Origin of the sequence: Flavobacterium frigoris PS1, assembly GCF_000252125.1 — a bacterium.
Taxonomy (GTDB): Bacteria; Bacteroidota; Bacteroidia; order Flavobacteriales; family Flavobacteriaceae; genus Flavobacterium; species Flavobacterium frigoris_A.
Window position 1 is genome coordinate 173,015 of record NZ_AHKF01000020.1, and the last position, 57,671, is coordinate 230,685.

Below are 57,671 nucleotides of genomic sequence, written 5' to 3' on the forward strand. Positions count from 1 at the left end.
AAACACATAGTTCCAAGCGACTATTTGAGTTGTATTTAAAGTGTATTTTCGACCGACTTTGAAAATCACCCCTACAGTTACGCTACAGAGAATACTTAAAATAAGGAATAACATGGGATTAATTTTGATGGCATAAAATTTGAGACAAAAAAACTCCAGCCAGAGCTAGAGTTTTATATATAATTGGAATGAAGTTTATGCTTCTTCCATAGTATGATACACGTTCATAACATCATCATCTTCTTCTAGTTTCTCAATCAATTTCTCTACATCGGCCATTTCAGCTTCCGTTAGTTTTTTAGTAATTTGAGGGATTCTTTCAAATCCAGAAGAAAGGATTTCAAGACCTCTGTTCTCTAATTCTTTTTGGATAGTTCCAAAGCTAGCAAAAGGAGCATAGATTAAAATACCGTCTTCGTCTTCAAAAACTTCTTCAGCACCAAAATCTATTAATTCTAGTTCCAGTTCTTCAGGATCTAATCCTTCTGCAGGGATACGAAAGTTACAGGTATGGTCAAACATAAATTCTACTGAACCTTGTGTACCCATTGTTCCGTTACATTTGTTGAAAAAACTTCTAACATTAGCAACGGTTCTATTGTTATTGTCAGTTGCAGTTTCTACTAGAAGTGCAATTCCATGAGGTGCATAACCTTCAAAAAGAACTTCCTTATAATTAGCCGTATCCTTATCGGTTGCTTTTTTAATGGCGCGTTCCACATTTTCTTTAGGCATATTTGCGGCCTTTGAATTTTGAATAACCGCACGTAATCTAGAATTGGCCTCAGGGTTTGGACCACCTTCCTTAACGGCCATTACGATGTCTTTTCCAATTCTGGTAAATGCTTTAGCCATTGCTGACCAACGTTTCATTTTTCTGCCTTTTCTGAATTCAAACGCTCTTCCCATTTCTAATTTATTATATTGAGCCGCAAAAATACAGCTATTAGTTATTTTTACCAAGATGATGCGCTGTTCTTTTCAAGAAATTGACGGAAAAAATACACTTTTAAGTCTATTTTAGGGAATTGAAATCTTCTAATATGTTAATAGACTCCTTTAGTAAGTGATTTGTTTTTAGTGTTTCTAGTTGGAATAGATTGTTTACTTTTTCTTCAGGATATAAGTTTAGAAGAAAGTTATTGAGATAAGAATTATAAATATTCAAATGACTATTGTGAGCCTCAATACCAATAATTTCTTTTGATAAGCGAGTTACCTCGATCTGTTCTTTAAAAACAGACTCAATAGTTATAGGTAACGGTAGCTTTGGTTTAGTCATTATGTCGGTTATTTTGTGGTTTATTTCCTTTATTTCCTTGAAATAGGAGTCAGTAGCAATTCTTTTTTTGCTATTATTTGCAATTTCATCAAGGAAACTTCTCTTACAGAACGGCTTCAAAACGAGTTGGTTTGTCAAGCTATCGTTTTTAAATGAAGAAGGACTGTTGCTTTCCTTGGGAAATATCGTTTCATAGATTATTGGGATGGATACATTTGGAATAATACCCAAGGCCTGGTTGCTTTTTCCAGTTACGCGATAAAACTTGTTAATGGTCATTTTTATGAAATTCTCATTGTCATTTTCGTCTAATGGCATTATCGTTTGCATCGTTGCCTTACCAACAGTGGAGCTTCCCAGCAATAAAGCCCTATTATAATCCTGCAAAATAGAAGCGAAAAACTCGCTTGCTGATGCCGTATTACCATTTACCAAAATAACCACCGGTTCCTTAAATAGCATTCCTTTGTAAGGATCATTTACTATAGTTTGACGCTGTTTGTTATCTACAATAATTGAAATGGGCCCTGAATCGATAAACATTCCGGCCAGTTTTATTGCTTCTTCCATGGAGCCGCCTCCATTGTCGACCAAGTCAATGATAAGCCCCTTAATATTTTCTTTCTTTAATTTTAGCACTTCTAATCCAGCATCTTCCGCGCAACCTTTACCACTGTTTCCTTCAAAGTCGGCATAAAAGCTGGGGATTTTCAGGTAACCAAATTTTTTACTGTTTTCTTCGATGATAAAGCTAAATACCGTGTTTGCTTCGTCTTTTATCAGTTGTTTTTCAATGGTAACGTCAAAATTTTGACCGGATTTTCGCCTTAGCGTCAATGTAATAGTCTTATTGGCGTCAGAGATAATCATTGTCGAAATAGTTTCTATTGTGGCGCAAGACACAATTAGTGTTTCTTTTTTTGTGGATACAGAAACTATCTGATCTCCTTTTTTTATTTTTCCGGTTTGGAATGCCGGACCATTCGGATTTAGAGCATTTATGATGACTTCATTTTTTTCATTCAGACTGACATTTAAACCTAGTGAAAGATGCTCTTTTGATAAAGACGAAACAAAATTCGACTTGGAGTCATTACTGAAATAAGCGGTGTGTGGGTCAAAATAATTACAAAAATTATTGAAGATACTTTCTTCGTAAGCCATCGTATTTTCTAAGATGGTATTTATTCGGCAAAGTTCATTCTCGACAATTGACTTTTTTGATGCCGAAGCTAATGCTGCAAAATTTGATTTTATGGAGTCAACGCTACTATTTTTTGAGGCAATATCATCTAGAACTTCATATCTTATTTTCTTTCTCCAAACTTTTCCGATTTGGCTTTCTACCAAATAGAATGGAAATGCTTTCTTGTAAAACCGAATGGTATCTTTTGTTTCATAATCTAAATTTTCCTTGGCGATTGCCTCTAAACAACCCTTGTTTCTGGTAAGTCCAGTTTTGTAGATGCTGATAATATCGGTAACAAAAGAACAGTTTTTAGTGTTAATATAATCATCCAGTTGGAAACGATATTTTTGAGCAAGGGATTCGTATTCAGACTTCAGAAATAGATTATGAGATGGATCGAGCTCGTCTATGAAGTGGTCAAAAACAAAAACCGATAGACTATCGTCTATCGGTTTTGGAAGAATATGTTCGCTTTGGATAAGCGTATTTATTTTAGAAAGTATTTCACATGTTTTAGTGTCATTTTGGGCAAAAACCGAAAATGTTGTCAATAACAAAAGCAGTGAAATTGTTTTCATAGATCGTGATCATTCTGTTACTTAAAATTAATCTAATTATATTTAAATTTAGATTAATATGTGATAATTTTTGACCGCGAAATAATTTATTTCTTGTAGAATGGTAATTTTACCACTTTAGCAGGGACATCATTTTTTCTGATACGAATATAGATATCGTTATCCAATGCGCTATTCGCTACAGTTACATAACCCAGTCCAATTCCTTTGTTCATAGAAGGAGACATCGTTCCAGAAGTTACAATCCCAATAACAGCTCCAGTTCCGTCTACAATTTCGTAGTCATGTCTTGGTACTGCACGCTCTTGCATTTCAAAAGCAACTAATTTTCTAGTAACTCCTTCTTCTTTTTGTTTTTTCAAATTCTCTGAGTTGGTAAACTCTTTTGTGAATTTAGTAATCCAACCCAATCCAGCCTCAAGTGGAGAAGTGGTGTCGCTAATGTCATTTCCGTACAAACAGAAACCCATTTCAAGACGTAACGTATCACGCGCCGCTAAACCAATTGGTTTGATTCCGAAAGCCGCTCCAGCTTCAAAAACTTTATTCCAGATTTGTTCTACTTCGGTGTTTTTACAATAAATCTCAAAACCTCCTGAACCAGTGTAACCAGTGGCAGAGATAATCACATTGTCAATTCCAGCGAAATCAGCCACTTCAAAATGGTAATATTTGATTGCTGACAAATCTATTGAAGACAGTGATTGCATCGCTTCAACTGCTTTTGGACCTTGAATTGCTAATAATGAATAGTCTTCAGAAATGTTTTTCATGTCCACTCCTAAATCATTATGGGCTGAAATCCAGTTCCAGTCTTTTTCAATATTCGAAGCATTTACAACCAATAGATACTGTTCTTCTTTCATTTTATAGATAATCAAATCATCTACAACACCACCTTTATCGTTTGGTAAACAAGAATATTGTGCTCTTCCTATTGTCAATACAGAAGCATCATTTGAAGTCACTTTTTGGATCAAAGCCAAAGCATTTGGACCCGAAAGCAAGAATTCCCCCATGTGCGAAACATCAAAAACACCTACAGCATTTCTAACCGTTTCATGTTCAGCATTCACCCCTTCATATAAAATAGGCATATTGTATCCAGCAAACGGAAGCATTTTTGCTCCCAAACTTTCGTGTATGTGCGTCAGCGCAGTATTTTTCATTGTGTATGTATATAAAATTTGAAGTGGCTAATTTATTGAAAAATTATCATATTTAAGGCATTAAATATGTAAATTCAATAGTATTTAGGAGCTATTTCCAGCTATCCATTGCAATCTTTTACTTTTTAAAGAAAAAAGTAAAAGGATTTCCATTGCTATCTGGGCTAGGAGCTTTCGTTTCCCTATTAATTTTGTATTTTTAAACAAATAATTCAAAATGATGCAGCCCATATTCATAGATAAGAACGAAATCATAAAACGCTATAAACCCATTGATTCCCATACGCACAAAGGGATTCAAGGGCACGCATTGATTATTGCAGGAAGTTATGGGAAGTTAGGTGCAGCCGTACTAGCTTCAAAATGCTGCCTTAAATCAGGTTGCGGACTCGTAACGGCCTACGTTCCTGAATGCGGTTATCAAATCCTGCAAATTTCAAATCCCGAAGTCATGACACTTACCGATGAAAAGGAGAAATATATTTCGAATATTTCATTCGACATAAAACCACAAGCAATAGCAATTGGTCCAGGTTTAGGACAAGAAATAGAAACTCAAAAAGCAGTTCATGATTTCATAAAAACGAACAAAGTTCCGTTAGTAATCGATGCCGATGCCTTGAATATTTTGTCAAAAAACAAAGATTGGTTGGCATTATTACAACCAAAAACAATACTAACGCCGCACCCCAAAGAATTAGAACGCTTAATAGGAAAATGGAGTACGGAAGCAGACAAATTCGATAAAACGATTGCGTTTTCTAAGCAATACGGTTTGGTTATCGTGATGAAAGGTGCACCCACGCATATTATTGATGAGGAAACTGTTTATAAAAACACAACTGGAAACGCTGCTTTGGCTACAGCCGGAAGCGGGGATGTACTTACCGGAATTATCACAAGCTTAGTGGCACAATCCTATGAACCTATCGATGCTGCTGTTTTTGGGGTTTATCTTCATGGACTTACCGCCGATATCGCTTTGCCTGAAACCAGTTATCAGTCTTTCATCGCTTCAGACATAATCAAATATTTAGGGAAAGCTTTCTTGAGTATTGAAAACAATTAGTAATTTAATGCTTCGAGTAAAACCCACTCAACTAATTTGTAAGTTTGTACCTCAGTAAACACCGAATATGAAAACCAACTTCAATCTTCGAACCGTAAATGTAACGCGGTACATCTCGCCCTTACGCGAAGGCGGTTCCTTGCCTGCTTTGGCAGAAGCCGATGATGATTTTAAATATGTACTAAAATTTAGAGGAGCAGGTCACGGTGTCAAAGCTTTAATTGCCGAATTGATTGGTGGTGAAATTGCTCGTGCTTTGGGCATGAAAATGCCTGAATTAGTTTTCGCTAATCTGGACGAAGCTTTTGGTCGGACAGAGGCTGATGAGGAAATTCAAGATTTACTGCAAGGAAGTCAAGGAATGAATCTAGCATTGCATTTTCTTTCTGGAGCAATCAATTTTGATCCTGTGGTAACAGTTGTTGATCCAGTTTTGGCCTCGCAAATTGTTTGGCTAGATGCATATATTACTAATGTTGACCGTACCTTCAGAAACACCAATATGTTGATTTGGCATAAAGAATTATGGCTAATTGATCACGGTGCAAGTTTGTATTTTCATCATTCTTGGACCAACTGGGAAAAGCATGCTCAAAGTCCGTTTGCATTAATCAAAGACCATGTTTTGTTGCCACAAGCGACGGTACTGTCAGAAACGGATTCGGCTTTTAAACAACTATTGACTCCAGAAGTATTAGAAGGAATTGTAAACCTAATTCCGGAGGATTGGTTGCAATGGGAAGAGGTCGAAGATACGGCAGCTGAATTGCGAAATGTATACTTACAGTTCCTATTAACCCGATTAAATCATTCAGAAATTTTTATTAAGGAAGCCCAAAATGCAAGAGAAAAACTTATATGAGTATGCCGTTATTCGGGTTGTACCTAGGGTAGAGCGCGAAGAATTCCTCAATGTAGGGATTGTCCTTTTTTGCAAAAAAGCTAAGTTTATAAAGGTACTTCATTCTCTTAATGTCCAAAAAGTACTTTCACTTTCAGTAGAAGCTGACGTGGAACAAATACAACTTAATTTATCTGCATTCGAAAAAGTGGCTCATGGCACCAAAGATGGTGGACCAATTGGATTGATGGATATTCCGTCGCGTTTTCGTTGGTTAACAGCTTTGCGTAGTTCCGTAATTCAAACTTCAAGACCGCATCCAGGGTTGTGCGATGATTTGGAACAAACAATGCAACGATTATTTGAAGAGTTTGTTTTATAAAGCATAATTCTGAATAGGGCGAAAAGCAGTCTTTCTCGCGCTAAAAGTCAGGCTGGTTTCTTCTCCAAGACCATAAATTCTATTTTCTCTTCAGGTATTAAAATGTGACTATCACTCCGTGGGAAAGCTTGTCATTCTCGGCTATGTCATTTTCTTGAAATTAGTTTTTTTCGACCAACAACAATTCTTCAACTATAGTCCAATTCAATTAAGGTTAAAACTGTCTTTTCATGATTTGAAAACAGATTGAATAGGATCATAATATCAAAATCGCGAAAAATTAAGAGTAGCTGAGTGCTACATAGGATTGGTTTTATGGTAGCAAAGGTCTTTCATGTCTTATGTTTATCGTTTTTTCAGCTGTTTTAAGGTACTTCTCTTAAAATACCAATAGTAAATTCTATGATTTTTTGGTTTGGAGAATTAACTAGATACCAATGCACCAATAAATTTACTTTTGGTATTCTACCCTAAGTTTCTCAGTTGAAGGATTAGGTGTTTTGTACAATTAGAAAATAGATAGGCATTCCAATCGTAATATTTATAGGAAAGGTAACAGCAAGAGCCATAGGTAAGAAAAGACCAGGATTTGCTCTGGGGACCGATATTTTCATGGCTGCAGGAACAGCGATATAGGATGCGCTTGCTGCTAAAATTGCAAATATAAACCGATTTGAAATATCCGGCGTTATGAACGAACTTAGCATGGCTACTACGCAACCGTTAAATATAGGGATGAAGATAGCGAATAGCAGTGGAAACCAGCCGAAGGAGAAGAAAGCTTTCAGTTTTTGACCGGTCGTGATTCCCATATCTAAGAGAAATATAGCAAGAAATCCTTTAAAAAGGTCGTTTGTAAAGGGCTTTATACCTTCAGCCTGTTGCGCATTTGCTACGAAGCCAATAAATAAACTACCAAGAATAAGCAATACACTGCCGTTTGTAAAAGAGTGTTTTATAACGGTACTTTTATTAATCGTTTCAGACTCTTCTTTGTTAAAAAGAGATATCAATAATAGACCAATAATTATAGCAGGAGATTCCATTAAAGCCATTATAGCAACCATGTGTCCATGAAGACTTAAATTTTGTGTTTCGAGATAGGAAACTGCGGTCACAAATGTCACCGCGCTTACTGATCCATATGCTGCTGCTATTGCACCAGAATTAAATACAGTTAGTTTTTTTCTTAAGATAAAGAAGGTATAAAGCGGAATGATTAGCGAAATGAAAATGCCAAATAACATGGACCATCCAATTTCGCTGGTAAATGTTTCATGAGATAATTCTTGACCTCCTTTAAATCCTATAGCAAACAAGAGGTAAAGTGAGATGAATTTTGAAGAGTTGGCAGGTATTTCTAAATCACTTTTTAAGTATACAGCGATGATACCAAGCATAAAAAACAATAATGCGGGATTAGTTAAATTGTCAATCAGTAAGTTAAAATTCATGTTTTTTTATTTTATTGTTTTTATCTGTGTTTTTCAAATTTTAATCTTTTGCCATTACTACTTTTATTAAAGGATCCCTGGTCATACACTAAGGTTCCATTTACAAATGTTTTTACAATTTTGCTGTTGAATATTTGATTTTCGAATGGCGACCATTGACACTTATAATGTGTGTTTTCATTTGTTACTGTCCATTTAGTATTGATATCGATCAAGACTAGGTCAGCGTAGTTCCCTTCACGAATATATCCCCGTTCCTTCATTCTATAAATTTCAGCAACATTATGACACATTTTTTCAACTATTTTTTCTAAACTTATTTTGCCTTTATGGAATAATTCCAGCATAGCTGATAGCGCATGTTGAACCAAAGGACCACCTGATAAAGCCTGAAAATAATTTCTGCTTTTTTCTTCGTTGGTATGCGGGGCATGATCGGTTGCAATAATGTCAAGTTTGTTCTCTAAAAGTGCCGCTAATAGTCCGTTTTTATCTTTCTCTGTTTTAATTGCAGGATTCCATTTTATTTTGGCGCCCAATTTTTCATAATCTTTGTCTGAAAACCACAGATGATGAATGCAAGCCTCGGCGGTAATTCGTTTTTCTCGAATAGGGATATTTCCTTCAAATAAATTAGCTTCTGCTGCCGTAGAAACATGAAACAAATGGAGACGATTATTGTATTTTTTAGCTATTTCTAAAACTCGTTTTGTTGCGACTAAGCAGGCTTCCTCACTTCTTATTTTAGGATGGATTTTAAACAGAACCTGCTCTCCATATCTTTTACGATATTTGAATGTATTCCGTTTCATTATAGCATCATCTTCACTGTGCAGTGCAACCAAGGTGTTCGCGGAGGAAAAGAGTTTTTCTAAAAATTCTGGATAATTAGTCAGAATACCCTCGTCATTATTAAAATAAAGGCCGTCATCAGTTATTCCGCAAACATTTTCATTGTCTGTTTTTAAAGCCTCCTCTAAATTATTTTGGTTTATTCCCATAAAAAAGGAATAGTTTGCTAATGATTTTTTTGCTGCTATGGCATATTTTTCCTCCAGTAACTCTTGAGTGAGCGTATTGGGAATTGTATTGGGCATATCCATAAATGACGTAATTCCTCCTGCGACGGCTGCTTTAGATTCAGAATAGATTGTGCCTTTGTGTGTTAAACCCGGTTCACGAAAATGAACTTGATCATCAATTATGCCAGGCAATAAATAAAGTCCTTCGGCATTAATTTCATGGTAGGAGCCGGAATTTGTTAAGTCGATACCAGCCTCAATTTTTTCAATTCTTTCATTTACCATTAGCAAATCGGCAGTAATTATTTTGCCCTCGTTTACAATAAAAGCACTTCGAATGATCGTTCTCATGAGTTATTTCTTTATTGCTCTTTGCAAGCGGTCATTTAATGTTTTGCCCAAACCATCGTCTGGAAATTTTTCTGCAATAATGACATCTAAATTACTTTTGTCCAAACGGTGCAATGCTGCATACAATTTTGTAGCTGCTTCGTGTAAATGGCCATTCTCAGAAAGTACTTCTTGAATTGCATCTTCTTGGTTTGGTATTTCATTTTTATAAAGAAGCAATCCGATTTTTTTTCCTTGAAAAGAGTGTACTAAATCGGCTACATGGTTCGTTAGATACGTATCAGTAATAGGAGCGTAGTGCCTGGAAAGCATACCGGGAGAATTGGGTGTGTTATCGTTATTTACAGTAAATAATAGGGGTCCAACTACTCTTTCAATTTCCTCTACGGAAATGGAGCCATACCTGTATAATACTGGTTGATTGCCTTCAAATCCAATAATAGTTGATTCTACACCTCTTTCACAGCTACCACCATCTAATATAACTTCAAGCTCTTCTTCAAAATAATCGAAAACATGTCCTGCAGTTGTCGGACTAATAGAACCAAAAGGATTTGCGCTTGGTGCAGCCAGCGGAAAGTCAAGTTTTTCTAAAACTGCTAGTGCAATAGGGTGATTGGGTACTCGTACCGCCACGGTTTCTTTGCCCGCTGTTATTAAGTCGGAAATATGCGGTTGTTTTTTTAAGACTAAGGTTAATGGTCCAGGCCAAAACTCTTCGGCAAGCTTTAAAGCCATAGTAGGAACATCAGAGGCAATGGTACTTAAAGATGAAACGGACTTAATATGGACAATTAGTGGGTTGTAATAGGGCCTCTTTTTAATAGCAAATATTTTTTTTAAGGCATTTTCGCTATAAGCATTTCCTGCCAAGCCATATACGGTTTCAGTAGGAATGGCAATTATATCGTCATTTTGTAGTGCCTTTGCAGCTTTGTTTATATTAGTTGTTATCAAAGTTTTTTTTTAAGGATTACAGTTGTCACAATACGTAGGATCTTCGAATTGTTTTTTATGCGGATACTTTTCTTCTTTTGTATACGAACATTTTTGACAGCAATAGAGATGGCTCAATGTAGAACGAGTTGGTAAATGACATAGGTCGCATGGTAGCCCTTGCTTTGCAGCGGTTATGGCAAATCCTGGTGTATTGCAATCTGGGCAAAAGGAATTTATTTTTTGAGTTAATTTGATTGCGGCCTTTTTTATCACTCTCATTCGGGATGGATTATACATTGCTCTCATATCTGTTTCTACATACATACTGCCGTATAATTTATTGAAATGAGTATAGGCTTTAGCTAGTTTCCTCCAGTTAGTAACTCCTTTTTCAATGTCAAGAAAATCAGTATCTGTTTTTATAACTATTAGACCATGAGACGGGAATTTAGCCCTTGAGGCAAACTCATGTAACTCAGTTTTACTCGTAATTACAGAACCATTAAAATTGGTTTCCAAGCTTATTTCTCTAATCACAATTTCTAAATTATTTTTTTTGTCAATAAACAGTAAAAATTCATCATCAGCATGTACAAAAAAAAGGGATGGATGAGGTCCAAAAGAACCTTCGCTTGCTATTGCCATATCACAGTTTGTTAAATCCATTGCCAACAAGCATTTTTTTCTTGCAGTTGTGATAGGATCTTCTTTTCTGGCGACTTCTCCTGTAAAAGTACCAAGCATATATGTGTCAAGATGTTCCGCAGCAAAGCACTTTACGCCTAATTCACGCTCTAAAATTGGAGCAATTACTTTCTCTTTACTATGCTTGGTAGCTATTACTAAATCCCTTCCTTCAAACATATTATTTTTATGATTTAGAAAGATTAATCTTTACTTCAGCAATGATCTTGACGGTTTCATTGTTGTGTTTTGCATCTACTATTAATTTAGATATGGCATCCATACTTTTTTGTAATTCAGGAATCCTTTTTACTGCCGCAAGGTCTTTTTCTCCAAAACGTTCTTCGGAGCTAAAATTTTTATTTTGATGAAAATGTATTTTACTAAAAAAAATATTCATAAGTATTTCTTCCGCTTCGTCAGGAGAAAATTGCCCATCAATAAGTTTCAATTCGTTTGTATTTTTCATTTTTGTATGTTTTTTTGGTTTGAAAGCTGTTTATAGATTAGTATTCCAATAATGATGGAAAAGGCCACCATTAATTCACTTTTAATCGGGTCCTTTGAAAAAAGGGAAATCCCAAAAAAAAGTATTAGTACTGCTATTCCTGCATAAATTTTAATTTGGATCATTTTGCATCTCGTTTTTAATAGTGAGTATAGAATCAATTTTAATTGATTCTATACTTTTTTTATTTACTTTAAACCGTTATTTTGGAAAGTAGAACGTTTGTATAGCCTTATCCTTGTGATTTTATTTGTTTATGCAGTGGTGTTAAATCCACATCTTAGTTTTGAGCTTAGACATTAAATTTTAAATCGGAATTGCTTTTACGGTATTATCAAAAAGTCTGTTGGAACCAACAATTGGAGTGGAGTTAATATGAGTTTCTTCCCCAATTTTTTTTCCACTGCAGCAACAATTGCATTGAATAGTGAAGCCTTAGACAGTGCAGTGATAACATCATAAGCTTCTTCAGAAAGAATGTCTTCCATTAAATTATATGAAATATTATTTTTATCAATCGAAGCGGAGGCTATTAACTTGTCTTTCAATAGTAATTGTATCAATTCTTTAGGGTTCTGTTCTTTTTTTAGATAGATAGTAACATTTATCATTGCTTTTATATTTAAATAATTACTGACCTTGTCCTAAGGAATATCCTGCTTTACCATCAAAAGAGTATAGGTTTTCTGTTTTTATGGTATCGACATTTTGATCGAAAGCCTTTTGAAGGAGTCCTATAATGTTCGTCTTATTTATTTCAGAATCTTCATTTGGTTTGAAACGACATCTCCAATGGTCCGTGCAAAAAGTCTCGTCAAAACCATTAGGCCAAACTTTTATTCCTCTGTTAGTAATCATGGTAAGTTTGATGGTTTCAGTCTCTATTTTTTTAATTTTTTCTGCCAATTCATCGGGCTTAGTTCCATTCCAATGCACAAAAATATCGATCCCAACCAATTCTTTCTTCGCGGCGGGTTTTCGTTTGTATTTTGGTAGAATGAGAGCCTCATTATTGGCGTAAGAAACTGCTTTTAGTAAGGTTGGCTTATGACCAAGATTCGCAATTACAGCTGTAGCAAATTCTTTTGTACCTACCTTTATTTTGCTGGTACCTTCTTTAAAAATATCATAGGTATGAATACCATCTTCTAATGTTTTGAGCCAAGCATTTTGAACTTTTTCTGCCACTTCAGTTTGTCCGATATGATTCAACATCATAATAGCTCCTTGCAATAAACCAGAAGGGTTGGCTAGATTTTGTCCTGCTCTTCTTGGGGCTGAACCATGTATTGCTTCAAACATGGAGCACTCTTCACCAATATTAGCCGAACCTGCCAAGCCTACTGACCCTGTTATTTGAGCAGCTACATCACTAAGTACGTCACCATAGAGATTTGGCATCACAATAACGTCAAACAACTCAGGAGTGTCAGCCATTTTTGCGGCACCAATATCAATTATCCAGTGTTCATTTTCTATTTCAGGATACTCACTTGCTATTTCGTCAAACACTTGGTGAAACAAGCCATCTGTTTGTTTCATAATGTTATCTTTTGTAAAGCAAGTTACTTTTTTGCGATTTTGTTGTTTAGCATATTCAAAGGCATAACGAACAATTTTCTCGCAGCCTGGTCTGCTTATTAGTTTTAGACACTGTACCACTTCATCTGTTTGTTGATGTTCAATACCAGCATACAAATCTTCTTCATTTTCTCGTACAATAACAATATCCATTACAGGATGCTTTGTACTTACAAAGGGATGCAAACTCTTGCAAGGTCTTACGTTTGAATACAGTCCAAGAAATTTGCGGGTGGTAACGTTTAGGCTTTTGTACCCGCCTCCTTGTGGAGTAGTAATAGGGGCTTTTAAAAAGATTTTGTTTCGTCTGATGGTATCCCAAGATTCCGAGGCAATACCGTTAGAGTTGCCTGCGAGATATACTTTTTCGCCCACTTCTATTTCTTCTATTTCAATTTTAGCGCCTGCAGCTAAAATTATTTCTAAAGTGGCGTCCATTATCTCAGGACCTATTCCATCACCTTTAGCTACCGTAATTTTTGTCATTTTGTACTTATTTTATATTTTACGGTGCAAAGTTGGTAATTCTAATTCATTAGTTTTTATTTATATTTGTAATGTAATCCATTAAAATTATTTATGAAATATACCCTAAATCAATTGCAAATTTTTCTGAAAGTCGTTCAAACACAAAGTGTAACAAGGGCTTCAGAAGAACTTCATTTAACCCAACCCGCTGTTTCTATTCAACTAAAAAATTTTCAAGAACAATTTGAAATACCACTAACAGAGGTACTAGGCAGAAAAATATACATCACCGATTTTGGGAGAGAAATTGCAGAAGCGGCGGAAAATATTATCAACCAAGTATATGCTATTAATTACAAAACATTAGCTTATAAAGGGCAGTTATCAGGACGATTGAAGATTTCAGTTGTTTCAACAGGGAAGTACATAATGCCTTATTTTCTAACTGATTTTATGAAACAAAATTCTGGTATTGAATTATTAATGGATGTTACTAATAAGAATAAAGTTGTAGAGAGTTTAGTCAATAATGAGGTAGATTTTGCACTAGTTTCAATCTTGCCTTCCTCATTAAAGATTGAAAAGATGGATTTGCTTCAAAATAAATTATTCTTAGTAAATGATCAAAAAACAAAATTTAAAAAGGGAGTTACCATCACAGAAATATTTAATGATTTACCCTTGATTTTTAGAGAGAAAGGTTCAGGAACGAGACAAACAATGGAGAGTTTCATTGAACGTAATAATATTTCAGTCTTGAAGAAGATGGAATTAACATCTAATGAAGCGGTTAAGCAAGCCTTGTTAGCTGGTCTGGGATGTTCTATCATGCCATTGATTGGAATTAGAAGTGAATTACAAAGTAATGAATTGCAAATAATCCCAATCAAAGGACTTCCTATTAGAACTACCTGGAGTTTAATTTGGCTCAAAGGCAAGAAACATTCCCCAGTTTCACTTGCTTTTTTAGAGTATTTAAAAAAAGAAAAAACACAAATCGTTCAGGATAAATTTAGTTGGTACGAGCAGTATTAATAAACATACTTTTTGGGATGGCAGCCTAAAGTGGAGTGGAATTTTTAAAACTTTATTATCGCTTTAGGCTTAAAAAAAACAGATTTTGATAACTCTTTTAAAATGCTTACTCAAATCTAATAAAACCAGAAAAAACTAAGTTATTTTTTTCTCCAATACCATAAATTCTAATTTTTCATCCGAAATCGGGATGTGGATGTCACTTACTGGGAACGCTTCTCGTACTCCCGTATCCTTATAACCATGACGCTTGTACCAAGCTATTAGCTCTTCTCTGACTGAAATTACTGTCATTACAATAATTTCCAAATTCAATGTTTGTGCATGAAATTCGGCTTCAGTTAATAATTTCTTTCCAATACCACTATTTTGTAATTCGGGAGAAGCAGTTAGCATGCCTAAATACAGTTTTGTTTCTTTTTTAATCAGCAATACACAACCCACAATGTTATTTTCTTCAGTGAATTTTAGAATAGTATTTTTAGGGTCGGCGATAATCTCAGCTAATTCTTGTTCGTTTGTTCTACTACCGTCTAATAAGCTGGCTTCGGTAGTCCATCCTTTTTTAGAAGCTTCTCCTCGATAAGCTGTATTGATTAATAGGTTTAATGGGGAAATGTCATTTTGTGTTGCTTTTGTAATCATGGTATTCACTCTGTGCTAATTTTTTTTTAACACAAAGATAAAAATCGAACAGTAATATCAACTTTTTTTTTGCTTATCCTTGCGACAGCAATTAATTTTATAAAGCGCAGCGAGAGCAGCTTTGGGTCGGGCTTTTGGCTCAATCTTTGTTTTTTTAGAAAAAAAAGATATCGCTGCAAGCTCTTACGAATAGGAATCACGTTAATTGAGGAATAAGTAAATGTTAATGAGGTTTTTAAGGGAGTCAATATGATTAAACTATAAATCTTGATTGTAAAGTTATAATATTGTTAGTCAGGTAGTTTGTCCTTTAAAAAAATATTTGGTTTACCTTTGAAGGAACGATAATTAATTATAATCTTAAAATAAATTATTATGAAAAAATTAAATAGTATTGGGTTAATAATGATTAGTCTAATGCTGAGTTTAACTCCTATGTTTGCTCAGTCAAGTGCTAAGAAAACAAAAATTATAGAAGATAGCAAGATGGCTAAATCGGAATTTATTAAAAGTGATGCTTTAATGCAGAGCCTATTCGAAAAAGCGGTAGGATATGTTATTTTTCCGAATGTGGGTAAGGGAGGTTTAGGAATTGGAGCTGCAGCTGGTAACGGTGTTGTATATGAAGGAAATTCATTGATTGGTATGGCTAAGTTGTCGCAACTAAGTATTGGTTTTCAAGCCGGCGGGCAAGCGTATCGTGAGGTCATATTTTTTGAATCTAAAGCTGAGTTAGAGCGTTTCAAAGCAAGCCAATTTGAATTTGCAGCGCAAGCATCTGCCGTTGCAGTAACAGAGGGAGCTTCGGCAAATGTAAAATATGCTGATGGTGTTATGGTATTTACCATGCAAAAAGGGGGACTAATGTACGAGGCCTCGATAGGCGGACAGAAATTTAGGTTTACCAGATTATAAGGCTGTTTTTGCTAGTGAAATAACCTTTATTTACTGTTGTAATTTTATTTAGTAATCAATTCTTTTTCATCTGTATTAGGATGTGTTTTTTATAAACATACTTCCAAGGCATGAAGAGAATCGGTATAATAATGCCCTAGAACACACAAGTCATCTTTTCGTCTCGTTAACCCTTGAGCGTGTGTGCAGACCATAATGGATAAGCTACAACGATAAACCAAAGTCCTTTGTTAAAAATCATGAAAAGACATTTTGAGGAATCTTTTTGAGTTCGCTTAACATAGCGCGGTTGTTAATGTTTTTCCATTAGGATACTTTTTGTATATCGCTATTTCAGGACGGGACATGATTTATAAAAAAAAGCTACTAACTTATGAAGTCAGTAGCTTTTATTTACGCATGATAGTTTTAGAAATAAAAAAGGTATTTGCTATCACTACGAAAGGATTCAGTTTAACTGAACCAATATGTTTTTTAGTTTTTGTTCAACAAAACATCAGCATGAACTGCTACTTCGCTCCAGGTTTTACTCACACCATCTGCTCCGGTATGTAAAGCTTCACAGGCTTTATTGATAGATGCTACAGCAGCTAAACCGTCCCAGTTTTCTAAATTCATTACTCCGTCAAAAGAAAGACTAGTGTCGCTGTTGTTAGTGACTTGCAAAGGAATGTTTGCTGTTTTTCCGTTTAGGGTTACATCAATAGAACAAGTGTTTTCTCCTACAACTTTAAACTCACCAGAAATAAGTTCGGTGTTTTTCATTACTCCAAAGAAGAATTTTAAAATCTTTGGGTCTCTGGTTCCTGTCGCGTCATTAGTGAACAAACTGCTTACCGGAATGCTGAATTTAGTGCCGTTTAATGCTTCAAACGCTGTTTTTCCTTCTTCCGTATCCGTCAATGTTATTTCTTTAAAGATACCGCCAACGGCCGCTTTGTCAGTTGTTTTGTAGGCAGTAAAGCTCACTTTTGTCGAGTCATTGATTACGGTATAAGTTCCTTCAGTTGTTTGGCTTTCCGCAGTTTTATCTTCAGTACTTTTTTTAGAGTCTTTACAGCCAACAGCGGTAAACAGAATCATTCCAAGAGCAATCAGTTTTAAATTTTTCATTATACTATACTTTTTTTAATGTTTGATGTAAAATTAGACATTATAATAGGAACAGGGCAGATATAGCGAATTAATGACTTGATATTTAATGTTAAATCTTACAAAAAAGAATGTTAACAACTGTTAATTTTTTAAGAATGCTTGATGTGTTGGATAGTCGACGATATATGGTTTATTAGCGTTTGCTTTTGTAAAGGAGTGGGACGTCATAGCTAGCGTGGTAATTTGCAAATGGTCTATAGGAACGGGTACGAAGTCGGGAGACTTCGCCTTTACTTTGCAGTAGATAAAAAAACCGACTGAGTTTCCCTAGCCGATTTGGTGTACATGGATAATGAGTTCATTTATTTGTATTAGCAGGCAGACAACATTTGAGCAGTAGCTGCACTTTGTGCAGCTGAAGCTGACGCAATAGTTATTGGATCTTTAATATTTGGCGCCCTTTTTTTATGAATTCGTCATATTTTGCAAGTATAGATTGAGCAAGTTTGTGAATACTATCAACTGCATTATTGAACCTTTCTGGTTGTTCCATTTCCCACTCCGATGGAACGCTTAATCTTTGATCTCCTTCCCTAAAAATATTAGGAAGCAAGAAAGAATTAAAGTCTCTAATATAATTTAATAATTCTTCTTTTAAAGATTCTAATTTGGGGTTAAAAAAAATCTAAACCTGGCCTTCGCATTTCAACTTCAATTAAATCGAATGGATGCAAAAGTTCATCTCTGAAACTATAACCCGAAAAATTGTTAGTACGTAGCCAATAGATGTTTTGAATGGTTAACATGTTATTTCGGATTTTGTTGCTTTTAAGTGCGTTATTATGAACTTATCAAAATTATAAAATCGATGATTACAGTACATTAGGTGCAAAAGAGGAGGTTCAGGAAAAAATAGTGGATAACTTGTATTTAATGGTCATAAAATGACTCCATTCCTAAAATAGAAACAGGAAAAATCATTAAAAAAAAACGACTAAAAATCACTTCTCAGTCGTTTGTATATTTAATTAGTGTTTTAAGAATTACCCTAAAAACGCTTTAAACTCCTCGTAAGTTTTAATCTTAGTTCTTACTTTTTCTTTTCCTAATACACTTTCTATTTGTGCAGGAATAGGTAGCTTTACGTTTAATGTGGGTTCTACCGTATCTAAGAACTTTATTGGATGCGCGGTTTCTAAGAAAACCCCAAGTGCATTGCTGTGATTTTCTAATTCTTTTTTCAATCCTAAGTAACCAATGGCTCCGTGCGGTTCTGCTATATAGCCGTCTGTATTGTAAATGGTTTTCATGGCTACTAATGTCTCAGCATCTGAGAAAGTAAAAGAGGAAAAATCCTTTTTGAACTGCGCCAAATCATTCTGGTACATTTCCTGAATACGGACAAAATTACTTGGATTCCCTACATCCATCGCATTCGAAATCGTTGCTTTAGATGGTTTAGGATCGTAAAGTCCGTTTTCTAAGAAACGAGGTACCGTATCATTCACATTAGTTGAAGCAACAAAATGTTCCACAGGCAAGCCCATTTTCTTGGCGATAATTCCCGCACATATATTCCCAAAGTTTCCACTTGGACAAGAGAAAACTAAGGGTTTGTTTTGTTTTTTTAAGGCTTTATATGCAAAGAAGAAATAAAACATTTGTGGCAACCAGCGTGCAATATTAATTGAATTCGCTGAAGTCAGATTGTGATGTTTCAAACTCTCATCTAAGAATGCTTTTTTGACCATATCCTGGCAATCATCAAAAAAACCGTCTACTTCAAGTGCTCTAATATTTTGTCCCAAAGTGGTCAATTGTCGTTCTTGAATGTCACTTACTTTTCCTGAAGGATAAAGGATAATCACTTCAACACCTCTTACACCAAGGAATCCACTAGCAACTGCGCCACCTGTATCTCCGGATGTCGCCACTAGAACTGTATTTCTGCTGTCTTTTTTGTCTTTGTTGAAATATCCCAAACAACGAGACATAAATCGCGCCCCTACATCCTTAAAAGCCATTGTAGGACCATGAAATAATTCAAGTGAGTAGATTCCTTTTTCGACTTCTACAACCGGGAAATCAAAGCAAAGTGTTTCGGCAATAATTTCTTTTAGTTTTTCTTCAGGAATTTCGTCACCGACAAACTGGCGAATTGCTTGAAAAGCAATTTCCTCCTTACTAAGACTTTCGATACTATCAAAAAAGGCTTGAGGCAACGGCGTTATCGTTTCCGGAAAATACAATCCTTTATCGCTTGCTAATCCTTGTATTACCGCTTCTTGAAAAGAAACTTTTGGGGCGTTATGGTTTAAACTGTAGTATTTCATTGTAACTCTTATTTTCTTAAATCTTTTGCTGAAGATTCACAGATTAAAAATAATTTTTAAAAATCAGTGAATCTGCGGCCGTTGTTTCACTGATACATGTTGGTATTCGACTCGGAATTATAAAATTCTTACGCCATCAGGATTCACTTTTGAAACGTGAATCTCGTACGGCAATTTCATTTCGTCATAAACAGCACTCATGGCTTTAGCGATTTGCTTTGCAGTTGCTTCCCCTTTGCTTAAAGCAAAAATAGATGGCCCAGATCCTGATATTCCAGAACCCAAAGCACCATTTCCTAAAGCCGTTCGTTTAATTAAATCAAATCCAGGAATCAGCACACTTCGTATTGGTTCCACAATTTCATCATGAAGTGATCGACCTATTAAGTCGTAATCTTTGGTATATAAACCAGCAATCAATCCGCCTACATTTCCCCATTGCATAATGGCGCTTTTTAAAGAAACCGTTTGCTTTAATACGGAGCGCGCATCGGATGTTTTCAACTCAATTTGTGGATGAACCACCGTCGCATACAATTCAGAAGGACTTTCGATTTTTATAATATCTAGCGGACTGTAACTTCTCACTAATGTAAATCCGCCTAATAGGGCAGGGGCCACATTGTCAGCATGAGCGTTTCCGCAAGCTAGTTTTTCTCCTTGCATAGCAAAGGGAACCAAATCTTTAATTTCGAAAGGTCTTCCCAGCAATTCATTGATTCCAAAAACAGCACCTGCTGAACTGGCAGCGCTACTCCCAATTCCGCTTCCGGCTTTGATGTTTTTGTAGATTTCGATATCAAATCCCGCATCTGAATTTAACGCTTCTAACATCGCCAAAGCCGCTACTCCGGCTACGTTTTTCTCGGTTTCAAGAGGCAAGTCGGCACCAACTAATTTAGTGATGCGAATTCCTTTTTTGTCTGATTTTCGGATAACCATTTCATCCCCAACATTGTCTAAACACAATCCGAGGACATCAAATCCACAAGATAGATTGGCGATGGTTGCAGGGCAAAATATTTTTATTTCATTCATGTTATGAGTCTTAAAGTCTAAAGTCATAAAGTGGCAAAGTCGCATAAATTGTCTAAAAGTTCCGATTTTATCGTTCGGGCTTTACGACATTCGACTTTATGACTAATTAAATGTTTCCAATTCGAATTACATCTGCAAAAATTCCCGAAGCAGTCACCGCAGCACCAGCACCAGCACCTTTTATCAATAAAGGTTGGTCTACATAGCGATCTGTATAGAACAATACGATATTGTCTTTTCCTTCTAAGTTGTAAAATGGATGGTCTTTTGTGATGAATTGCAAACCAACGCTTGCTTTTCCGTCTTCAAACTGGGCTACAAATTTTAATCGGCTGTCTTTGGCATTGGCTTCTGCCAAAATACCTTCAAAATGAGTAGCGTGTTCAATTAGAGATTTAAAGAAATCGTCATTATTTAAAGTTTCCATACATGCTTCAGGAAGGAAAGATTCATTTTCAATTTCTTCAATTTCCATTTTGTATCCGCTTTCACGAATCAAAATCAATATTTTTCTTGCAACGTCAATTCCGCTCAAATCGATCTTTGGATCTGGTTCAGTAAATCCTTGTATTCCGGCTTCTTTTACTACATCATGAAAAGAGTTGTCTTTATCAAAATTATTGAAGATAAAGTTCAAACTTCCTGATAATACTGCTTGGATTTTATTGACTTTATCGCCTGAGGCTACTAAGTTTTTTACAGTGTCAATAATAGGTAATCCTGCGCCAACATTTGTTTCAAACAAGAAAGGAGCGCTGTATCTTCTTGATAAGTTTTTAAGGTTTTTGTAATTGTCAAAAGCGGAGGAACAGGCAATTTTATTACAAGTAACAACTGCAACACTCTCTCTTAAAAAGTGCTCATAGGTTTGTGAAACGCTTTCATTTGCCGTAATATCTACAAAAATACTGTTACGTAAATTGAGTGCTTTAACTTGTTTAATGAACAATTGTTGATCTGCTTTTTCTCCTTTGTCTAAAAGAGATTCCCATGATTTTAGATCAATGCCTTCTTCATCAAAAAGCATTTTTCTAGAATTAGCCAAGGCAATAACTCTCAGATTTATTTTTAAATTGTCTTTTAGGAATTTATTCTGTTGGTTGATCTGATCGATGAATTTCTCACCTACATTACCAACACCCATAACAAACAAGTTCAATTGTTTTGTGTTGTCTTCAAAGAAGCGTTCGTGAAGTGTATTCAATGCTTTTTTGACATCTCTTTCGTTAATTACTGCCGATATGTTTCTTTCAGAAGCACCCTGAGCAATAGCACGAATATTGACGTTGTTTTTTCCTAAAGTACTGAACATTTTTCCGCTCAGTCCTTGGTGGTTTTTCATATTTTCTCCAACCAAAGCAATGATGCAAAGATTTTTCTCTACTATGCAAGGGTCGATTTTGTGTTGTGAAATTTCTATTTGAAAAGCTCTATTGATGGCATCTTCTGCATTTCCTGCATCTGAATTTAGAATCCCAATACAAATGGAATGCTCTGAAGAAGCTTGAGTTATAAAAATTACGTTGATGTTTTCATTTGATAAAACTTCAAACAGTCTTTTTGAAGACCCAGAAACACCAATCATTCCAGGTCCTTCTAGCGTAATCAAAGAGATGTGCTCGATATGGCTGATTCCTTTTACGGGAGAACCATTCGATAGGCTATTGCTTGAAATAAAAGTTCCTTCTGCCTCTGGTTCGAAAGTGTTTTTGATATGAATTGGAATATTCTTTCTCAAAACGGGCTGAATAGTTGGAGGGAATAAAACTTTGGCACCAAAATGTGACAACTCCATTGCTTCTTGGTATGAAATAGAGGCAATCGGTTGGGCTTGTTTTACGATTTTTGGATTGGCAGTGTACATTCCGTTTACATCAGTCCAAATTTCTAAATCAGTTGCGTCTAATGCGCCAGCCATAATTGCAGCTGTATAATCAGATCCACCACGACCTAAAGTAGTATTGATGCCATCAAGAGAGGAAGCAATGAAACCTGGCATAACTACAACTTGGGAATCATTCGAAGCATAAAAATCAGTAATTAGCTGGTTTGTTACTTCAAAGTTTACTGCTGCTTTTCCAAAAGTGTTATTGGTTTTGATTAGCTCACGGCTGTCTTTATAACTGCTGTTTTTTAGATTTTGTTTTAACGTTTCGGCAATTATATAGGACGACAATAACTCTCCAAAGCTTAAAATAGTGTCAGATGTTCTATTTGATAATTCACCTAATAAGAAGCAACCATCTAATAAAGTCTCCAAATGATTTATTATTCTCTTGATGTGGCTTAATGAACCACTTTGTTCGCTAATTGGAATTAATTCCTTGATAGCATCTAGGTGTTTTTTCTCGATGTCGGCAACAATCTCTTTATAGCTGTCGTCATTTGATGCTGCTTTTTCAGAAGCTAGTTGTAACAAATCAGTCACTTTGCTAAGTGCAGAAACCACTACAATTAATTTATCTTGTTTTGCTTTATTGAATACAATGTCTAAGACACGTTTTATATTTTGGGAATTGGCGACCGAAGTTCCGCCAAATTTTAATATTTTCATTTTGTTTGTTTTGATTTAAAAAATGCAACCTTCTTTTATACATCCAATTACCTTCCTCCTAAAAAAAGAAAAATAGTATAATAGGATTATATGTAAAATGTATACCCCTAAGGGGTAGTAGTTGTTGTAGCTGTAAATGTAGAGGTAACAGAAAGTGAAACCCAAATTTGAGTTGTTATCGAAGAGTGATATGTTGATCTGTTGTCTTTCATTATTGTTTTTCAAAAATACAGTTTTTTATAAAAAGCAAAAAACCTTTTTTCGATTTTTACGAATATTTTAATAATCTAACGAGAATTTGCCCTCTATTGACTATTTCTCATTTTAAGCGCTTGATAGCGGGACAATTGATAAAATTTATTGAATGAAGAATCTTAAGGGATGTAGTTTTAATTCTTAATTTTCAAAATAGTATGCCAGAATACGCTCGTTTCGACTTGATAAATAATGTATTTCTTTGCTTTGGCGACAATTTGCATTTGTAATTAGCTTTTACTGCAATATTATTTAGGATGCTTTTATGTTTTTTGAAACTTCGTTGCTATAAAAGCAGGATATTCTTGTAATTTTCGCGTCAAATTTAAATAATTAATATTATTTGATAAGTATTTTAAATTATTGTCAATATATGTTGCTTTTTAATATTGATTTATTGAATTTTGGCTATTCAAAATTCGATACGAAAATGGACAATACACATTATATAAGTACTGAGATACTTTCTCTTGAAATAGTACAAGAAATTATTTCGCAACACAAATCATTAGAGTTGTCTGATGAAGCCAAAGTAAATATTCAAAAATGCCGTGATTTTCTAGATAAAAAAATGGCTTCCCACTCGGAGCCTATTTATGGTATTAATACTGGTTTTGGCTCTCTTTGTAATGTGAAAATTTCAAATGAGAACTTGTCTAAATTACAAGAAAACTTAGTGAAATCGCATGCTTGTGGTACGGGTGAAGAAGTTCCTAGTGTTATTGTGAAATTAATGTTGTTGCTTAAAATACAATCCTTGAGCTACGGACATTCAGGGATACAATTACAAACAGTAGATCGATTGATAGGCTTTTATAATAATGATATTTTACCAGTAATCTATACCCAAGGTTCGTTAGGTGCCTCAGGGGATCTAGCTCCTTTAGCACATTTGTCATTGCCTTTGTTAGGAGAAGGTGAAGTGTATTTTGAAGGCAAGAAAGTGCATTCAAGTGTAATAATGAAGCACTTTAACTGGGAACCAATTGTTTTGCAGTCTAAAGAAGGTTTGGCTTTATTAAACGGTACTCAATTTATGAGTGCTTACGGAGCGCATATTTTAATGAAAGCGAATAAGTTCTCTTACTTAGCAGATTTAATAGCAACAATCTCCTTAGAGGGGTTTGATGGTCGTATCGAACCATTTCATGAATTGATACATTTTATTCGTCCTCACAAAGGACAAATCGTAACAGCTACTCGTGTTAAAGAATTTTTGGAAGGTAGTGAAATCATTGAGCAAGAGAAAACACATGTACAGGATCCCTATTCGTTTCGTTGTATTCCGCAGGTGCATGGAGCTTCAAAAGATGCTTTTGAGTATGTGAAAAAAGTATTTAAAACTGAAATTAATTCGGTTACAGACAATCCTAATATATTCATCGAAAGTGACCAAATCATTTCAGGAGGGAATTTTCACGGGCAACCTTTGGCTTTAGCCCTAGATTTTATGGCAATTGCGCTTGCTGAATTGGGAAGTATCTCAGAAAGAAGGACCTATCAATTGATTTCAGGATTACGTAATCTTCCTGCGTTCTTGGTGGATAACCCTGGATTAAACTCAGGATTAATGATTCCTCAATATACCGCTGCAAGTATTGCTAGTCAGAACAAACAATTAGCTACACCTTCAAGTGTTGACAGTATCGTATCTAGTAATGGCCAGGAAGACCATGTGAGTATGGGGGCTAATGGAGCTACAAAGGCATTGCGAGTGATGGATAATATCGAGCGCATTTTGGCTATAGAATTGATGAATGCGTCTCAAGCGATTCAATACAGAAGACCTTTGAAATCAAGTGATTTTATCGAAATGTTTTTAGCTGCTTACAGAGAAGAAGTTTCCTTCATAAAAGAGGACCGAATTTTACATTATGACATAGAGAAAACGGTTTCTTTCTTGAACAGTTTCCAAATCGAAGAAGATTTACTATCGTAATTTTAAGAGAACAAAAATCAAATAAAAAAACCATCCAAATTTTAGAAATTGGATAGTTTTGTTTTTTTAATCAGTTTAGCAACAAAGCTGTATTGATTGAATCCGCGTTATTTTATTTTAAAGTTCTTTTCAATAGCTTTAATCATTTCACCTGCGATATCTTTATTTGTCGCCCCTTCGATTCCTTCTAATCCTGGAGAAGAATTAACTTCCAGTAGTAAAGGTCCTTTTGAAGAACGTATAATATCTACACCTGCTACTTTTAAATCCATAGCTTTTGCCGCTTTTATTGCGATCCGTTTTTCTTCCATGGTTGCTTTTATTACAGATGCGGTTCCGCCCAAGTGAATGTTAGCTCTAAATTCTCCAGGCATGGCCTCACGTTGTATTGAGGCTACCACTTTTCCATCGATAACGAAACAACGAATGTCTTTTCCGTTAGCTTCTTTGATGAACTCTTGTACCAATATGTTAGCATTAACACTTTTAAATGCATTGATAACGCTTTCGGCAGCTTTTTTAGTCTCAGCTAAAACAACACCTTTTCCTTGTGTTCCTTCTAGTAGTTTTACTATGAGTGGGGAACCACCAACCATTTTAATTAAATCATTAGTATCCAAAGGCGAATTGGCAAACCCTGTAGTAGGGATTCCTATTCCACTATTTAATAGTAATTGAAGTGAGTATAATTTGTCACGAGATTGTGTTATTGCGCTTGCAGAGTTCAAGCAAAATACTTTTAATGCTTCGAACTGTCTGGTTAAAGCACATCCGTAAAAAGTAATACTTGGTCTTATTCTTGGAATAATAGCATCAAATTGGTTTAGAATTATCCCGCCGCGATAATGAATTTCTGGGGTATCGGCATCAAGTCTCATATAACACTCCTTGATGTTTAAAAAATGCATTTCGTGCCCGCGCATTTCGCCGGCTTCCATGATTCTTTTGTTGCTATATAACTCAGGGTTGCTTGCTAAAACGCCTATTCGTAAACCTGTACTGGCTTTTTCAGAATTCTTATATAATTCCTTGAGATTATCAGTTGTGGGTTGTCCTAAAAGATATTGTTGTTCTGGATCAACAAGGACTCTTCCGCTCATTGCTTCTCTTCCTAAAAGCATACGAAAACCCATAGAATCCCGATTGGTCAATGTCATTTCAATAGGCCATTTAGAATCCCCAATTTCTAAAATAGTCTGAATAACGTAGCGCTGTTCACGAAATCCGCTGGAGCTTTTCACGATTCGTTTATCGATTAATGGTGCCTCACAGTGTATAACGGTTTTGAGGTTATTCTGAATTGGATTGATGTCAAATCTAACCCAGTTTGCTTCATTTTTGATGAAAGGAGCGATGTTTATAGCATGTAATGCAGATGTTTTTGCACCTGAATCGACACGCGCTTTTATTGTAGGAATTCCCAGTTCTGGAAATGAACACCATTCTTCGCTACCTAGGATTACTTTGTTTTGTGACATATTTTAAATTGTTTGAGCGGTAATTATAAAGTTCAAATGTAAATATTTGTTTTTAATAATATAGGAAATAAATATAAAGAATAAACCCGCTATGTTATAAAAACGTAACGGGTTTATTTTAGTAATTACTGATTTAACAATCTATTGCTTTGTAGGCTCTTCAGCTTTTTTGACTGTTACTGTCAATTCTTGGGCGCCTTCTTCAATATCCATGAAAATATCGTCACCAGAGGCGATTTTAGAAGTGATAATCTCTTCAGCAAGTGTATCCTCAACATATTTTTGAATGGCTCTTTTTAGTGGTCTAGCGCCAAATTGTCTGTCGAAACCTTTTTCTGCAATAAAGGCTTTTGCTTTATCTGAAAGGCTTAAGTTGTAACCTAGTTCGGATACTCTAGCATATAATTTTTTCAATTCAATTTCAATAATTAAATCAATATCATGTTTTTCTAAAGCATTGAACACGATTACGTCATCAATTCTGTTTAAAAATTCAGGAGCAAATGTTTTCTTTAATGCATTTTCAATGATGCTCTTAGAATTATCATCGGCCTGTGCTACTTTTGCAGCAGTACCAAAACCAACTCCTTGACCAAAATCTTTTAACTGTCGAGCTCCAACATTTGAAGTCATGATTATAATGGTGTTTTTGAAATCAATTTTGCGACCTAAACTATCTGTTAAATATCCGTCATCAAGAACTTGCAATAACATATTGAATACATCTGGATGTGCTTTCTCTATCTCATCTAATAAAACCACACAATATGGTTTTCTACGAACTTTCTCTGTTAATTGTCCTCCTTCTTCGTATCCAACGTATCCCGGAGGCGCTCCAACTAAGCGAGAAATGGCAAATTTTTCCATGTATTCACTCATGTCAATACGAACTAAGGCATCTTCAGAGTCAAATAATTCTTTGGCTAACACTTTAGCTAATTGTGTTTTTCCAACTCCTGTTTGACCAAGGAATATGAATGAACCAATAGGTCTGTTTGGATCTTTCAATCCAGCGCGATTTCTTTGAATAGAACGGGCAATTTTCAGAACAGCTTCATTTTGACCGACCACCTTACTTTCTATAAGCTGAGGTAATTTAGCTAGTTTGTTACTTTCCGTTTGTGCGATACGATTTACAGGAATTCCGGTCATCATCGATACAACATCAGCGACATTGTCTTCTGTAACTTCAATTCGGTTGTTTTTAGCATCTTCTTCCCATTGTTCTTGGGCTATAGCCAATTCTTTTTCGATGCGTTTCTCATCATCTCGAAGTTTAGCTGCCTCTTCATACTTTTGTTTTTTTACCACGACATTTTTCAATTCACGAACATCTTCTAATTGACGTTCTAAATCTAAAATTTGTTTTGGAACTTCGATATTAGTTATGTGTACGCGTGAACCTGCCTCATCTAAAGCGTCAATAGCTTTGTCTGGTAAAAATCGTTCAGACATATACCTGTTTGTTAATTTTACACAGGCTTCAATTGCTTCTGGTGAATAAGTAACATTATGATGGTCTTCGTATTTGTTTTTAATGTTATTCAAAATGGTAATCGTTTCTTCAACAGAAGTTGGTTCTACGATTATCTTTTGAAAACGTCTTTCTAATGCACCATCTTTTTCTATGTACTGTCTGTATTCGTCAAGTGTAGTAGCTCCAATACATTGGATTTCTCCTCTTGCTAAAGCTGGTTTGAACATGTTTGATGCGTCTAGGGAACCGGTAGCTCCACCAGCACCAACAATAGTGTGAATTTCATCTATGAAAAGAATGATATCATCATTTTTCTCTAGTTCGTTCATTACCGCTTTCATACGCTCTTCAAACTGTCCTCTATATTTAGTGCCGGCAACAAGGCTTGCTAAATCTAAAGTTACAACACGTTTGTTGAATAGGATTCTTGAAACTTTCTTTTGAATGATTCGTAACGCTAATCCTTCAGCAATAGCAGATTTTCCAACACCAGGCTCACCGATAAGGAGCGGGTTGTTCTTTTTGCGTCGGCTTAGAATCTGGCATACACGCTCAATTTCTTTTTCTCGTCCTACGACAGGATCTAATTTTCCTTCTTCAGCCATTTCGGTTAAATCTCTTCCGAAGTTGTCCAAAACGGGTGTTTTAGATTTTTTATTTGATTTATTGGCGGGATTATTAAAATTCCCTTCCTTCATACTGTCATCTTGTCCTGAATCATCGTTGTATGAGTCAGTTGCTTTTGGTAAATTCTCTAAGAATTCTTCTTCGCTTGGTGTCATATTTATATATTGTTCTTTAGCTACATCGTAATCAATTTTTAATTTATTCAGTAGCTTGGTTGTAGGATCGTTCTCGTTTCTAAGAATACATAATAATAGGTGAGCTGTGCTTACGGATGAGCTTTGAAATACTTTAGCTTCTAAAAAGGTTGTTTTCAATGCGCGCTCCGCTTGACGAGTCAAATGAAGGTTTTTCTTTTCTATATTACTCTCTATAGTAGGGTTTGCAGGGCTTAGTATTTCTACCTTTCTGCGTAAATGGTCTAAGTCAATAGACAGGTTATTTAATATTTGTATCGCTTTGCCACTTCCATCTCGAAGGATACCTAGCATCAAGTGTTCTGTTCCAATGAAGTCATGACCTAGTCGCAAAGCTTCTTCTTTGCTGTAAGTAATAACGTCTTTTACTCTTGGTGAAAAATTATCATCCATAATATATGTATTGATTGTATGTGTAAATTTAGTGAATTACCATTTGAAAAACAAAAATCGTTCCTTAAGATATCATGTCAGCTAATTGACGAAAAAATGATGAAATGGAATCGAAAAAAACATTTTATTTATCAAAAAAATGTCAATCGGGTTTTGTTGATAAATCATTAAAATAAGTATGTTAAAAGACTTTTAAAAATTTCAAAAAAGCGTATATTGGCACGTTTTGAAACTAATATAATTTTTTAATATAACAACTTATGTCTGAAGGAGAAAAGTTAATTCCTATTAACATAGAAGATGAAATGAAAACAGCTTACATCGATTATTCGATGTCGGTTATTGTATCAAGAGCACTTCCAGATGTTAGAGATGGCTTGAAACCAGTACATCGAAGAGTACTTTTTGGGATGCATGATTTAGGAGTTAACTCACGATCTGCCCACAAAAAGTCAGCAAGAATTGTCGGGGAAGTTCTAGGAAAGTATCACCCACACGGAGATACATCCGTTTATGACGCCATGGTTCGAATGGCACAGGAGTGGAGTTTACGTTATTTACTAATTGACGGTCAAGGTAATTTTGGGTCTGTAGATGGAGATAGTCCTGCTGCGATGCGTTATACTGAGGCTAGAATGCGCAAGATTTCAGAAGAAATTTTGGCGGATATAGATAAGGAAACTGTTGATTTCAAATTAAATTTTGATGATACGTTGCAAGAGCCGACGGTTATGCCAACTCGTGTTCCTACCTTATTAATTAATGGGGCAACAGGAATTGCTGTGGGTATGGCGACCAATATGCCGCCTCACAATTTAACTGAGGTAATTGACGGTACCTTGGCGTACATGGATAATAATGATATCGAAATTGATGAATTAATAAATTATATAAAAGCACCAGATTTTCCTACTGGTGGTATAATATATGGTTATGAAGGCGTTCGTGAAGCTTTTAAAACAGGTAGAGGTAGAGTAGTAATGCGCGCCAAAGTTGGTTTTGAAGAAGTGGATGGTCGTGAGTCAATCATTGTTACTGAAATTCCATACCAAGTCAATAAGGCAGATATGATCAAGCGTACTGCGGATTTGGTTAATGATAAGAAAATTGAAGGGATAGCAAACATACGTGATGAATCAGATAGAAACGGTATGCGTATTGTTTATATCTTGAAGCGTGACGCTACACCTAATGTGGTTTTGAATACCTTATATAAGTACACGCAGCTACAATCTTCATTCAGTGTAAATAATATTGCAATTGTAAAAGGTCGTCCTCAAATGTTGAATTTGAAAGACCTGATTCACTATTTTGTTGAGCATCGTCATGATGTGGTGACTCGTAGAACGCAATTTGAATTGAGAAAAGCGGAAGCAAGGGCGCATATTTTAGAAGGTTTGATTATTGCTTCAGATAATATTGATGAGGTAATAGCCTTGATTAAAGCCTCGAAAAGTACGGAAGAAGCAAGGGAAAAATTAATTGAAAGATTCAAATTATCGGATATTCAATCTCGTGCGATTGTAGAAATGCGTTTACGTCAGTTAACAGGTCTTGAACAAGATAAGTTAAGAACGGAATACGATGAAATAATGAAGTTAATCGAGCATTTGAGAGCTTTACTTGCTGATGTTAACTTAAGAATTGCTTTGATTAAAGAAGAGCTTATTGAAATACGGGATAAATACGGAGACGAGCGTCGTTCAGTTATTGAGTATTCTGGTGGTGATGTTAGTATCGAAGATTTAATTGCAGATGAAAATGTAGTGATTACGATTTCGCACGCTGGATACATCAAAAGAACGAACTTAACAGAATATAAAACTCAAAATAGAGGCGGAGTTGGCCAAAAAAGTGCAGGAACAAGAGATCAAGATTTCTTGGAGCACATGTTTGTGGCAACAAATCACCAGTATATGATGTTCTTTACTCAAAAAGGGAAATGTTTCTGGATGCGTGTTTATGAAATACCAGAAGGAAGTAAGACAGCTAAAGGTAGAGCGATTCAGAATCTTATAAACATTGAGAGTGATGATAAAGTGAAAGCATTTATTTGTACTCAAGATTTAAAAGACCAAGATTATATTAAGAGCCATAATTTGATTATGGTAACTAAAAAAGGTCAGGTTAAGAAAACATCTTTGGAGAAATATTCTAAACCTAGAGTAAACGGTGTTGCCGCTATTACAATTAAGGATGGTGATGAGTTATTGGAAGCAAAATTAACCAATGGGGAAAGCCAAATTATACTTGCAGTTAAGTCTGGGAAGTTAGTTCGTTTTGAAGAAACCAAGACACGTCCAATGGGAAGAACTGCCTCTGGAGTTCGTGGAATTACACTAAAGGATGATAGTGACGAGGTGATTGGCATGGTTACTGTAGACAAAAATAATATAAATGACTCGCAAGTTTTAGTTGTTACTGAAAATGGATACGGAAAACGTACCAAATTAGTTGACGAAGACGGGGAAGATGTATACAGAATTACAAACCGTGGTGGAAAAGGAGTTAAGACTTTGAATATCACAGAGAAAACAGGAAGTCTAATTTCGATAAATGCTGTAACTGATGCTGATGATTTAATGATTATCAATAAATCAGGTTTAACTATAAGAATGGCAGTTGAAGATTTGCGTGTAATGGGACGTGCTACTCAAGGTGTCAAATTGATTAACCTAAAAGGTAAAGATTCGATTGCTGCTGTTACTAAGGTAATGAAAGATGATGTTGAAGAAACTGTTGTTGATGAAGACGGGAACATTATTGAATCAGAAGCTATCGAGAGAGTAAAACCGGTGCTTGAGGTTCTAGAAGATGAAGAAGGTGTTGAAGAAGAAGACGATTCTGACGATGAGGAAGCTGAGGATGAAGATGTCGAAGAGGATGATTCAGAAGATGACGAAGAATAACAAAACAATTATTATAAACCAAGAAAAATTTTTAAACAAAAAACAAGAATACTATGAAAAGTAAATATGTAATCCTAGCATCAGCCTTATTGATCTCTGTTGCTACCTTTGCTCAAAAAGATGAAATAAAAGCTGCAGAAAAAGCCTTTAAAAAAGGAGAGTCTAAAGAAGCAGCAACTATTTTACAAGGAGCTGAGTCTTTAATTCCTAATGCATCAGATTCTGAGAAAGCTCAGTTTTTCTTTTTGAAAGGGAATGTGTATTTAGATCTAGCGGATAAAAGTATAGAGGCAGATAAAAATTTGTCTTTAGCGGCAACTGCATACAGTGATTTAATAGCTGCTGAAAAAGCATCAGGAAAATCAAAATATTCTAGTGAAGCAGCTATGTCTATTACAAAGATTAAGTACAAATTAATAAATGATGCAATCGCCGACTCTAAAGTCGACAAGCATTCTGAGAGTGCAAATAAATTATATGAAGCTTATTTGTTAGACACGAAAGATACTTTAAACCTGTATTATGCAGCATCTACTTATGTAAATGCAAAAGAATATGATACAGCATTAAAAATGTATGATGAGTTGAAAAGATTGAACTATTCTGGAAAAGCAACGAATTACTTAGCGGCAAATAAACTGACTGGTGAAGAAGATCTTTTTAAGACGGTTCAGGAGAGAGATAGAATGGTGAAAATGGGAACCCATGAAAAACCGACAACGGAAGTTATTCCTTCAAAAAGAGGGGAGATATACAAAAACATGGCATTAATTTTGGTTGAAAACGGTAAAACAGAAGAGGCTAAAAAAGCGATTGCAGAAGCGAGAGCAGCAAATCCTGATGATACATCATTAATTTTGACGGAAGCAAACCTGTATTTGGAAACTAAGGATTTTGAAACTTATAAAAAATTAGTCAACGAAGTTCTGGCTAAAAATCCAAATGACGCAGATTTAGTTTTTAATTTAGGAGTTCTTAGCGCTAATGCTAAAAAGACTGCTGAAGCTGAGAAATACTATGCTAGAGCAATGGAAATTGATCCAAAGTATCTTAATGCCTATATAAACATGGCGGCCTTAAAATTGGAAAGCGAAAACGCGATCATTGCAGAAATGAATAAATTAGGGACTTCTGATAAAGATATGAAGCGTTATGCTGCTTTGAAAGTGCAAAGACAAGGTATCTTTAAATCAGTGATACCTTACCTTGTAAAAGCATTAGAAGTAGATCCTAAAAATGAGGATGTTTCAAAAACGTTACTAGGAGTTTACAGTGCGTTAGAAATGACTGCTGAGAAAAAAGCACTAGAAGCTAAAATGAAATAAAACATTTTGTCTTCGAAAGCAAAAAAACCTATCTGATTTCAGATAGGTTTTTTTTTTATATTATTTTTTTGATGACTCTTAGTTTATGCGTGTGCTTATTGATCTCTGGATTGTATATTCCAAGATGATCTAGTCGGTCTATCCTAATCTTTCCGCTAGCATGGATAATATAATTATTCTCCATGATTATGCCTACATGTATGATATTGCCTTCTTCATTATCAAAAAAGGCTAAATCTCCAGGTTCGCTTTCTTCTATAAAACTCAATGCTTCCCCTTGTGCTGATTGTTGCGAGGCATCCCTCAATAATTTATAGCCGTTGAGTTTGTATACCATTTGGGTAAAACCGGAACAATCGATTCCAAAAGGTGTTTTTCCACCCCAAAGATAAGGTGCGTTTAAGTATAGAAAGGCTGTGTTGATCAGATTTTTTTTGTCTTTGATTCCTTGAACTTTGGTTCCTTCAAAATCAAAATTACTCTTGTTTATTTCTGGATGATTGATAAATGATAATGAAGACCCTAGTGGAATAGGTATTAACAAATTAGATTCGCCAGTAATGTATTCTATTAAATCTGCATTTAAAATGATAGCATCATCCGAAAGAAGAGCGTAACTTGATTCAGAAATGATTTGATATTGTTTTGAATCTACCCAGCCTTCGTAGCCATCAAATTCCATTTTGATGCGAGACCATTGATTCAATTGCTCTAAAATTTTAAAATGTTCTCCAAATAAGACTTGGGAAACAATTTCACTTTTATCATTTGGTTCAAACCGAAGAGGGATTATAGCCAGATTACAAATTCCGAACATTTAGGTTTATTTATTAGTTAAAATTTATGCGCTATAAGTTTATAGCGCATAAATTAAAATTGTTTTAAAATCTTTCAATAACAATTGCCGAAGCACCACCACCACCATTACAGATAGCGGCTGCTCCAATTTTACCATTATTTTGTTCTAAAACATTTAATAGCGTAACGATAATACGTGCTCCAGAACAGCCCAGAGGGTGTCCTAATGACACTGCTCCACCATTTACGTTAACTTTGTCATTATCTAAACCTAGAATTTTTGAATTAGCTAATCCAACTACTGCGAAAGCTTCATTGAATTCAAAGAAATCAACATCAGTTGTACTTAGTCCTACTTTGTCTAAAGCTTTAGGAAGCGCTTTTGAAGGGCTTGTAGTGAACCATTTTGGTTCTTGAGCAGCATCGGCATAACTCTTTATGAAAGCCAAAGGTTTTAGTCCTAGTGAAAGGGCTTTTTCTTCGGTCATTAGAATCAATGCGGCAGCTCCGTCATTTATTGTAGATGCATTGGCAGCTGTAACTGTACCCTCTTTCGTAAATACAGCGTTTAATGTAGGGATACGGTCAATTTTAACGTTGGTGTACTCTTCGTCTTTGGATATCATAATAGGATCTCCTTTTCTTTGTGGAACAGCTACAGGAACTATTTCGTTGTCGAATTTTCCTGCTTCCCAAGCTTGTGAAGAGCGGTTGTATGATTGAATTGCGTATTTATCTTGGTCTTCTCTGCTGAAGTTGTATTCAGATGCACACAGATCAGCGCAAACTCCCATTGCGTTGTTGTCATAAGCATCAGTTAAACCGTCTTTCTGTAGTCCGTCAACCATAGTGGCAGGGCCAAATTTAGTTCCGCTACGCAAATGCATGTAATGCGGAGCTAAACTCATATTTTCCATTCCTCCGGCAACAACAATTTCTGCGTCCCCACATTGTATTGCTTGTGCTGCCATCATTACGGATTTCATTCCTGATGCACATACTTTATTTATAGTGGTACTGGCTACGCTATCAGGTAAGCCGGCATAAATTGCCGCTTGACGAGCAGGAGCTTGTCCTACACCAGCCTGAATCACATTGCCCATGAAAACTTCATCGACTAAATTTGGATCTAGATTTATTTTATCTAATGCTCCTTTTATGGCTGCTGCACCTAATTTGGTTGCAGAAACGGTAGATAATCCCCCCATAAAACTTCCGATAGGTGTCCTAACGGCAGAAACGATAACAACTCTTTTGCTCATAACTTATATAATGTTGGTTTATCTAGCAAATTTAATCTTTTTTAGACAAATTTTGATTTTGATTACGGGTTTATATTTTTTAGAAAATAAATTCAATTTTTATTTTGTGCTATATGTTTGACTGTGAAGTGTTTTTGTGAAAATGTAAAAAAACATTGAAAAAAAGCCTGAAAATAGTTGTGAGTAACGCAAAGAAGTCCTAAATTTGCAACCGCAAAACGAGACACGTTTCTCTGAGCTTGGAGGGGTGCCAGAGTGGTAATGGAGCAGTTTGCTAAACTGTCACCGAGCAATCGGTGCCAGGGTTCGAGTCCCTGTCCCTCCGCTTAATTTTTTTATGATTCAGAATAAAAATTTTGAATTCTCACAAAAATGAGTAATATATAAAAATTTTAAAATAAATGTTGAATTTTCGGGGTGTAGCGTAGCTCGGTTATCGCGCCTGCTTTGGGAGCAGGAGGCCGCAGGTTCGAATCCTGCCACCCCGACAATAAAAACTTTTTCCATTTAAGTTTTAAAAGAAAAATGGAGGCATAGCTCAGCTGGATAGAGCACCTGCCTTCTAAGCAGGCGGTCGAAGGTTCGAATCCTTCTGCCTTCACAAAAACCGATACTTTTACTAGTATCGGTTTTTTTGTTTTTAATAATCTGTATAATCGAATCAATTATCCTATTTTTATCTAAAAAAAATATTTATGAATTCTTCTTTTAGATTTTGTTTGTTTGTGGGGTTCTTTTTATTGCTTATCTCCTGTAAAGCACAAGTTCCTGTTTTTCAAAATGGAACCAAAGATGAAGTGGCTATGAATGACACCATATTTGTGAATTTAAAGGACTATAGCGGCGATTTCGTTTACGATATGAAATATGCAACTGCGGATAACTTTCTAAACTCTAAGGTGTATGATTGTGCGGAATGTTACTTACGTTTAAAAACAGTTTCTGCTTTGGTTGAAGCGAATAAAGAGTTTATTAAAAAAGGATATCGAATTAAACTTTTTGATTGCTACCGACCACTAGATATCCAAAAAAAGATGTGGAAAATTGTCTCAGACCCACAATATGTAGCTGACCCGGCAAAAGGCTCCATACACAATAGAGGAGGAGCAGTAGATATTACTTTGGTTGACTCTAAAGGAAAGGAAGTCGATATGGGTACTTCCTTTGATCATTTTGGCATTGAAGCAAGTCATAATTATACTAATCTATCTTCTATAATAAAAGAAAATAGGGGATTACTGAAGCGTGTTATGACGGTAGCGGGTTTTAACTCCTTTGATTCGGAGTGGTGGCACTATAATTTAAAAACAGGGCTGAATGACAAAGTATCGAACTTGAAATGGGATTGTAATTAATTACTCAATACATTGTAAATTATTTATGAAGTAGGTTTCTGGTTCATATACGAGACTATCTAGCTCTGATTTGAACTCTTTAGTAATTACATAATCTTCTATTTCTGTCAAATATTTAATTCTCATTAACGATATAGCTGAATTTTTTAATTCTTCTATACTTCCTTTCATAAACATAAAACGAGCTGTAGTTATTCGATTGTCAAAGTTTTTATCGTCTCGAATAATGGAGCCACAATTTTCTTCTTCAACATGGATTAATGTGATGATTTTTCCATTGATTAACTGTAAAAACAATTTAGAATTTTTGTCAAAACAATTTGCTTTCAAAAAACCTTTACTTTTTTGTATTAATTGAACATTTAAGGTTGGTAGACCATCAGTTAAAGCTAGTGAAAAAAAGATATAGTTGGTGTTACCAGCAAAATTTTTCTCGTAAATCATATATGCCTTGGTTGATTTATAGTCCCCTAAAGAATCAGAAATATTTTCGCTATAGTCACATGGTTTTTGTGCAAAGGCATTAAAGCTTAAGAAGATTAAGGTAATGGCAATTAGGTGTTTCATTTTTATTTTGTTTTGGTGCAAATTAAAACAATTTTATTGTTATTTATATCAGTTGTAAAGAAACAATAAATACTTCCCCCTTCTTTTATTTTCCATTTTTTTCTAATATTTTCAACCGTGTCCGGGAAATTACGGGTTGTAATGTTTGCCTTTTTATTCAGTAAAAAAGCTTTCATTTCGACTTTATTGTAGGGAATACAATTTTGAATTTCAAAGACCCTGCCCGAGAATGAAATTAGCTTGGTTGATGTATATAAATGAGAATGTTTATGCAGCTTATCTAAGTTGTAAGATAGCCCTACTTCATCAAAACCTCCTGATTTCATTACGGCACTATTGGGCTCATACAGATATTTTTGAGGTAAACCGTAAGTTGGACTATTAGCTTGGTCATTCAAGATAAAGTCAAAAGACTCTGTTTTTTCTTTTAGGATGTTAATCGTTTTAATATGTACTTCGCCACTATAGTTTGAGTGTATTTCCCATAAAAGTTCTTTTACTTCATTATCCAAAGCTATTATATGAATCGTTTTTACATGTTTGAGCTCTAATAATCCTGCAGAAATATCGAGAAGAGGTGCTGTTTTTATTAGTATAGCATTCGTGTTTTTGAAATAGTAATCTAGGTTTTCGGGAACATTAGGCAAACAATCCTTAAGCAAGAATACTTTTCCTTTGGCATCATTCCGTCTGGAAGGGTCAATATAAATCCAATCCCATTTTTGGTTTAATGTTGCTAAAGTTGATGTGCTATCTCCAGGGTAGCATATAATATTCTTAGCGTCTAATTGTTCGAAATTGTGCTTGACTACATTTGAAAGCTCACAATTGATTTCGCAATGGACGACAGTTTTTACTTTTCGGGAAAAATAATAGTCATCTACACCAAAACCACCCGTTAAATCGATTAGCGACTCTCCTGAGACTATAGAAGCTTTATGCAAAGCAGTTTTTTCTGAAGAGGTTTGCTCTATCGAAATTTTACTGGGGTAAATTATTTTTTTTGTAGAAAACCAAAACGGTAACTTATCCTTCGCTTTTGCTTTAGCTTCAATTTGGTTCAATATAGCAATCCATTCCATATCTGGAAAAGGGTTCTTTTGAAGTGCCAAAGTTGAAATCCGTTTATCAATATTATCATTAATAAACTCTTGAATTTCGGGATTTAGAATTGTTAAATCCAAGATTATAAGTTTTTAGTTAACAAGCGAATTACCGCGTTCTCAGGGAAGAATTCTTTGCCCACTACTTTTATAATAGTATAAAAAGGAACGGCGACGATCATACCCAAAATACCAAAAAGATAACCGGCGATTAAAATAACCAGGAAGATTTCCAAGGGATGAGAACTAACACTTTTGGAAAAAATTATAGGTTGTGACAAATTGTTGTCAATAATTTGGACAATCCAGAATCCAATTAAAACGTAGATAGTGGTTGGTAAAATTTCAGATTGGAAATCACTTCCCAAATTACTCATCATAGTTAAAATGGCTGCTAAAACTGAAGCTATTAACGGGCCAATGTATGGAATGATATTCAGCACCCCACATAAAAAGGCAATGATTAAGAAATTTGGAACACCAAAAACCGCTAAAACAATTAAATATAAAATAAATACAATAAACAACTGCAGTAGCAATCCGATAAAATAGCGGGATAATAAGTTATTAATTTTATCTAAAGAATTCAAGATCTTATCCTCATGAATATCTGGAATCAATTTACGGGCCCCCTTCATGAATACAACGCGGTCTTTTAAGAAGAAAAATGTAATAAATAACACAGCGCCTAAGCCTATTCCAAAATTACTTATTGTCGCCACAATCGTATTTAAAAAATTAGGGACTACGTTGAAGTTTATTTTTGAAGTAATATTAGCTTCTTTTAATATTTCGGAGGAATCAATATGATAGCTCTCCAGAAATAATGTCAATTGATTCATTAATTGCACTATATTTTTTTCGATTTCTGCTGTATTGAGAAGCGATAAATTTTGACCTTGGGATAAAATCAACGGGATAAACATCATGATGAACCCCATGATAATAAGGACGAAAATAACTACCGTGGCAATAGTCGCAAAAAGATGATTAAATTTTAAGCGCTTTTTGAAAAAGTGTAAAATAGGAAGTCCAATCAACGTTAGAATAAGAGAAATGGCTAAGTAAATCAGTACAGACTGGATCTGATAGAAAAAGTATAAAATTAAACTACACAGTACGACTGTAAGTAAGGCGCGAAGAATGCCATTTGAAATAGTTTTTGATGTAATCATGGTGTCATTTATATTTGTGCATAAAGATAAAAAAACTAGCTAATATGTAGTGAATTTTTGGTTCTATTGTTCAAGGCTCTTATTGAGTGTAACCAATTCTCATGTAACCAAAGAAATAGTATGTCCGGATTTGATTCCGGACTTATGTTGAGAGTTTTAAAAAAGGCGTGGGCATAAACTTTATTTAGTTCATTGGGAAAACAGGTTGATACGAGATAAACCATGTCGCAAATGGTGCTGATGTGAAGGAGCTATCTCAAGAAAAAACTGGGCATAAAAAAACTCGCTACAGAAGTAGCGAGTTGATTAATCTTATCGTGTTTAAAATTAGATACCAAAACCTGATCTAGCAGCACCAGAAACAAATAAAGCTGACATTCTTGATTTTTGACCATTTGTAAACATGTACATACCCCTATCGTCAGTATAATCCATATAGTTCATTGTCATTTCATTATGAGCCGGTAAACAAGTGCTTGCATACGGATATGTTGGAACTCCAAAGTTTGAAGTTTTGTGAACCGGAGTGTCAGAAACTAAATCGTTTCCACAAGAAGCATCACCCCAAATATGTCTTAAGTTCATCCAATGTCCTACTTCATGACTTCCAGTTCTTCCTAAATTGTAAGGGTAGCTTGCCGCGCCTGATACTCCAAAATAATTAGAATCGATTACAACTCCATCAGTAGCGCTAGATCCACCAGGAAATTGTGCATATCCTAAGATTCCACCGCCAATTGTACAAGCCCACATGTTAAGTGTTGTTGTTGGTGATGTAGGATCAATTCCGCCTCTTTTGGCGTTTTTCATTACATCTCTTGTTCCCCAAGAGGTTTTGGTTGTTGATTTTCTAATGATTTGTACCAATTCAAAAGTGATTCCAACATTAGCAGCTACTCCAGCAAACTCAGAAGGAACACTGTTAAAGTCAGGATTTGTAGCATTATAATCTTGATTTAAAACATCTATCTGAGATTGAATTTGGGCATCTGAAATATTCTCCGCCGCAGTTCTATATAGTACATTCACTACTACAGGAATGACTATTTTGCCATTCACTAAACGATTGGTTAACATCGATTTTTGAGTAAAGGCTTCAATTTGGTTCATTCTCAAAGCTAAAGTAGGGTCAGCTTTTAATTGGGCATCTAACACATCTTGAGAAGCACAACCACGTTTCGTTACTGCAGAAGCTAATAAATCTGTAGAGTCCGTCTGGTCATTTTGACAAGAAAACAACATCATTAATGCCATCGCGGATAATAGTAATTTTTTCATAATAGTTCTAGGTATTTGTTATTAAAAATTAGTTTTGGTTAATAATGACGCAATTTTATAACAATAATGATTAATAAAAAAATATTTTTTAGTAATATTTTAACAAGAAAATGGAAACTCTTATTTGGCGGGCTCTTGCAGTGGTACTATAAAAAACAAATTATTTTATTTATAAGTTATAACTTACATTTAAAAATAATTATAGCAAAATAATGCATTTTGCCGATTATATAATACACTTTAACCGATATTGTTGTTTTTTAAAAAGTGCTGATTTTAATTTTTTTAAAGATTCCACAAAAAAAAAAGCTATTATTTCAGATTACCAATTTCGTTTAGGCAGAAAATCATGCTTTTGGGAGTCTATCATTTGCTTTTCAATTAAAGCGAATAAAATTTTGCGAAAGGTCAAGAGTGAAGTTGTGTGGCCGCCTGTAAATACTAAACAATATTCTTTAATTATTAAAAATATAATTGATAATGTTGGCGCCCATTTTTAGTGCTTTTTCACGAACAGCAGATGGGTCATTATGGACTTCTGAGTCTTCCCAGCCGTCACCTAGATCACTTTGGAATGTATAAAGTAATACAAGCCTATTGTCTGAAAAAATCCCAAAAGCTTGTGGACGTTTTCCATCGTGTTCATGTGTTTTTGGTAATCCGTTAGTAAATATAAATGGTTTTTGAAAGATCGAATGATTAGCTGGTATTTCGATCAAGTCATTATTGGGGAATATTTTCTTAATTTCTTTTCTAATGTATTGGTCCATTCCGTAATTGTCATCGATGTGTAAGAAGCCACCTGAAAGCAAATATTTGTTCAGATTGGTTATCTCTGAATCACTGAAAACAACATTTCCATGGCCTGTCATATGAAGGAAAGGATAGGAAAAAAGATTTGGACTTCCTGGTTCAACCGTAGCGGGTTTGCTGTTTATTCGAGTATTTATGTTGGCATTGCAATATTTGATCAAATTGGGAAGCGATGTGGGGTTAGCATACCAATCCCCACCACCACCATATTTCACCAATGCGATTTCTTGAGAAAATGAAGCGATAGAGATTAACAGTAAAACTGAATATATTCTTTTCATAATTCCTTTTCAAATAAGGTTAGTCTTCATTAAAGAAAACGACGCTGTGACAGGCTACAATTGCTGCGGTTTCTGTTCTCAGTCTGGTATTTCCTAGTGATACTGGAATATATTTATTTTCCAATGCTAATGCGATTTCTTTCTCTGAAAAGTCACCTTCTGGACCTATAAGCAGAGTGACATTTTCATTTGGTTTTAAAACTGATTTCAATGTTTTCTTATCTGTTTCTTCGCAATGTGCAATTAATTGTAAACCTTCATTTTTACGTTTCAAAAATTCTTTAAAAGTAATGGCTTCGTTCAATTTTGGAAGATATAGATCATTAGATTGCTTCATGGCAGTCAAAATAATTTTATCAAAGCGGTCATTCTTGATTACTTTCCGTTCAGAACGGTCGCAAATGATAGGTGTGATTTCACTGATACCAATCTCGGTTGCTTTCTCAAGAAACCATTCGTAACGATCGTTCATTTTTGTTGGAGCAACTGCAAGATGCAAATGAAATTTTGGAGTTGGTTTTTTTTCGAAGGAAATAACCCTAACGGTACATTTACTATCGGAAGCCAATGTGATTTCAGTTTCAAATAAATAGCCTGATCCATTGGTTACAAATAATATATCACTGTCTTTTTTTCGTAAAACTTTTATGATGTGTTTACTTTCCTCTTTGTCAAAAGAAAAGGTTTCAGTCGTTTCGTCAATATTTGTATTGTAAAATAATTGCATAATTTAGAATTGAATTCGTGCTTTTGAAACAACTGCTGAAGTTTCGAATTTTTGAGATAAAAATTTTTGATAACCTACAATTCCAATCATTGCAGCATTATCGGTGGTATATTCAAATTTTGGAATAAAGGTCTTCCAGCCGTATTTTTGTTCCGCTTCTTTAATGGTTTTTCTAATGCCAGAATTGGCAGAAACACCTCCGCCAATAGCGATTTGCTTTATGCCAGTTTCTTTAACGGCTAATTTTAATTTATCCATTAGAATTTCAACGATAGTATATTGTATTGAAGCGCAGATGTCATTTAGATTTTCCTCAATAAAATTCGGATTCTCCAGTTTTTTCTTCTGAACAAAATACAAGATCGCCGTTTTAAGTCCTGAAAAACTGAAATTCAACCCAGGTACTTTCGGTTTTGTAAACGCAAAGGCTTTTGGATTCCCTAATTGTGCATACTTGTCCACAAGAGGGCCGCCAGGGTAGGGTAGTCCCAGTATTTTTGCACTTTTATCAAAAGCTTCACCTACAGCATCATCTGTTGTTTCTCCAATAATGGTCAAGTCAAAATAGTCGTTCACTTTGACAATTTGCGTATGTCCGCCACTTATAGTCAAGGCCAAAAAAGGGAAACTCGGTTTTTCATATCCTTCTTCACCAATAAAATGTGCTAAAATATGGGCATGCATATGATTGACTGCAATAAGCGGAATTTGCAGGGCTGAAGCCATTGATTTAGCAAAGGAACTTCCCACTAGGAGGGATCCCATTAATCCAGGACCCTGAGTAAATGATATTGCTGACAATTGTTCTTTTTTAATATTGGCATTACGAAGTGCAGCGTCAATTACTGGAACAATATTTTGTTGGTGTGCGCGAGAAGCTAATTCAGGCACAACACCTCCATATTGGGTGTGAATTAATTGATTTGCAACAACATTCGACAGTACTTTATCGTTATGTAAAACGGCTGCTGCTGTATCATCACAGGAACTTTCGATTGCTAAAATAAAAACCTCGGAATTTTGCATAAAAGGGCACAAATTTTGAATTATATTTGACGCGCCGATATTATTTTTTTAATTTTACGGCGCAGCCAAAATTAAAGAATTTTTATTAAAGGTGCCGCTCTTTCCTTGGGCAAAATGAATAATTAAAAAATTATAACAACATACTAGGTATCAAAAAACTCATTAAAATACTTTTTCGTTTTATTCTTGGGCTTATCGTGCTATTGTTGGCATTAGGTATTGCTCTTTCATTACCTTTTATTCAGACTAAAATTGCTGTATATTTTACCAATAGCATTAATAAAGATTATGGTACTCATATCGGTATTGAGGGTGTTAGAGTTTCTGTTTTTGGAGGTGTAAAATTTAGGAATGTCTTAATTTTGGATCATCATAAGGATACGCTAATTTATTCTAAAATTGTTAGTACAAATATATTAGAAGGAAAAAAAATATTAGACGGTGATTTAATTTTTGGGAATATTCGTTTAGATGGTTTGTTGTTTAATTTGAAAACATACAAGAACGAAAAGGAGACTAATATTGATCATTTCATCAATGCATTTAATACTGGAAAACCATCGGGTAAACATTTTTTGCTAAAAGCAAATAGAGCATACATTTCCAATGGACACTTTCTCTTGACCGATGAAAACAAAGAAAATCCTAAAGATCTTGATTTTACCAGGCTCAACGCAAGCATAAGTGACTTTCTGCTATATGGTCCGGCTGTAAAAACAACTATCAATAGAATGTCTTTTCAGGATCACCGTGGTTTGTATGTTGTTAATTTGAGTTCTAAGTTTAGTTATACAAAAAAAAGTATAAAGCTTGAAGACCTTGTTTTATCAACCAAGGAGTCACTACTTAAGGGAGATGTCTTTTTAAATTACAAGATTGAGGATTTTTTAAACTTTACTGATAAGGTCAAATTTGATGTTAAGATTAACTCTTCTAAATTAGCGACCAATGACATTAGGTATTTTTATAATGAATTGGGTAAAAACCAACATTTTACACTTAATGCAAGTATTAAAGGGACCTTAAATAATTTAAAGCTTACAAAAATAAGACTTGTTGATTCAAATAAGACTCAAATAGTAGGAGATATAAATTTTAAAAACCTTTTTGGAAATAAAGAACAAAGGTTTTTTATGGACGGGAATTTTGATAAAATTTCAAGTAGTTATGAAAAACTGGTGTATTTGCTTCCAAATATTTTAGGTAAAAAATTGCCTAAAGAGGTAAGTAAATTAGGCAATTTTACTTTGATTGGTAATTCGCAGTTAAGTGCCACTAGTCTTGATGCTGAGTTTTCTATGCTTTCTGAACTGGGGAAAGTGCAGTCTCAATTAGAAATCAATCGAATTGATTTTATTGATAAAGCATCTTATATTGGTAAAATTGTTTTGGAAGATTTTGATATAGGAGCTTTATTGGAGCGAAAAGACCTTGGTAAAGTAACGATGAATATTGATGTCGATGGTATAGGGTTTACTGAAAAGTATCTTAATACTGCGATAAAAGGAGATATTAGTAAAATAGATTTCAAGGATTATACCTATAACAATATAGTTTTAAACGGGAATTTTAAGGCCCCTAATTACAAGGGACAAATTTCTGTAATGGATCCAAATCTTAGTATGAATTTTGACGGATTACTAGATTTAAGTAATAAAGACAATAAATATGATTTTCATATCGATGTGGAAAATGCTGATTTACACAAGTTGAAATTGGTAAAAGATTCTATTTCAGTTTTTAAAGGAGATGTCATTGTTCAAGTTAGCGGCAATACAATTGAAAATCTAGAAGGAAACGTTTATATAAAAGAAACATCATATCAGAATGAAAAGGACACGTACAGTTTTGATGACTTTAATATAAATTCTAGTTTTGATCAAGACCGGGTACGTACGATTACAGTGAATTCTCCGGATATTGTGCAAGGGGAAATTGTGGGTAAGTTTCAATTTGACCAATTGGGTAATTTAGTAAAGAATTCTTTGGGAAGCTTGTATACCAATTTCAAACCTGACAAGGTAAATAAAGGACAGTTTTTGAAGTTCAACTTTACCATTTATAACAAAATCATTGAAATATTCTATCCTGAAATTTCAATTGGGTCTAATACTGTCGTAAAAGGGAATATAAAATCAGATATTCAAGAGTTTAAAGTCAATTTTAATTCTCCACAGATTATCGCTTCTGAAAATACGTTCGATAATATCCGCGTATCCATTGACAATAAAAACCCGTTATACAATGCATATTTAGAATTGGACAGCATTAAGACTAAGTACTATAAAATTCGTGATTTTAGTTTGATAAATGTAACCATGAAAGATACTTTGTTCTTTAGGTCTGAGTTTAAAGGAGGAACGCAAGGAGAGGATTATTTTAATTTGAATCTTTACCATACGATAAACAAGAACAATGAAAATGTGGTAGGTATCAATAAATCTGAGATGAAGTTTAAAGATTATCTCTGGTTTTTGAATGAAAATGAAACGCCAAACAATCAGATTGTTTTTGATAAGTCTTTTAAAAACTTCAATATTGATGATATTATATTGTCTCATGAAGACCAGGTAATATCTCTTAAGGGGACCATTAAAGACAAAATAAATAAGGATTTACAGTTAAGTTTTAAGGATGTTGATTTGTTTAAAATTACGCCAGCAAGCAGTAAATTCGTGTTTACTGGGAATATAAATGGAGATGTGAATTTTAAACAAAATAATGAAGTTTATAAACCGACTGCGTCATTAGTGATAGATCATTTAAATATTAATGAGACTGATCTGGGAGTTTTTAAATTTGACATTGAAGGAGATCAAAACCTAGAAAAATTTACTATTAACTCTTTCTTGGAAAATGAAAATGTAGAATCTTTTAATGCCTATGGTAATTTTAAAGTTGTAAATAAAGAAACGGTTCTCGATATGAATTTAAAATTGGCTAAATTTAATTTAGGCGTATTAAGTTCGTTGGGAGGAGATGTGATTTCTAAAATTAGGGGATTGGTGACGGGGAATGCCACAATTAGAGGGAGTGTTGATAAACCGGATATTAATGGGCGTCTTTATCTGGATAATGCGGGTTTGACTATTCCGTATCTTAATGTGGATTATGAATTAAATCCAAGATCAGTTATTGATCTTGCAGAGCAACGTTTTTTGTTTAGAAATAATACGCTGACCGATTCGAAATTTGGTACAAAAGGCATGCTGAATGGAACTGTTGAACATAATAATTTTGGAGATTGGAAATTAGATTTAGCGATTGATTCTAAAAGATTGCTAGTGCTCGATACAAAAGATAGTGAAGATGCTGCCTATTACGGAACTGCATTTATCGATGGTAGCGCAACGATTAAGGGCCCTACGAACGGTTTATTTATTAAGGTTGAAGCAAAGTCTGAAAAAGGGACTGAGCTTAAAATCCCGATTAATTCAGCTGAAAGTGTTAGTGAGAATGCATTTGTTCATTTTTTGACTGAAAAGGAAAAGTATAATATTAAAATGGGAATCGTTGAGGATAGCCGACGCTATAAAGGGCTTGAATTAGAGTTCGACTTAGATATAACTCCAGATGCGGAGATTGAAGTGATTTTAGACAGAAATTCTGGGCATGGAATGAAAGGGAAGGGTTTTGGTTCGTTGCTTTTTAAGATTAATACATTAGGAAAATTCAATATGTGGGGGGATTTCCAAGCTTATGAAGGAAGTTATAACTTCAAATATGGAGGACTTATAGATAAGAAATTTGATGTAAAAAAAGGGGGCTCTATCATTTGGGAAGGGAACCCAATGAAAGCGCAGTTGAACTTGGAAGCAGTTTATAAAACGATTGCAAATCCAGCCGTATTATTGGAAAACTCATCGTTTAATAGAAAAGTTCCAGTGGAAGTAGTCATTGGAATCCATGGTGATTTAGCCAGTCCCGAGCCTGATTTTAATATTGAGTTTCCTACGGTTAGTAATGTTTTAAAATCAGAGATTCAGTATAAACTTAATGATAAGGATGTGCGACAAACACAAGCACTGTATTTATTATCCTCAGGAGGTTTTTTAAGTTCAGAAGGAGTGAGTCAGTCTGATTTTTCAGGGAGCTTGTTTGAAACAGCATCCAGTTTATTGGGAGGGATAATTCAATCAGATAATGAAAAATTTAAGGTGGGTCTTAATTATATTTCTGCAGATAAAAGAATAGGAAGAGAAACTGATGGTCGAGTTGTGGCTACCATTTCGTCAAAAATTAATGAAAGAATAACCATTAATGGAAAAGTAGGGGTTCCGTTTGGAGGTATAAATGAGTCTGCTATTGTAGGAGATTTAGAAATTCAATACAGGGTAAATGAAGACGGAACATTAAACTTGCGTCTGTTTAATAGGGAAAATGATATTAATTATATAGGTCAAGGAATTGGATATACGCAAGGAATTGGTGTTTCGTACGAGGTCGACTTTGATACTTTCAGAGAATTGGTTAATAAAATATTCAAAAATCAAAAATTAGGTATCGAAAAAACTTCTGTAGAACAATTTCAAGATTCCAATTTAGCTCCGGAATATATTAACTTTTCGAAGCCTAAGGTACCTCAATCTGAGAGTCCTAAGAAAAATCAGGAAGCAATAATTCCAGAGGAAGATTAATTTTTTTTTTCAAGGCTTATTAGTATAGTAAGTCTATTCTACATTTTTTGAAATTGCTGCATTCTACGTAGCAACTTATAACAATTAAGTTAGGCAATCAAAAGTAGTGTTGTGTAACGGGAATTTGCGTTTGATCGTAATTTTGTCATTCAAAACACATAAAGGTTGTAAATTATTGGTAATACTTACACCATTTTCTTAATCTCGTAAAAAAGGAACGTTGATTCGCTAATTCCTAGTTTTAAATAATTGTAGCCAAAAAGCAGGTTTTTTAATCTAATATTAGTTAATTATCATATTAAAATTAAAAAAATTAACTTTTGTGAAAAAAAACTGTTGTTTTTTTGTTTTTAATAAAACTTATTAACGAAAACGTTTGAATTCAGTACGCTTAACTAATTTAGTAAAAAGATAACGCTAAAAGTGCAATATGTTTGCTAATTTTACACTTTAATACTTAAATAATGCCAAAAACAATAAAAAAAGTAGGGGTTCTTACTTCAGGAGGAGATTCTCCTGGAATGAATGCTGCAATTAGATCGGTTGTTCGAACTTGTGCTTACCATAATATAGAATGCATAGGAATTTATAGAGGATATCAAGGAATGATTGAAGGTGACTTCAAAGAAATGGGACCTCGAAGTGTAAATAATATTGTCAATAAGGGAGGGACTGTTTTAAAATCGGCTCGTTCAATTGAATTTAGAACTCCAGAAGGAAGACAGAAAGCACATGCACATCTTGTAAAAGCTGGAATAGACGCCTTAGTGGTAATTGGAGGAGATGGAACATTTACTGGAGGTTTGATATTTAATGCGGAATTTGATTTTCCAGTAATGGGGATACCCGGAACAATTGACAATGATATATTTGGAACGAGTCATACTTTAGGATATGATACTGCCTTAAATACAGTTGTAGAAGTCATCGATAAAATTAGAGATACTGCAAGTTCTCATAACCGATTATTCTTTGTCGAAGTAATGGGAAGAGATGCAGGTCATATTGCCTTAAATGCTGGTATTGGTGCAGGTGCTGAAGAGATACTTATTCCGGAAGAAGACCTAGGGTTAGATAGGTTGTTAGATTCATTACAAAAAAGTAAAGCATCTGGAAAATCTTCAAGCATCGTGGTAATTGCTGAAGGAGATAAGATTGGTAAAAATGTATTTGAATTAAAAGATTACGTAGAGGCAAATTTACCGGAATATGATGTAAGAGTTTCTGTTTTAGGACATATGCAGCGCGGTGGGTCACCTTCTTGTTTTGATAGAGTTTTAGCAAGTAGATTAGGTGTTAAAGCAGTAGAGTCTTTGTTAGAAGGAAAGTCAAACTATATGGTAGGTTTGCAAAATGACAAAGTGAACCTGACACCTTTAGAGCAAGCTATAAAAGGAAAATCAGAGATTGATAGAGAATTATTAAGGGTTTCTGACATCATGTCAACATAAAAATAAAATGAAGTTTATTGTGAGGAAATTAGACTTTAAATAAGTTAAACAATAACATAAATTAAAAAAAAATGTCAAAAGTAAAATTAGGAATAAACGGATTTGGTAGAATAGGAAGAATTGTTTTTAGAGAGTCTTTTAACAGAGACAATGTAGAGGTAGTAGCAATCAATGATTTATTAGACGTTGATCATTTAGCTTACTTATTGAAATACGATTCAGTTCACGGACGTTTTAATGGTACTGTTGAAGTAAAAGAAGGTCAGCTTTTCGTAAACGGAAAAAATATCCGTATTACTGCTGAAAGAAATCCTGCTGACTTGAAATGGAATGAAGTTGATGTTGATGTAGTTGCTGAATGTACTGGTTTCTTTACTACAATTGAAACTGCTAACGAGCACATCAAAGGTGGTGCTAAGAAAGTTATTATTTCTGCTCCTTCAGCTGATGCACCAATGTTTGTAATGGGAGTAAATCACGATTCTGCAAAAGCATCTGATTTAATTGTATCTAACGCATCTTGTACAACTAACTGTTTAGCTCCACTAGCTAAAGTTATAAACGATAATTTTGGAATTGTTGAAGCTTTAATGACAACTGTTCACGCCACGACTTCTACGCAAATGACTACTGATGGTCCTTCTAGAAAAGACTGGAGAGGTGGTCGTGCTGCTTCTGTTAATATCATCCCATCTTCTACAGGTGCAGCTAAAGCAGTAGGAAAGGTTATTCCTGAATTGAATGGAAAATTAACTGGTATGGCTTTCCGTGTTCCTACAACAGATGTTTCTACAGTAGATTTAACTGTAAAAGTAGCTAAGGAAACTTCTTACGAAGAAATAATGGCTGTATTGAAAAAAGCTTCTGAAACTACAATGAAAGGGATTTTAGGATACACTGAAGATTTAGTTGTTTCTCAAGATTTTGTTTCTGATTCAAGAACATCAATTGTTGATGCTAACGCTGGAATTGGATTGAATTCTACTTTCTTTAAAATCATATCTTGGTATGATAATGAATATGGTTACTCAAGTAAATTGATTGATTTAGCAGTACATATTTCTGCATTAAAATAATATTATTTAGTTATTTAGTCCCGTCAAAATATTTTTTGACGGGACTTTATTTTTTTATTTTTATATTGTATCGGATTTAACCATATCGATCTTAGATTGAAAATAGAAATCCAAAACCAAAAACCAAAAAGATGAGATTAATAGTTGATAGTGGTTCTACGAAAGCCGATTGGATAGCGATAGATGATAATGGCAAAGTGTTGTTTACGACACAAACTTTAGGATTAAATCCTGAAATACTTGAAAGTGATGACATTGTGGAACGATTGAACGATCGTTTTGATATTTTACAAAATAAAAAGAATGCTACTCATTTATTTTTCTATGGCGCAGGTTGTGGTACAGATAGAATGAAGCTAAACCTATCTCAAACTTTTAAAAATTATTTTCCAAACGCTATTATTTCGGTTGAAGAAGATACTTATGCAGCAGTATATGCCACTACTCCTAAGGGACAAAAAGCAATTGTCAGCATCTTAGGGACAGGATCAAACTGCAGTTATTTTGACGGAAAAGATTTACATCAAAAAGTGCAATCATTGGGTTATATTATAATGGATGACTGTAGTGGTAATGTTTTTGGAAAAGAATTAATTAGAAAGTATTACTTCAATAAAATGCCGAAGGATCTAGCTGAAGCTTTTGAAAAAGAATACAATTTAGATCCTGATTTTATTAAAAGTAAATTATATAAGGAGTCAAATCCAAATGCTTATTTGGCCACTTTTGCCAAGTTTTTAATCCAGCATAAAGACACAGAATTTTGCAAAAAGATCATTTTCAAGGGAATGAAGTCTTTTGTCAAAAACTATATAAAACAATTTGATAATTGTAAAGAAGTGCCTGTTCATTTTGTAGGTTCCATAGCTTTCTATTTGAAAGATGAGCTTCAACAAACTTTTGATAAGTATGAATTAAAATTAGGGAACGTTCTTAGAAGACCTATTGACGGACTAATTGCTTATCACATAGCAAATAAATAAAGCTTTATCTATGGAGATTGCAATCATTGCGCATGATGGTAAAAAAGCAGACATGGTTCAGTTTTTGAATAAAAATACGGTTATTTTACAAAATGAAAAAGTAAAACTCGTAGCAACTGGAACTACTGGTAGTAAGGCGGAAAAGGCTGGATTTAAGGTTAAAAAAATGCTTTCAGGACCGCTGGGAGGTGATGCTCAGATTGCTTCAAGAGTAGCAGAGGGTAAAACCAAAATGGTTTTGTTCTTTAAAGACCCGCTAGCGAGTCACGCTCATGAAGTAGACATCAATATGTTGCTTCGTGTATGTGATGTTCATAATGTACCAATAGCGACAAATGAGGCAACAGCGCAGCTGCTTTTAAATGCAATTACACTGAAGTTATAGAATTTATATTGCTAAATATATAAACCGTTTCATCTATTGAAACGGTTTTTTATTGAAATAATATTCAACAAAAAAAATGTCCCGACTTTGTGTAGTCAGGACATTTTTTTGTTAGATTTATTTTGTAAAACTACAGAATAGCAATCATAGATATTTCAACATTTACATTTTTTGGTAAACAGGCTACTTGAACTGTTTCGCGTGCTGGAGCAGTTTTTTCGTTAAAATAAGAAGCATAAACGGTATTTATATTCCCAAAATCATTCATGTCCATGATGAAAATGGTTGTTTTTACCACGTTTTCAAAGGTCATTCCTGCGGCTTCTAGTACCGCTTTCATGTTTTGCATAACCTGTTGCGTTTCGTTCTCTATGTTGTCTACTACTAATGCTCCTGTAGCTGGGTTAAGGGCTATCTGTCCAGAGGTGTAAAGCGTGTTTCCTTTAAGTACGGCTTGATTGTAAGGACCAATAGGAGCAGGTGCTTTTTCGGTAAAAATTATCTTTTTCATACTTTAAATGGATTTATGTTTGTAGGTTAAATTATTTTTAAATTAAATGTGGCTAAGAAATCAAAAAATTATCGTGTAGTGTTTGTACTTCGCTTATCCCATTTGATGTCACTTAAGACACCAGATTTTATTCCAATAAAGAAGCCCCAGTTTGCATTTGTTCCAAATGGAGTCCAATTAAAGTCCATTCTCCAACTCAAAAGATCACGCTCGAAACGGAGTTGAGTAAAGGTTACTCCATTTTGTACAAAATCATAACCAGTTGATATTCCAGCTTTCCATTTAGGTGTCAAATCAGCATTTGCTGATATCATTATAGAGTTTCCAATGATTTGCTTCTCTCTATTGTTGTTTCCATAAGTTAATGAATAGGCGAATGTCATATCCCAAGGCAGTTTCGAACTAAAAAACTCGGATATTTTATCATCGCCAGATTCTTCACTACCGTCAAATTGACTTTTGGTATTGTCGTTTAAGACAGTGTTTTTTCCGAAAAGATCATCTTCACGACCTCCGTTTCTTTGACTTTGGTCATTTTTGTCTTTCTTAGAGTCATCTTTTTCTTTGCTCGAAAGAGAGTAATTTAAAGTCATGTTAGCGCTGGTCATTCTAAATAGGCTTCCTCCATTATTAATGTTGAAAAGGTTAATCCTGTTTCCAGAGTTGTCTATAGCGTAAGGGTCTAATGTTGCTCCAAAATTGACATTCATTTTGTTGTCCAAGAGTTGTGTTCCACCGCTAACTCTTACAGGAGACCACGCGAGGGCAGTTACTCCATCAGCATCAAGATTATAGCTGGTTGATAAATTTAGGTTGTTAAGCAGCATTATTTTTTTAGCTTCTACTTTTGTACTGTCTCTATCTTTTACTTTAGCTTCAAAAGTATTACTTAGGTCAAATCCCATTGTATTCGAATTGCTTAAACCTGGGGCTCCAAAAATTCCTCCTTCAAAGCGAGAATACTGCTTTACTGTAGTTCCGCTAGCATCTATGGCATAAGTGTCATAATATTTTTCGAAACTTGGTGTATAGCCGTATGAAACAGATGGGCGCATAACGTGTCTAATGGATTGTATCTTTTTATCTTCTCCAAAATTGAAAGTTCCATAAATCGTGGTTCCTATACTGGATGAAAACGAGTAAGTTCTAAAAGCATCAAAGCCACTTATGGTTTTGTCAACTACTGCGCTTTGGTCAGAATCATAATTTCTTTCAATTGTTTTGGCATACCAAACTTCCTCATAGTTTAAAGATGTTGATGCACTAAAATATTTAAATAATTTAAAATTAGTACTTAAAGGGATACTATGTTGCATACCTAACTGGGCATCTCTAAACATCTGGGGTTTAAAGAATAATGAATCTGTAGTGGTAATGGTGTTTCGTCCACTTAAATTATACTGCAGATTTATATTCTTAATAAAACCTTTTTTTACTCCATCTTTCCCTACGAAAGGATATATGCGATCCACACTAAGTTGAAGTGTCGGGAGCGTCATATTAATCACTTCTGTTTGTGTGTTTTGTGAATGGGTGGCTGATAATGACATTCTAACTTGCGGAATGGAGTTAAATGTTTTTGAGTAGGAAATGGAGGAATTTAATTGATTATTAAGGTTGGAACCAATATTTGCTTGATTTATAGATTGTTTAAAATATTTACTGCTTCCAAGATTTACAGAGGCTGAAAAACTAGAGTTCGGATTCGCTTTTGAATCGCGCGCGTGGGACCATTGTAAATTATAAATTTTTTGTTTTAAATAATCTGGATAGCCTCTTTCGCTAGTAATTAAATTTTCGAACCTGAAATTCAGATTACCTCGATAGCTGTATCTTTTTGCATAGGACGATTCAAATCGCATTCCGTAGCTACCATTTGTATAATAATCTCCTGATACGGTTAAGTCATAATGATCGTTTAGAGCAAAATAATAACCACCATTTTGTAATGAAAAGCCTCTGGTGTTCGAGTCGTTGTAACTAGGTAATATCAGTCCCGATATATTAGTCTCTTTGCTCATTGGGAAATAAGCAAAAGGCAATGCTATTGGAGTTGGGACGTTTGCGATTACCATATTTGTCAATCCGGTTATGACTTTTTTTCCTGGAATAAACTTTACTTTGTTGGTTTGGAAATAATATTCAGGATTGTCTACATTAGCCGAAGTTGTGAATCGAGCGCCTTTTAAAAAGTAAACTGAATCATTTTCTTTTTTGGTAATTTGAGCTTTAATTTTAAATTCTCCCTGATCGGATCTGGAATTCCATATTAAAGCTTTTTGTGTCTTAAAATTGAAACGAATAGAATCAGGCTCAACTTCGTTTTCTCCTTGTTTAAAATGAGGTAATTGGGTGTATTTGCCTGTGGAATCTTTAATTCTTCCAGCATAGACTTCATTTTTTTCGTAATCCATTACAATTATTCCTGCCTTTAATTCAATATCTTGATAATATAATTCGGCTTTATCGTAGAGCGTGATAAGTTTTTTCTTTTGATCGATTCGTGCGTATTGATCAGCTTTGTATTTTACTTTTCCGTCAAGAAATGGTTTGGGAGGCTTTATGCTATCCTTTTTAATTATGGTGTCAGTTTGTTTTTTTAGGACAACTGTGTCTTTAATTTTGTTGTTGACAACTGAATTAGAAGTGTTTACTTGTTTGTTGTTCGGAATCGCGGTCGTTTTTTTTGATATATCTTGAGAATATAAGTTTCCATATCCAATTGTTAGGAAAAATGATAATAAAACGATATTAAATAAGTTTGTCTGCAAAGGTTTAAATGCTATTTTTGTAAAATTATGGCCTGTTTTTTGAAGTGTCAAACTTACAGATTATTTTTTGTCAAAAATAATCAAATAAAAAAATTTATAGCCCTAGTGTTTTAATTAAATTAACTTTAGAAGTATGCATATCTTAAATAAAATTAAAGTCTCATTTACTTTTTTTCTCATTACCATCTCATTTGCCGCTTATAGCCAATCCAGTAATTTTAAAGTAACCTTAGATGCAGGCCACGGTGCGCATGATTTTGGTGCAGTATATAATGGGCATGTAGAGAAAAACATTGCTTTAGCGGTTGTTTTAAAGGTGGGAAAATTATTAGAGGCTAATCCTAAAGTTGATGTTACTTATACAAGGAAAACGGATGTGTTTATTGACTTAGTCGAAAGAGCCAATATTGCAAATAGAGCTGACGCCAATATTTTTGTGTCTATTCATTGTAATGCAAATAGAAATACGGCTGCTGATGGCACAGAGACCTACGTAATGGGTATGAACAAGGTTGCATCTAATTTAGAGGCGGCCAAAAAGGAGAACTCTGTTATTACATTAGAGAAAGACTACAAACGAAAATATGAAGGTTTTGATCCCAACTCTCCTGAAACAATGATCGGCTTGACATTGATGCAGGAAGAATATCTTGATAATAGTATTTCATTGGCAAGTAAAATAGAAAACGCATTTGATGGACTTGGAAAACGAATAAGAGGTGGGGGTGTTAAACAAGCTCCGTTTATGGTGTTACATAAAGCATACATGCCAAGAGTATTAGTAGAAATGGGTTTTATTTCTAACTATACCGAAGGTAATTTATTGGACTCGGAAGATGGACAAAATGAAATTGCCAAATCAATTGCTAGCGCAATCATTAGTTATAAAAATGAGTATTATGGTAATGGAAGTACAGAAACGGCAGAAACGAGACCTTCTCAAAGAAGTATAGAAAATAACAGTTCAGCTCCAGTAGAATCTAAAAAACCATTAGTGAAGCAAGACAGTTCTAATGTGCTTTTTAAAGTGCAAATTGCTGCAAGCGGAAGAAAAATGGGACTGAGCCCTAGTAACTTTAAGGGACTAAGAAATATTTCGATGGACTTTGACGATAATATGTACAAATACATGTATGGTGAGACTTCAGATTATGCTGAATCGATGCGTTTATTGGATGAAGCAAAGGCTAAAGGTTATGTTTCCGCTTTTTTGATTGCATTTAAAAACGGAAAAAAGATTAGCATTCAAGAAGCAATTAAATGATAACAAGTTCATTATTTTATATTAAATTTGTCAAAAAAACACTTAGATTTTGAAATTAACGAGAGAAATAAAAACAGCAATTTTAGTAATTGCATCAATATTATTGTTCATTTGGGGTTATAGTTTTTTAAAAGGAAGAGATCTTTTTAATAGCTATAAGACGTTATATGTGCAATACGAAACTGTTGAAGGTTTAGCCCCATCAGCTCCAGTCACTTTAAATGGATTGATTATCGGTAAAGTGAACAAAATCACCATAGAAGAAAATACAGGAAAGTTATTAGTGGAATTACAAATTAAAACTGATTTCCCAATATCTAAATCCAGTATTGCAACTATTTATGAGCCAGGATTTATTGGAGGGAAACAAATTGCGATTGAGCCAAATTTTAAAGACCCATCAGTTTCTCTAGATGGTCAAAGACTAAAGGGAGAAATAAGAATGGGACTTACGGCAAGTGTGGGTGATAAATTAGGAC

Annotated in this window: 45 protein-coding genes and 3 tRNA genes (2 of these 48 running past the window's edge); 19 read left to right on the plus strand and 29 right to left on the minus strand. The window is 34.6% G+C overall.

Annotated elements, in window-relative coordinates:
* From HJ01_RS13275 to gcvT, 4 genes are all read right to left on the minus strand, one after another.
* Positions 1–114, minus strand: partial view of an EamA family transporter gene (locus tag HJ01_RS13275; RefSeq protein ID WP_007138973.1) — the 5' end (the start) only. Its footprint begins 744 nt before the window's first position; only the first 114 of its 858 coding nucleotides appear in the window; the start codon lies at positions 112–114; its stop codon lies off the left edge, out of view.
* 81 nt (positions 115–195) lie between these two features.
* Positions 196–909 carry a YebC/PmpR family DNA-binding transcriptional regulator gene (locus HJ01_RS13280; protein ID WP_007138974.1) on the minus strand — a complete coding sequence of 238 codons (714 nt, stop codon included), beginning with the start codon at positions 907–909 and terminating at the stop codon, positions 196–198.
* Between the two features lie 106 nt (positions 910–1,015).
* Positions 1,016–3,049, minus strand: a complete 2,034-nt coding sequence (locus HJ01_RS13285; protein ID WP_007138975.1) for a S41 family peptidase — start codon at positions 3,047–3,049, stop codon at positions 1,016–1,018.
* Positions 3,050–3,135: 86 nt separating this feature from the next.
* On the minus strand, positions 3,136–4,218 hold the full coding sequence (gcvT, locus tag HJ01_RS13290; protein WP_007138976.1) for a glycine cleavage system aminomethyltransferase GcvT: 1,083 nt from the start codon (positions 4,216–4,218) through the stop codon (positions 3,136–3,138).
* A gap of 217 nt (positions 4,219–4,435) precedes the next feature.
* Here gcvT and HJ01_RS13295 point away from each other — a divergent pair, with 217 nt between their 5' ends.
* The 3 genes from HJ01_RS13295 to HJ01_RS13305 all read left to right on the plus strand — a co-directional run bounded on the left by HJ01_RS13295 (position 4,436) and on the right by HJ01_RS13305 (position 6,510).
* Positions 4,436–5,287, plus strand: a complete 852-nt coding sequence (locus HJ01_RS13295) for an NAD(P)H-hydrate dehydratase (protein WP_040473962.1) — start codon at positions 4,436–4,438, stop codon at positions 5,285–5,287.
* Between the two features lie 67 nt (positions 5,288–5,354).
* The gene (locus HJ01_RS13300; RefSeq protein WP_007138979.1) at positions 5,355–6,149 is read left to right on the plus strand and encodes a HipA family kinase; all 795 of its coding nucleotides are present in this window, start codon (positions 5,355–5,357) and stop codon (positions 6,147–6,149) included.
* Positions 6,127–6,510 (plus strand): DUF3037 domain-containing protein, encoded by a 384-nt coding sequence (locus tag HJ01_RS13305; RefSeq protein ID WP_007138980.1) that lies wholly within the window; start codon positions 6,127–6,129, stop codon positions 6,508–6,510. Before HJ01_RS13300 ends, HJ01_RS13305 begins: the two co-directional genes overlap by 23 nt.
* 491 nt (positions 6,511–7,001) lie before the next feature.
* On the opposite strand, the gene HJ01_RS13310 is transcribed toward HJ01_RS13305, so the two are convergent.
* The 7 genes from HJ01_RS13310 to HJ01_RS13340 all read right to left on the minus strand — a co-directional run bounded on the left by HJ01_RS13310 (position 7,002) and on the right by HJ01_RS13340 (position 13,535).
* Positions 7,002–7,964 carry a sodium-dependent bicarbonate transport family permease gene (locus tag HJ01_RS13310; protein ID WP_007138981.1) on the minus strand — a complete coding sequence of 321 codons (963 nt, stop codon included), beginning with the start codon at positions 7,962–7,964 and terminating at the stop codon, positions 7,002–7,004.
* 20 nt (positions 7,965–7,984) lie between these two features.
* Positions 7,985–9,337 carry a dihydroorotase gene (locus HJ01_RS13315; protein ID WP_007138982.1) on the minus strand — a complete coding sequence of 451 codons (1,353 nt, stop codon included), beginning with the start codon at positions 9,335–9,337 and terminating at the stop codon, positions 7,985–7,987.
* 3 nt (positions 9,338–9,340) lie between these two features.
* Positions 9,341–10,294 carry an L-threonylcarbamoyladenylate synthase gene (locus tag HJ01_RS13320; protein WP_007138983.1) on the minus strand — a complete coding sequence of 318 codons (954 nt, stop codon included), beginning with the start codon at positions 10,292–10,294 and terminating at the stop codon, positions 9,341–9,343.
* Positions 10,295–10,303: 9 nt separating this feature from the next.
* Positions 10,304–11,140: a DUF6671 family protein gene (locus tag HJ01_RS13325; protein WP_007138984.1), complete on the minus strand. Its 837-nt coding sequence runs from the start codon at positions 11,138–11,140 to the stop codon at positions 10,304–10,306.
* A 7-nt stretch (positions 11,141–11,147) separates the two neighbouring features.
* Positions 11,148–11,429, minus strand: coding sequence for a hypothetical protein (locus HJ01_RS13330; protein ID WP_007138985.1), 282 nt, complete (start codon positions 11,427–11,429; stop codon positions 11,148–11,150).
* 362 nt (positions 11,430–11,791) lie between these two features.
* Complete coding sequence (locus HJ01_RS13335; RefSeq protein ID WP_007138987.1) at positions 11,792–12,079, minus strand: hypothetical protein; 288 nt, start codon at positions 12,077–12,079, stop codon at positions 11,792–11,794.
* A 19-nt stretch (positions 12,080–12,098) separates the two neighbouring features.
* Positions 12,099–13,535, minus strand: coding sequence for an NADP-dependent isocitrate dehydrogenase (locus HJ01_RS13340; protein ID WP_007138988.1), 1,437 nt, complete (start codon positions 13,533–13,535; stop codon positions 12,099–12,101).
* A 93-nt stretch (positions 13,536–13,628) separates the two neighbouring features.
* On the opposite strand from HJ01_RS13340, the gene HJ01_RS13345 reads away from it, so the two are divergent.
* Positions 13,629–14,552, plus strand: a complete 924-nt coding sequence (locus HJ01_RS13345) for a LysR family transcriptional regulator (protein ID WP_007138989.1) — start codon at positions 13,629–13,631, stop codon at positions 14,550–14,552.
* A 135-nt stretch (positions 14,553–14,687) separates the two neighbouring features.
* Here HJ01_RS13345 and HJ01_RS13350 read toward each other — a convergent pair whose 3' ends face one another.
* Positions 14,688–15,197 carry a GNAT family N-acetyltransferase gene (locus HJ01_RS13350; protein ID WP_007138990.1) on the minus strand — a complete coding sequence of 170 codons (510 nt, stop codon included), beginning with the start codon at positions 15,195–15,197 and terminating at the stop codon, positions 14,688–14,690.
* Between the two features lie 375 nt (positions 15,198–15,572).
* On the opposite strand from HJ01_RS13350, the gene HJ01_RS13355 reads away from it, so the two are divergent.
* On the plus strand, positions 15,573–16,112 hold the full coding sequence (locus HJ01_RS13355) for a YSC84-related protein (RefSeq protein ID WP_007138991.1): 540 nt from the start codon (positions 15,573–15,575) through the stop codon (positions 16,110–16,112).
* A gap of 474 nt (positions 16,113–16,586) precedes the next feature.
* On the opposite strand, the gene HJ01_RS13360 is transcribed toward HJ01_RS13355, so the two are convergent.
* The 4 genes from HJ01_RS13360 to thrA all read right to left on the minus strand — a co-directional run bounded on the left by HJ01_RS13360 (position 16,587) and on the right by thrA (position 23,132).
* On the minus strand, positions 16,587–17,225 hold the full coding sequence (locus HJ01_RS13360; protein ID WP_007138992.1) for a YceI family protein: 639 nt from the start codon (positions 17,223–17,225) through the stop codon (positions 16,587–16,589).
* 1,025 nt (positions 17,226–18,250) lie between these two features.
* The gene (thrC, locus tag HJ01_RS13370; protein WP_007138995.1) at positions 18,251–19,540 is read right to left on the minus strand and encodes a threonine synthase; all 1,290 of its coding nucleotides are present in this window, start codon (positions 19,538–19,540) and stop codon (positions 18,251–18,253) included.
* A gap of 117 nt (positions 19,541–19,657) precedes the next feature.
* On the minus strand, positions 19,658–20,578 hold the full coding sequence (locus HJ01_RS13375; protein ID WP_040473964.1) for a homoserine kinase: 921 nt from the start codon (positions 20,576–20,578) through the stop codon (positions 19,658–19,660).
* Between the two features lie 106 nt (positions 20,579–20,684).
* The gene (gene thrA / locus HJ01_RS13380; RefSeq protein ID WP_007138997.1) at positions 20,685–23,132 is read right to left on the minus strand and encodes a bifunctional aspartate kinase/homoserine dehydrogenase I; all 2,448 of its coding nucleotides are present in this window, start codon (positions 23,130–23,132) and stop codon (positions 20,685–20,687) included.
* 685 nt (positions 23,133–23,817) lie between these two features.
* On the opposite strand from thrA, the gene hutH reads away from it, so the two are divergent.
* The gene (hutH, locus tag HJ01_RS13385) at positions 23,818–25,326 is read left to right on the plus strand and encodes a histidine ammonia-lyase (RefSeq protein ID WP_040473989.1); all 1,509 of its coding nucleotides are present in this window, start codon (positions 23,818–23,820) and stop codon (positions 25,324–25,326) included.
* A 107-nt stretch (positions 25,327–25,433) separates the two neighbouring features.
* Here the strand turns inward: hutH and rimK are convergent, their stop codons facing one another.
* Together rimK and HJ01_RS13395 are read right to left on the minus strand one after the other, a co-directional pair.
* A complete protein-coding gene (rimK, locus tag HJ01_RS13390) occupies positions 25,434–26,804 on the minus strand; it encodes a 30S ribosomal protein S6--L-glutamate ligase (RefSeq protein ID WP_007138999.1) in 1,371 nt (456 codons plus the stop codon).
* A gap of 141 nt (positions 26,805–26,945) precedes the next feature.
* On the minus strand, positions 26,946–29,495 hold the full coding sequence (locus HJ01_RS13395) for an ATP-dependent Clp protease ATP-binding subunit (protein ID WP_007139000.1): 2,550 nt from the start codon (positions 29,493–29,495) through the stop codon (positions 26,946–26,948).
* Between the two features lie 260 nt (positions 29,496–29,755).
* Between HJ01_RS13395 and gyrA the strand changes: the two genes are divergently transcribed.
* Positions 29,756–32,404, plus strand: coding sequence for a DNA gyrase subunit A (gene gyrA, locus HJ01_RS13400; RefSeq protein ID WP_007139002.1), 2,649 nt, complete (start codon positions 29,756–29,758; stop codon positions 32,402–32,404).
* A gap of 53 nt (positions 32,405–32,457) precedes the next feature.
* Positions 32,458–33,729, plus strand: coding sequence for a tetratricopeptide repeat protein (locus HJ01_RS13405; protein ID WP_007139003.1), 1,272 nt, complete (start codon positions 32,458–32,460; stop codon positions 33,727–33,729).
* Positions 33,730–33,784: 55 nt separating this feature from the next.
* Here HJ01_RS13405 and HJ01_RS13410 read toward each other — a convergent pair whose 3' ends face one another.
* Together HJ01_RS13410 and HJ01_RS13415 are read right to left on the minus strand one after the other, a co-directional pair.
* Entirely contained in the window at positions 33,785–34,546 is a 762-nt protein-coding gene (locus HJ01_RS13410) for a C40 family peptidase (protein ID WP_007139004.1), read from the minus strand.
* A 64-nt stretch (positions 34,547–34,610) separates the two neighbouring features.
* Positions 34,611–35,789 (minus strand): acetyl-CoA C-acyltransferase, encoded by a 1,179-nt coding sequence (locus tag HJ01_RS13415; RefSeq protein WP_007139005.1) that lies wholly within the window; start codon positions 35,787–35,789, stop codon positions 34,611–34,613.
* A 241-nt stretch (positions 35,790–36,030) separates the two neighbouring features.
* Between HJ01_RS13415 and HJ01_RS13420 the strand changes: the two genes are divergently transcribed.
* The 4 genes from HJ01_RS13420 to HJ01_RS13435 all read left to right on the plus strand — a co-directional run bounded on the left by HJ01_RS13420 (position 36,031) and on the right by HJ01_RS13435 (position 37,144).
* A tRNA-Ser gene (locus HJ01_RS13420) sits at positions 36,031–36,114 on the plus strand.
* Positions 36,115–36,202: 88 nt separating this feature from the next.
* A tRNA-Pro gene (locus HJ01_RS13425) sits at positions 36,203–36,277 on the plus strand.
* 39 nt (positions 36,278–36,316) lie between these two features.
* Positions 36,317–36,390: transfer RNA gene (locus HJ01_RS13430), tRNA-Arg, on the plus strand.
* Positions 36,391–36,484: 94 nt separating this feature from the next.
* Positions 36,485–37,144: a M15 family metallopeptidase gene (locus tag HJ01_RS13435; RefSeq protein ID WP_007139006.1), complete on the plus strand. Its 660-nt coding sequence runs from the start codon at positions 36,485–36,487 to the stop codon at positions 37,142–37,144.
* On the opposite strand, the gene HJ01_RS13440 is transcribed toward HJ01_RS13435, so the two are convergent.
* The 7 genes from HJ01_RS13440 to tsaD all read right to left on the minus strand — a co-directional run bounded on the left by HJ01_RS13440 (position 37,145) and on the right by tsaD (position 44,114).
* Entirely contained in the window at positions 37,145–37,711 is a 567-nt protein-coding gene (locus tag HJ01_RS13440) for a hypothetical protein (RefSeq protein ID WP_040473965.1), read from the minus strand. It lies immediately after the preceding gene.
* A 2-nt stretch (positions 37,712–37,713) separates the two neighbouring features.
* Positions 37,714–38,895, minus strand: a complete 1,182-nt coding sequence (locus HJ01_RS13445) for a THUMP-like domain-containing protein (protein WP_007139008.1) — start codon at positions 38,893–38,895, stop codon at positions 37,714–37,716.
* A gap of 2 nt (positions 38,896–38,897) precedes the next feature.
* Positions 38,898–39,989, minus strand: a complete 1,092-nt coding sequence (locus HJ01_RS13450) for an AI-2E family transporter (protein ID WP_007139009.1) — start codon at positions 39,987–39,989, stop codon at positions 38,898–38,900.
* A gap of 327 nt (positions 39,990–40,316) precedes the next feature.
* On the minus strand, positions 40,317–41,267 hold the full coding sequence (locus HJ01_RS13455; RefSeq protein ID WP_007139010.1) for a zinc metalloprotease: 951 nt from the start codon (positions 41,265–41,267) through the stop codon (positions 40,317–40,319).
* 455 nt (positions 41,268–41,722) lie between these two features.
* Positions 41,723–42,361 carry a DUF4159 domain-containing protein gene (locus tag HJ01_RS13465; protein ID WP_007139012.1) on the minus strand — a complete coding sequence of 213 codons (639 nt, stop codon included), beginning with the start codon at positions 42,359–42,361 and terminating at the stop codon, positions 41,723–41,725.
* Between the two features lie 19 nt (positions 42,362–42,380).
* Positions 42,381–43,088 carry a 16S rRNA (uracil(1498)-N(3))-methyltransferase gene (locus HJ01_RS13470; protein ID WP_007139013.1) on the minus strand — a complete coding sequence of 236 codons (708 nt, stop codon included), beginning with the start codon at positions 43,086–43,088 and terminating at the stop codon, positions 42,381–42,383.
* Between the two features lie 3 nt (positions 43,089–43,091).
* On the minus strand, positions 43,092–44,114 hold the full coding sequence (gene tsaD / locus HJ01_RS13475; protein WP_007139014.1) for a tRNA (adenosine(37)-N6)-threonylcarbamoyltransferase complex transferase subunit TsaD: 1,023 nt from the start codon (positions 44,112–44,114) through the stop codon (positions 43,092–43,094).
* A 203-nt stretch (positions 44,115–44,317) separates the two neighbouring features.
* Between tsaD and HJ01_RS13480 the strand changes: the two genes are divergently transcribed.
* The 5 genes from HJ01_RS13480 to HJ01_RS13500 all read left to right on the plus strand — a co-directional run bounded on the left by HJ01_RS13480 (position 44,318) and on the right by HJ01_RS13500 (position 52,646).
* Positions 44,318–48,751: a translocation/assembly module TamB domain-containing protein gene (locus HJ01_RS13480; RefSeq protein ID WP_007139015.1), complete on the plus strand. Its 4,434-nt coding sequence runs from the start codon at positions 44,318–44,320 to the stop codon at positions 48,749–48,751.
* A gap of 464 nt (positions 48,752–49,215) precedes the next feature.
* On the plus strand, positions 49,216–50,202 hold the full coding sequence (gene pfkA, locus HJ01_RS13485) for a 6-phosphofructokinase (protein WP_007139016.1): 987 nt from the start codon (positions 49,216–49,218) through the stop codon (positions 50,200–50,202).
* A gap of 71 nt (positions 50,203–50,273) precedes the next feature.
* Entirely contained in the window at positions 50,274–51,278 is a 1,005-nt protein-coding gene (gene gap / locus HJ01_RS13490) for a type I glyceraldehyde-3-phosphate dehydrogenase (RefSeq protein ID WP_007139017.1), read from the plus strand.
* Positions 51,279–51,409: 131 nt separating this feature from the next.
* A complete protein-coding gene (locus HJ01_RS13495; RefSeq protein WP_007139018.1) occupies positions 51,410–52,261 on the plus strand; it encodes a hypothetical protein in 852 nt (283 codons plus the stop codon).
* A gap of 10 nt (positions 52,262–52,271) precedes the next feature.
* Entirely contained in the window at positions 52,272–52,646 is a 375-nt protein-coding gene (locus HJ01_RS13500; RefSeq protein ID WP_007139019.1) for a methylglyoxal synthase, read from the plus strand.
* 130 nt (positions 52,647–52,776) lie between these two features.
* On the opposite strand, the gene HJ01_RS13505 is transcribed toward HJ01_RS13500, so the two are convergent.
* On the minus strand, positions 52,777–53,157 hold the full coding sequence (locus tag HJ01_RS13505; protein WP_007139020.1) for a RidA family protein: 381 nt from the start codon (positions 53,155–53,157) through the stop codon (positions 52,777–52,779).
* Positions 53,158–53,225: 68 nt separating this feature from the next.
* A complete protein-coding gene (locus HJ01_RS13510) occupies positions 53,226–55,979 on the minus strand; it encodes a putative LPS assembly protein LptD (protein ID WP_007139021.1) in 2,754 nt (917 codons plus the stop codon).
* 82 nt (positions 55,980–56,061) lie between these two features.
* Between HJ01_RS13510 and HJ01_RS13515 the strand changes: the two genes are divergently transcribed.
* Together HJ01_RS13515 and HJ01_RS13520 are read left to right on the plus strand one after the other, a co-directional pair.
* Positions 56,062–57,192: an N-acetylmuramoyl-L-alanine amidase gene (locus tag HJ01_RS13515; protein WP_007139022.1), complete on the plus strand. Its 1,131-nt coding sequence runs from the start codon at positions 56,062–56,064 to the stop codon at positions 57,190–57,192.
* Between the two features lie 49 nt (positions 57,193–57,241).
* Positions 57,242–57,671, plus strand: the start of a protein-coding gene (locus HJ01_RS13520; protein WP_007139023.1) for an MlaD family protein. The gene runs 536 nt beyond the window's last position; 430 of the gene's 966 nt are visible here — the first part of the coding sequence; it begins with the start codon at positions 57,242–57,244; its stop codon lies off the right edge, out of view.

Coding starts and splice junctions, on each gene's coding strand:
- HJ01_RS13280 (WP_007138974.1), bottom strand. CDS start 909: ATGGGAAGAGCGTTTGAATTCAGAAAAGGCAGAAAAATGAAACGTTGG.
- HJ01_RS13285 (WP_007138975.1), bottom strand. CDS start 3,049: ATGAAAACAATTTCACTGCTTTTGTTATTGACAACATTTTCGGTTTTT.
- gcvT (WP_007138976.1), bottom strand. CDS start 4,218: ATGAAAAATACTGCGCTGACGCACATACACGAAAGTTTGGGAGCAAAA.
- HJ01_RS13295 (WP_040473962.1), top strand. CDS start 4,436: ATGATGCAGCCCATATTCATAGATAAGAACGAAATCATAAAACGCTAT.
- HJ01_RS13300 (WP_007138979.1), top strand. CDS start 5,355: ATGAAAACCAACTTCAATCTTCGAACCGTAAATGTAACGCGGTACATC.
- HJ01_RS13305 (WP_007138980.1), top strand. CDS start 6,127: ATGCAAGAGAAAAACTTATATGAGTATGCCGTTATTCGGGTTGTACCT.
- HJ01_RS13310 (WP_007138981.1), bottom strand. CDS start 7,964: ATGAATTTTAACTTACTGATTGACAATTTAACTAATCCCGCATTATTG.
- HJ01_RS13315 (WP_007138982.1), bottom strand. CDS start 9,337: ATGAGAACGATCATTCGAAGTGCTTTTATTGTAAACGAGGGCAAAATA.
- HJ01_RS13325 (WP_007138984.1), bottom strand. CDS start 11,140: ATGTTTGAAGGAAGGGATTTAGTAATAGCTACCAAGCATAGTAAAGAG.
- HJ01_RS13330 (WP_007138985.1), bottom strand. CDS start 11,429: ATGAAAAATACAAACGAATTGAAACTTATTGATGGGCAATTTTCTCCT.
- HJ01_RS13335 (WP_007138987.1), bottom strand. CDS start 12,079: ATGATAAATGTTACTATCTATCTAAAAAAAGAACAGAACCCTAAAGAA.
- HJ01_RS13340 (WP_007138988.1), bottom strand. CDS start 13,535: ATGACAAAAATTACGGTAGCTAAAGGTGATGGAATAGGTCCTGAGATA.
- HJ01_RS13345 (WP_007138989.1), top strand. CDS start 13,629: ATGAAATATACCCTAAATCAATTGCAAATTTTTCTGAAAGTCGTTCAA.
- HJ01_RS13350 (WP_007138990.1), bottom strand. CDS start 15,197: ATGATTACAAAAGCAACACAAAATGACATTTCCCCATTAAACCTATTA.
- HJ01_RS13355 (WP_007138991.1), top strand. CDS start 15,573: ATGAAAAAATTAAATAGTATTGGGTTAATAATGATTAGTCTAATGCTG.
- HJ01_RS13360 (WP_007138992.1), bottom strand. CDS start 17,225: ATGAAAAATTTAAAACTGATTGCTCTTGGAATGATTCTGTTTACCGCT.
- thrC (WP_007138995.1), bottom strand. CDS start 19,540: ATGAAATACTACAGTTTAAACCATAACGCCCCAAAAGTTTCTTTTCAA.
- HJ01_RS13375 (WP_040473964.1), bottom strand. CDS start 20,578: ATGAATGAAATAAAAATATTTTGCCCTGCAACCATCGCCAATCTATCT.
- thrA (WP_007138997.1), bottom strand. CDS start 23,132: ATGAAAATATTAAAATTTGGCGGAACTTCGGTCGCCAATTCCCAAAAT.
- hutH (WP_040473989.1), top strand. CDS start 23,818: ATGGACAATACACATTATATAAGTACTGAGATACTTTCTCTTGAAATA.
- rimK (WP_007138999.1), bottom strand. CDS start 26,804: ATGTCACAAAACAAAGTAATCCTAGGTAGCGAAGAATGGTGTTCATTT.
- HJ01_RS13395 (WP_007139000.1), bottom strand. CDS start 29,495: ATGGATGATAATTTTTCACCAAGAGTAAAAGACGTTATTACTTACAGC.
- gyrA (WP_007139002.1), top strand. CDS start 29,756: ATGTCTGAAGGAGAAAAGTTAATTCCTATTAACATAGAAGATGAAATG.
- HJ01_RS13405 (WP_007139003.1), top strand. CDS start 32,458: ATGAAAAGTAAATATGTAATCCTAGCATCAGCCTTATTGATCTCTGTT.
- HJ01_RS13410 (WP_007139004.1), bottom strand. CDS start 34,546: ATGTTCGGAATTTGTAATCTGGCTATAATCCCTCTTCGGTTTGAACCA.
- HJ01_RS13415 (WP_007139005.1), bottom strand. CDS start 35,789: ATGAGCAAAAGAGTTGTTATCGTTTCTGCCGTTAGGACACCTATCGGA.
- HJ01_RS13435 (WP_007139006.1), top strand. CDS start 36,485: ATGAATTCTTCTTTTAGATTTTGTTTGTTTGTGGGGTTCTTTTTATTG.
- HJ01_RS13440 (WP_040473965.1), bottom strand. CDS start 37,711: ATGAAACACCTAATTGCCATTACCTTAATCTTCTTAAGCTTTAATGCC.
- HJ01_RS13450 (WP_007139009.1), bottom strand. CDS start 39,989: ATGATTACATCAAAAACTATTTCAAATGGCATTCTTCGCGCCTTACTT.
- HJ01_RS13455 (WP_007139010.1), bottom strand. CDS start 41,267: ATGAAAAAATTACTATTATCCGCGATGGCATTAATGATGTTGTTTTCT.
- HJ01_RS13465 (WP_007139012.1), bottom strand. CDS start 42,361: ATGAAAAGAATATATTCAGTTTTACTGTTAATCTCTATCGCTTCATTT.
- HJ01_RS13470 (WP_007139013.1), bottom strand. CDS start 43,088: ATGCAATTATTTTACAATACAAATATTGACGAAACGACTGAAACCTTT.
- tsaD (WP_007139014.1), bottom strand. CDS start 44,114: ATGCAAAATTCCGAGGTTTTTATTTTAGCAATCGAAAGTTCCTGTGAT.
- pfkA (WP_007139016.1), top strand. CDS start 49,216: ATGCCAAAAACAATAAAAAAAGTAGGGGTTCTTACTTCAGGAGGAGAT.
- gap (WP_007139017.1), top strand. CDS start 50,274: ATGTCAAAAGTAAAATTAGGAATAAACGGATTTGGTAGAATAGGAAGA.
- HJ01_RS13495 (WP_007139018.1), top strand. CDS start 51,410: ATGAGATTAATAGTTGATAGTGGTTCTACGAAAGCCGATTGGATAGCG.
- HJ01_RS13500 (WP_007139019.1), top strand. CDS start 52,272: ATGGAGATTGCAATCATTGCGCATGATGGTAAAAAAGCAGACATGGTT.
- HJ01_RS13505 (WP_007139020.1), bottom strand. CDS start 53,157: ATGAAAAAGATAATTTTTACCGAAAAAGCACCTGCTCCTATTGGTCCT.
- HJ01_RS13515 (WP_007139022.1), top strand. CDS start 56,062: ATGCATATCTTAAATAAAATTAAAGTCTCATTTACTTTTTTTCTCATT.